Source organism: Pontibacter populi, from assembly GCF_040278685.1.
In the GTDB taxonomy this organism is placed as follows: Bacteria; Bacteroidota; Bacteroidia; order Cytophagales; family Hymenobacteraceae; genus Pontibacter; species Pontibacter populi.
In genome coordinates, this window is the sequence record NZ_JBEOKT010000025.1 from 1 (window position 1) to 53061 (window position 53061).

At 44.8% G+C, this 53061-nt stretch carries 44 protein-coding genes; 26 read left to right on the plus strand and 18 right to left on the minus strand.

All coding sequences use genetic code 11. The features are described 5' to 3' along the window. Together ABS362_RS18145 and ABS362_RS18150 are read left to right on the plus strand one after the other, a co-directional pair. Window positions 1-2523 (plus strand): sensor histidine kinase (locus tag ABS362_RS18145; RefSeq protein ID WP_350414300.1); only part of this gene is annotated, 2523 nt, incomplete at its 5' end. Beyond that, complete coding sequence (locus tag ABS362_RS18150) at window positions 2504-3271, plus strand: LytR/AlgR family response regulator transcription factor (RefSeq protein WP_350414302.1); 768 nt, start codon at window positions 2504-2506, stop codon at window positions 3269-3271. The genes ABS362_RS18145 and ABS362_RS18150, both read left to right, overlap by 20 nt. Window positions 3272-3285: 14 nt before the next feature. On the opposite strand, the gene ABS362_RS18155 is transcribed toward ABS362_RS18150, so the two are convergent. Next, the gene (locus ABS362_RS18155; protein ID WP_350414304.1) at window positions 3286-3420 is read right to left on the minus strand and encodes a hypothetical protein; all 135 of its coding nucleotides are present in this window, start codon (window positions 3418-3420) and stop codon (window positions 3286-3288) included. Between the two features lie 89 nt (window positions 3421-3509). Between ABS362_RS18155 and ABS362_RS18160 the strand changes: the two genes are divergently transcribed. From ABS362_RS18160 to ABS362_RS18205, 10 genes are all read left to right on the plus strand, one after another. Continuing rightward, the gene (locus ABS362_RS18160; RefSeq protein WP_350414306.1) at window positions 3510-4232 is read left to right on the plus strand and encodes a c-type cytochrome domain-containing protein; all 723 of its coding nucleotides are present in this window, start codon (window positions 3510-3512) and stop codon (window positions 4230-4232) included. Between the two features lie 19 nt (window positions 4233-4251). Next, window positions 4252-4650 carry a c-type cytochrome gene (locus tag ABS362_RS18165; RefSeq protein WP_350414308.1) on the plus strand — a complete coding sequence of 133 codons (399 nt, stop codon included), beginning with the start codon at window positions 4252-4254 and terminating at the stop codon, window positions 4648-4650. 5 nt (window positions 4651-4655) lie between these two features. After that, window positions 4656-5075, plus strand: coding sequence for an OB-fold protein (locus ABS362_RS18170; RefSeq protein ID WP_350414309.1), 420 nt, complete (start codon window positions 4656-4658; stop codon window positions 5073-5075). A 32-nt stretch (window positions 5076-5107) separates the two neighbouring features. Next, window positions 5108-5665 (plus strand): YceI family protein, encoded by a 558-nt coding sequence (locus ABS362_RS18175; protein ID WP_350414310.1) that lies wholly within the window; start codon window positions 5108-5110, stop codon window positions 5663-5665. Window positions 5666-5735: 70 nt separating this feature from the next. After that, window positions 5736-6623: a DUF5777 family beta-barrel protein gene (locus tag ABS362_RS18180; protein WP_350414312.1), complete on the plus strand. Its 888-nt coding sequence runs from the start codon at window positions 5736-5738 to the stop codon at window positions 6621-6623. A 493-nt stretch (window positions 6624-7116) separates the two neighbouring features. Beyond that, window positions 7117-7494, plus strand: a complete 378-nt coding sequence (locus ABS362_RS18185) for a cyclic nucleotide-binding domain-containing protein (RefSeq protein WP_350414313.1) — start codon at window positions 7117-7119, stop codon at window positions 7492-7494. Window positions 7495-7884: 390 nt separating this feature from the next. After that, window positions 7885-11316 (plus strand): PAS domain S-box protein, encoded by a 3432-nt coding sequence (locus ABS362_RS18190; protein WP_350414315.1) that lies wholly within the window; start codon window positions 7885-7887, stop codon window positions 11314-11316. A gap of 7 nt (window positions 11317-11323) precedes the next feature. Continuing rightward, the gene (locus tag ABS362_RS18195) at window positions 11324-11686 is read left to right on the plus strand and encodes a response regulator transcription factor (RefSeq protein ID WP_350414316.1); all 363 of its coding nucleotides are present in this window, start codon (window positions 11324-11326) and stop codon (window positions 11684-11686) included. Between the two features lie 20 nt (window positions 11687-11706). After that, window positions 11707-12735 (plus strand): HEAT repeat domain-containing protein, encoded by a 1029-nt coding sequence (locus ABS362_RS18200; protein ID WP_350414318.1) that lies wholly within the window; start codon window positions 11707-11709, stop codon window positions 12733-12735. A 40-nt stretch (window positions 12736-12775) separates the two neighbouring features. Then, entirely contained in the window at window positions 12776-14209 is a 1434-nt protein-coding gene (locus ABS362_RS18205; RefSeq protein WP_350414320.1) for a glycosyltransferase family 2 protein, read from the plus strand. Here the strand turns inward: ABS362_RS18205 and ABS362_RS18210 are convergent. The 5 genes from ABS362_RS18210 to ABS362_RS18230 form a co-directional block, all read right to left on the minus strand. After that, window positions 14206-15339 (minus strand): YaiO family outer membrane beta-barrel protein, encoded by a 1134-nt coding sequence (locus ABS362_RS18210; RefSeq protein ID WP_350414322.1) that lies wholly within the window; start codon window positions 15337-15339, stop codon window positions 14206-14208. The genes ABS362_RS18205 and ABS362_RS18210 overlap by 4 nt on opposite strands. Before the next feature lie 532 nt (window positions 15340-15871). After that, entirely contained in the window at window positions 15872-16639 is a 768-nt protein-coding gene (locus ABS362_RS18215; protein ID WP_350414324.1) for a LytR/AlgR family response regulator transcription factor, read from the minus strand. A gap of 15 nt (window positions 16640-16654) precedes the next feature. Next, window positions 16655-17764 carry a sensor histidine kinase gene (locus ABS362_RS18220; protein WP_350414326.1) on the minus strand — a complete coding sequence of 370 codons (1110 nt, stop codon included), beginning with the start codon at window positions 17762-17764 and terminating at the stop codon, window positions 16655-16657. Further along, a complete protein-coding gene (locus tag ABS362_RS18225; RefSeq protein ID WP_350414327.1) occupies window positions 17757-18839 on the minus strand; it encodes a sensor histidine kinase in 1083 nt (360 codons plus the stop codon). Before ABS362_RS18225 ends, ABS362_RS18220 begins: the two co-directional genes overlap by 8 nt. Window positions 18840-18842: 3 nt before the next feature. Further along, entirely contained in the window at window positions 18843-19994 is a 1152-nt protein-coding gene (locus ABS362_RS18230) for a hypothetical protein (RefSeq protein WP_350414329.1), read from the minus strand. Window positions 19995-20514: 520 nt separating this feature from the next. Here ABS362_RS18230 and ABS362_RS18235 point away from each other — a divergent pair. The 5 genes from ABS362_RS18235 to ABS362_RS18255 all read left to right on the plus strand — a co-directional run bounded on the left by ABS362_RS18235 (window position 20515) and on the right by ABS362_RS18255 (window position 24114). Next, window positions 20515-20757 (plus strand): Sec-independent protein translocase subunit TatA/TatB, encoded by a 243-nt coding sequence (locus tag ABS362_RS18235; protein WP_350414331.1) that lies wholly within the window; start codon window positions 20515-20517, stop codon window positions 20755-20757. 198 nt (window positions 20758-20955) lie between these two features. Continuing rightward, window positions 20956-21660: a ferritin-like domain-containing protein gene (locus ABS362_RS18240; RefSeq protein WP_350414332.1), complete on the plus strand. Its 705-nt coding sequence runs from the start codon at window positions 20956-20958 to the stop codon at window positions 21658-21660. Between the two features lie 8 nt (window positions 21661-21668). Next, window positions 21669-22469: a ferritin-like domain-containing protein gene (locus ABS362_RS18245; RefSeq protein WP_350414334.1), complete on the plus strand. Its 801-nt coding sequence runs from the start codon at window positions 21669-21671 to the stop codon at window positions 22467-22469. A 255-nt stretch (window positions 22470-22724) separates the two neighbouring features. Next, on the plus strand, window positions 22725-23285 hold the full coding sequence (locus ABS362_RS18250; RefSeq protein WP_350414336.1) for an RNA polymerase sigma factor: 561 nt from the start codon (window positions 22725-22727) through the stop codon (window positions 23283-23285). Continuing rightward, window positions 23278-24114: an anti-sigma factor gene (locus ABS362_RS18255; RefSeq protein WP_350414338.1), complete on the plus strand. Its 837-nt coding sequence runs from the start codon at window positions 23278-23280 to the stop codon at window positions 24112-24114. Before ABS362_RS18250 ends, ABS362_RS18255 begins: the two co-directional genes overlap by 8 nt. A 474-nt stretch (window positions 24115-24588) precedes the next feature. Here ABS362_RS18255 and ABS362_RS18260 read toward each other — a convergent pair whose 3' ends face one another. Then, the gene (locus tag ABS362_RS18260) at window positions 24589-27024 is read right to left on the minus strand and encodes a TonB-dependent receptor (protein WP_350414339.1); all 2436 of its coding nucleotides are present in this window, start codon (window positions 27022-27024) and stop codon (window positions 24589-24591) included. A 314-nt stretch (window positions 27025-27338) separates the two neighbouring features. Between ABS362_RS18260 and ABS362_RS18265 the strand changes: the two genes are divergently transcribed. Then, window positions 27339-28406 carry a sensor histidine kinase gene (locus tag ABS362_RS18265; protein ID WP_350414341.1) on the plus strand — a complete coding sequence of 356 codons (1068 nt, stop codon included), beginning with the start codon at window positions 27339-27341 and terminating at the stop codon, window positions 28404-28406. Beyond that, window positions 28387-29145, plus strand: coding sequence for a LytR/AlgR family response regulator transcription factor (locus ABS362_RS18270; protein ID WP_350414343.1), 759 nt, complete (start codon window positions 28387-28389; stop codon window positions 29143-29145). The genes ABS362_RS18265 and ABS362_RS18270 overlap by 20 nt, the downstream gene beginning before the upstream one ends. 205 nt (window positions 29146-29350) lie before the next feature. Here the strand turns inward: ABS362_RS18270 and ABS362_RS18275 are convergent, their stop codons facing one another. The 10 genes from ABS362_RS18275 to ABS362_RS18320 all read right to left on the minus strand — a co-directional run bounded on the left by ABS362_RS18275 (window position 29351) and on the right by ABS362_RS18320 (window position 45115). After that, window positions 29351-30004 (minus strand): hypothetical protein, encoded by a 654-nt coding sequence (locus ABS362_RS18275; RefSeq protein ID WP_350414344.1) that lies wholly within the window; start codon window positions 30002-30004, stop codon window positions 29351-29353. Window positions 30005-30006: 2 nt separating this feature from the next. Further along, entirely contained in the window at window positions 30007-31755 is a 1749-nt protein-coding gene (locus ABS362_RS18280; protein ID WP_350414346.1) for a hypothetical protein, read from the minus strand. A gap of 9 nt (window positions 31756-31764) precedes the next feature. Further along, on the minus strand, window positions 31765-32691 hold the full coding sequence (locus tag ABS362_RS18285) for a hypothetical protein (RefSeq protein ID WP_350414348.1): 927 nt from the start codon (window positions 32689-32691) through the stop codon (window positions 31765-31767). Window positions 32692-32800: 109 nt separating this feature from the next. Beyond that, window positions 32801-36265, minus strand: a complete 3465-nt coding sequence (locus ABS362_RS18290; protein WP_350414349.1) for a hypothetical protein — start codon at window positions 36263-36265, stop codon at window positions 32801-32803. Between the two features lie 303 nt (window positions 36266-36568). After that, complete coding sequence (locus tag ABS362_RS18295) at window positions 36569-38020, minus strand: hypothetical protein (protein WP_350414351.1); 1452 nt, start codon at window positions 38018-38020, stop codon at window positions 36569-36571. Window positions 38021-38022: 2 nt separating this feature from the next. Then, window positions 38023-38436 carry a hypothetical protein gene (locus tag ABS362_RS18300; protein WP_350414353.1) on the minus strand — a complete coding sequence of 138 codons (414 nt, stop codon included), beginning with the start codon at window positions 38434-38436 and terminating at the stop codon, window positions 38023-38025. Window positions 38437-38441: 5 nt separating this feature from the next. Then, window positions 38442-39803: a hypothetical protein gene (locus ABS362_RS18305; protein ID WP_350414355.1), complete on the minus strand. Its 1362-nt coding sequence runs from the start codon at window positions 39801-39803 to the stop codon at window positions 38442-38444. Between the two features lie 428 nt (window positions 39804-40231). Continuing rightward, a complete protein-coding gene (locus ABS362_RS18310) occupies window positions 40232-41863 on the minus strand; it encodes a M1 family metallopeptidase (protein WP_350414371.1) in 1632 nt (543 codons plus the stop codon). A 429-nt stretch (window positions 41864-42292) separates the two neighbouring features. Continuing rightward, entirely contained in the window at window positions 42293-43483 is a 1191-nt protein-coding gene (locus ABS362_RS18315) for a multicopper oxidase family protein (protein ID WP_350414357.1), read from the minus strand. Between the two features lie 507 nt (window positions 43484-43990). Then, window positions 43991-45115 (minus strand): hypothetical protein, encoded by a 1125-nt coding sequence (locus tag ABS362_RS18320; RefSeq protein ID WP_350414359.1) that lies wholly within the window; start codon window positions 45113-45115, stop codon window positions 43991-43993. 376 nt (window positions 45116-45491) lie between these two features. Between ABS362_RS18320 and ABS362_RS18325 the strand changes: the two genes are divergently transcribed. The 5 genes from ABS362_RS18325 (at window position 45492) to ABS362_RS18345 (ending at window position 48166) form a co-directional block, all read left to right on the plus strand. Continuing rightward, entirely contained in the window at window positions 45492-45683 is a 192-nt protein-coding gene (locus ABS362_RS18325) for a cold-shock protein (protein WP_350414360.1), read from the plus strand. A 108-nt stretch (window positions 45684-45791) separates the two neighbouring features. Further along, window positions 45792-46019 carry a hypothetical protein gene (locus tag ABS362_RS18330; RefSeq protein ID WP_350414361.1) on the plus strand — a complete coding sequence of 76 codons (228 nt, stop codon included), beginning with the start codon at window positions 45792-45794 and terminating at the stop codon, window positions 46017-46019. A gap of 506 nt (window positions 46020-46525) precedes the next feature. After that, window positions 46526-46897 (plus strand): hypothetical protein, encoded by a 372-nt coding sequence (locus ABS362_RS18335; protein WP_350414362.1) that lies wholly within the window; start codon window positions 46526-46528, stop codon window positions 46895-46897. A 22-nt stretch (window positions 46898-46919) separates the two neighbouring features. Continuing rightward, the gene (locus tag ABS362_RS18340) at window positions 46920-47102 is read left to right on the plus strand and encodes a hypothetical protein (RefSeq protein ID WP_350414363.1); all 183 of its coding nucleotides are present in this window, start codon (window positions 46920-46922) and stop codon (window positions 47100-47102) included. A 293-nt stretch (window positions 47103-47395) separates the two neighbouring features. Then, window positions 47396-48166 carry a DoxX family membrane protein gene (locus tag ABS362_RS18345; RefSeq protein ID WP_350414364.1) on the plus strand — a complete coding sequence of 257 codons (771 nt, stop codon included), beginning with the start codon at window positions 47396-47398 and terminating at the stop codon, window positions 48164-48166. Between the two features lie 15 nt (window positions 48167-48181). On the opposite strand, the gene ABS362_RS18350 is transcribed toward ABS362_RS18345, so the two are convergent. Continuing rightward, window positions 48182-50746, minus strand: coding sequence for a PAS domain-containing protein (locus ABS362_RS18350; protein WP_350414365.1), 2565 nt, complete (start codon window positions 50744-50746; stop codon window positions 48182-48184). A 399-nt stretch (window positions 50747-51145) separates the two neighbouring features. Between ABS362_RS18350 and ABS362_RS18355 the strand changes: the two genes are divergently transcribed. Next, entirely contained in the window at window positions 51146-51955 is an 810-nt protein-coding gene (locus ABS362_RS18355) for an N-formylglutamate amidohydrolase (protein ID WP_350414367.1), read from the plus strand. A 19-nt stretch (window positions 51956-51974) separates the two neighbouring features. Next, window positions 51975-53061, plus strand: a 1087-nt coding sequence (locus ABS362_RS18360; RefSeq protein ID WP_350414369.1) for a tyrosine/phenylalanine carboxypeptidase domain-containing protein, incomplete at its 3' end; no start/stop codon positions are given.

Below are 53061 nucleotides of genomic sequence, written 5' to 3' on the forward strand. Positions count from 1 at the left end.
GCTATACTTGAAGCTAAAGACAAAACACTTTGGGTGTCCACTTACGGGCAGGGCGTTTATTATGCCAAAGAACGTAAAATTAACCACCTGGGCACAAAGCAGGGTTTGCCTGATGCTTATACCTATAGTTTAGCAACGGACAAACAAGGTCGGATCTGGATCGGCACGGATCGTGGCATAGCGATCATCTCGATCAAAAACACAAAACCAGAAATAGAAGTTATCAACTCCCGGCATGGTTTGCCGGATAATATCGTTACAGCTGTTAGTAAATTATCCTCCGGCGACATGATGATTGGGATGCAAAGCGCTGGTGTAACCAGGTATAATGTACAAACAGGACAGTTTACCACACCGGTAGCAAGCCAGAACTGGAACTATGGAAGTATAACCAGGCTGCAACCACAACAAAATGGGGTCTGGATTGGCACAGATAGCAACGGTTTATTTTGGTTAAGTGCCGATGGGAATAGCTTACAACCTGCTTCTGATGAAACTAGCAACTCCAAAGTTACAGACTTACTGACCGATAGCGAAGGCCAGATCTGGATTACCGGAAACGCTCCAGCCATACTGAAAGCCAACCTGGCGGTGCGAACGGTCCAGGAGCTAAAAGGTGAGAATATACTCGCTGTATTAGCTACCCGTGACAAAAGTTTATGGTTTGCTACAGATATAGGATTGTTCCGGAAGATAGACAACGAGTCAGCAACCCTCGTCTTGAACTCATCAGATAAATACCAGGTGGTAAGTCTTTACGAAGATAAGTGGGGCTACATTTGGGTTGGTACTATGGGGCAGGGCGTGTTACGGCTTAACCCCGAAACAGGTAACTATAAGCAGATTAGTGTAGCAAGTGGCTTAGTCAATGAGAATGTGCCGGGCATATCCGGGAAAGGAAATGAACTTTGGTTTGCCACACTGGGTGGCGTATCTAAATGCACCATAACCGGCAATGGCAACTCCGCTAATCCAACCTATAGTTTCCGGAACTTTACCCAGCAAAATGGTCTCGGCATAAACTATATTTACCAGGCTTTTATAGATTCCCGAAACAGGGTCTGGTTTGCGACTGATGGCAAAGGCATCACGATGCTGCAGGACGGAAAATTTACCAATTTTTCCCAAAAGCAGGGAGTAAAAAGTAAGACAGTCTATTCTATCACCGAAGATAAAAAAGGTCATATCTGGTTCAGTACCCTTAACGAAGGTGTATACAGGTACGATGGGAAAACCTTCCGCAACTATAGTTTACCCCACGGCCTGCACGACCTGAACATTACCAGTATAGCTGCTGATACGCGTGGCAACATTTTGCTGATGAACCGGCAGGGGCTTGATGTACTGAACCCGGAAACAGGGAATGTTCTTTTTTATGGCAAGGACGCCGGCATAACCAATCCCGATCCAAACCTGAATGTGGTGAGTACTGCTGCCGATGGTCGACTATGGTTTGGTACCCAGAACGGATTGATCAACTATGATCCGGCATTTACCACAGCACAGTTTAAACCACAGACAAGGCTAGAGGATGTACAGGTTTTCTTTAAATCGGTTTTAGGGCAAGATGATCATGTTTTCGACCACGACAGCAATCACTTTACGTTCGACTATACCGGGCTTTGGTATCAGAACCCCGAAGATGTAACCTACCGTGTAAAACTGGATGGCTATGACCGCGACTGGACAGATTCCCGAAACCATACCATCACCTACCCTAATCTGCCGCCGGGCAACTATACATTTAGGGTAGTTTCATCAGCAACTCCAACCGTTTCAGTGGCAGATGCTGTTACCTATAGTTTTGAGATCACTCCTCCTTTCTGGCGGACGTACTGGTTCTATGGTTTAACTTTGTTGGCAGGGATATCCGGGTTGTACCTGTTCGTGAAATGGCGTGAGAATCGTCTGCGCGAAACCGAGCAACAGGAAAAAGATAAGCTGATGTTCCAGTTTGAGACCCTCAAAAGTCAGGTTAATCCGCATTTCCTGTTCAACAGCTTTAATACCCTGATCTCGACTATAGAAGAAGACCCGGACGCTGCTGTAGTTTATGTAGAGCGGCTTTCTGATTTTTTCAGGGTGATGCTGACCATGCGCGAAAAGAACCTGATACCATTGCAGGAAGAACTGGACCTGATCAGGGATTATGCCTATCTGCAGCAGCAGCGTTTCCGCGAAAACCTGCAGGTAACGATAGATGTGCCCCCTAGTGAATTACAAAAATCTGTAGCACCGCTAACCCTGCAATTGCTGCTCGAGAACGCGATAAAACACAACATCATCTCCAAAGCCAAGCCACTCCAGGTTTCAGTTTTTGTGGAGGATGGTTATGTGGTGGTACAGAACAATTGCCAGCCCAAACAGACACCAGAACTCTCTACTAAAATAGGATTGCAGAACATACGAAGCAGGTACCAGTTACTGGGCGCGCCTGATATAAAAGTAGAACAAACACAAGCATTTTTTACGGTAAAAATTCCCCTGTTAAACCAGTCAGAAGATGGACGTACTGATAATTGAAGATGAAGCAGCTGCAGCCAGCCGCATCATAAAAATGCTGCAGCAACTGGATGCCAGCGTGCGTGTGCTGGACGTAACAGACAGCATTGAAAGCACTGTTCAGTGGCTGGAAAGCAACCCGCATCCTGATCTTATACTTTCGGATATACAACTGGCTGATGGCTCCAGCTTTGAGATCTTCAGGCAGACAAAAGTAGAAGCACCGGTTATTTTTACAACTGCTTACGACCAATTCGCTATTGACGCTTTTAAACTGAACAGCATTGATTACCTGCTGAAGCCAATTAAACTGCAGGAACTGGAGCACAGCCTCGACAAGTTTAAAAAGACATATGGCAAGACCGCTGCCCCGGCAGTAGATTATAGTTTGCTATTACAGGCTTTACAACCAAACGCAAAGACTGGTTATCAGAAACGGCTCGTCATAAAATTCGGGCAGCACCTTAAGACCGTTGAGATTGCCAACGTGGCCTACTTTTTCACACAAGACCGTGTCACCCATCTCTGCACTTTTGAAAATAAACGCTGGCCCATCGATCAGAACCTGGATGAAGTAGAAGATATGCTGGCCCCCACACAGTTCTTCCGCATCAACCGCCAGTTCATCATTAATATCGAAGCGATAGATGCGATGTACAGTTACTCCAAGGCCAGGGTAAAGATCGATCTCTGTCCGCCATCAACCCACGAAACTATAGTTAGCACCGAACGGGCAGCGGCTTTTAAACAATGGCTGGTTGGTAAGTAAAAACGCTTATAAAACTATAGCTTAGACTCGAGGAGCAGGCAATTTATCCTGTAGTTATTATTCACTTTAGGAGAGAAGTGTTCCGGTTCAGATGGCTCCTGTTCCGGTTCAGCAACTATAAATTCCTGTTCAGTAACATTGAATAGCATCCTTTTATTTTATCGCGTTATTTAGATGCAGAAACCAACTATAAAACGGTTTCAGGTAGCTAAACAAACAGGCAAAATTCGATCTGAAAATGAGATTCCGGTTAACATCTTTACTGCTCCTGAGTTTGCTGCTGGCTATAGTTATAGTTAGCTGTAAACACGACGTGCCTGAGCCTATAGTTATAGACAACCCAACAGACCCTACTGACCCGGGCGGGAATAACTGCGATCCGGATGTAGTCTACTTCCAGCGGGACGTACTGCCTATATTGATATCAAATTGCGCGGTAAGTGGCTGCCATGATGCCACAACCAGAGAAGATGGCGTGCAGCTGACCGACTATACCAGCGTAATGCGCACTGCTGATATAAAACCCGGCAACCCAGGAGACAGCGAACTGTACGAAATGATTACCGAAGATGACGAAGACGAACGTATGCCCAAAGCCCCGCGTCCGCCGCTTAGCGCGACACAGATCGCCCTGATACGAAAGTGGATTGAGCAGGGAGCAAAAGACCTGACCTGCACCGATAACACAGCCTGCAACACCGATAATGTAACGTTCTCCGGAACTATAAAACCGATCTTTACCAAATATTGCACAGGCTGCCATAGCGGCTCGGCACCAACCGGCGGCATTAATTTAACTGCTTACAACGATGCATCAGGAGTTGCGAAAAGTGGAAGGCTGGTTGGAGCTATAACACACGCAGCCGGTTTTGTACCGATGCCACAAGGCGGAGCCAAATTACCTGACTGCGAGATAGCTAAAATAAAGGCATGGGTTGATGCCGGGTCACCAAATAATTAACTGACAGGAATTCCGGAACATGAAAAGTTTCATCATAGATAACACCCTTATAACTAAGGCAGCAGCGCTGCTAACCCTGATGGCTTTGCCCTTCACCCTGCAAAGCTGTTATTATGACGTGGAAGAAGAATTATATCAGAATGTGCCTTGTGTAACAGAAAATGTAACCTTCAGCCAGACAATACAGCCTATTTTCCAGCGAAATTGTGTGGTGTGCCATACAGGTGCAGCAGGTAACGGCGGCATCGATCTGTCGACTCATGCCGGCGCTTCGGTAGTGGCTAGCAATGGTAGGTTGGTAGGCGCTGTAACGCATGCAGGCGGTTTTACGCCTATGCCGCAGGGCGCATCGCAGTTACCGGCCTGTACTATAAACCAAATAAAAGCCTGGGTAGAAGCCGGAGCTCCAAATAACTAAATACCATGAAAAAACTCATCCTTATAACTCTTGCGGCCGCTGTTATCGCTGCTATAGTTGGCTTCCTGCTTTACAACAAACCACACCGCGATACGGCATCTGCTACTTCCGATTTTATAGTGGAAGCACCTGCGCTGCTACAGGAATTTACCCAGGACGAAACTGCTGCAAACCAGAAATACCTGGATAAAGTGGTGGCTGTAAAAGGAAAAGTGAAATTGATCTCTGCTGATGACGAAGGTAACCTAAACCTGATTCTGGATGCAAACGATGCCATGGCCGGTGTAATCTGTACGATACCGAAAGCCGATGTAGCTAGTGCCGATGGAGTAAAGGAAGGCGATGAAGTTGTCGTGAAAGGCGTGTGCACCGGTGTACTGATGGATGTGGTTCTGGTACGCTGTGTGGTAGCGGAAAAAGCTTAATACATTAACCTATAAAATTACTATAAATCCCCATGAAAAAGATCATTTTTAACACCCTGCTGCTGGTTATGTTGGCTACTGCTGTTCAGGCCCAGGATAAATTCTTTACCAAAACCGGTAAGATCTCCTTCTTCTCATCTACCCCGATGGAAGACATAGAAGCACACAACAAAACCACGACCAGCGTGATCGATACAAAGACCGGAAAGATGGAGTTTGCAGTGCTGATGAAGGCATTCCAGTTTGAGAAAGCGCTGATGGAAGAACACTTCAACGAGAACTATGTAGAGTCTGGTAAGTTTCCGAAAGCAAGTTTTTCAGGTGCTATAGTTAACATCGGCGATGTGGATTTTAAGAAAGACGGTACTTATAAAGTAACTGTTAAAGGCAACCTTACCTTGCACGGTGTAACCAAAGCTGTGGAAGCTCCCGGAACTATAGTTGTGAAGAACGGAGCCGTAAATGCTACATCTACTTTTAACGTTGCCCCGGAGGATTATAAAATAGCTATCCCGAACCTGGTGCGCGAGAAAATTGCGAAGCAGATAAAGGTGACGGTAGACATGAACTACGAGCCGCTTAAAAGCTAACAAACTATTTATTGCTAACTAGTTACCGGGCAGCTTTACCACCCTGGAGCTGCCCAAACTATACCTGATCATGAAAAGACTCAAATTTGCTTTGTTGCTGCTATGTTTGCTGGCGTATAGTTCTGGACATGCTCAGGACGATCTGTTGTCGCTGCTGGGAGAAGAGGAAGAGACGACAGAGTATGCCAAAGCCAGTTTTAAAACCACGCGTGTTATTAACGGGCATTCATTGGAGAACGTGGCTGGCGGCGTGATGGATATGAAAATATCGCACCGTTTCGGGATGCTGAACTCTGGCGCTTACAACCTGTTTGGGCTGGACCAGGCAAGTATCAGAATTGGATTGGATTACGGTATAAACGACCGGCTGATGGTTGGTTTTGGCCGCAGCTCACACAACAAAGTGTACGATGGTTTCGCCAAACTGAAATTGCTGCGCCAGAGCTCCGGTAAAAAAACAATGCCGATCTCCTTGGCTATTCTTTCAGGAGTTTACCTTAAAACGATAGAGTGGCAGCAACCGGAACGCGAGAACTATTTCAGCTCCAGGTTAGAGTACACGCACCAGCTGATCTTTGGCCGCAAGTTCAGCGAAGGAACAACGGTCCAATTTATGCCAACTGTTGTACACCGTAACCTGGTACCTACATCCGAAGACACCCACGATGTAATCCTCATCGGAGCAGCTGCGCGTCAGAAACTTACCAAGCGTGTAGCAATAAACGCTGAATATTATTATGCCTTACCCGACCAGCTTAGCCCGGACCGGAAAAACTCCTTGGCCATTGGCTTTGATATTGAAACAGGTGGTCACGTTTTCCAGCTGCATTTTACTAACTCTACATCCATGATAGAGCCTGGCTTTATGACTGAAACGATAGGGGACTGGGGCAAAGGAGACATCCATTTTGGCTTCAACGTTTCTAGGGTATTCACCATCCGCAAACAAAAAAACTGAGTAGGTGCCATGCTAAATGTGGAACCTGGCAGATTCTTTAGATCAGCTGGTAGTTTCCATTTTTAGTCTTAAAAACCATTGCAAAAAGCTCTCAAATTTCACCTTTTAGTTTACTACTACTTAAAGCCGCTCTAATCCCATAGAGTGGCTTTTTAGGTTCAACAGGTTTAGCCTTTGGTTTATATTATCGAACTGCCTCCTGACTGCTTTGTATCCTAAAATTCATAACTAGCTATAGTTATTGCGCCAATTATTCTCCTTTAAATTTCCCGCTCTTAGTAAGCCTCTCTCCTTTTTAAAACCGTCACACCCTGGTATCATGTGCGTCTACGGAGTAAAAATACAGTCTTTATAACTATGTTGTGTTTTTTAAGGTTTTAATATAATCTAATCACGCCTAATATAACCATCCCGACCTATGAACGATACAACTGTACATTTAGCCACAAATGCCATTTCAGAATCAGATCATCGTTCACAGCGGCTTCGCAAATTGATTGGGCGTCTTTTTGATCAGCTTAACCCTGAAGTGCTGGACGACCTTATTCTTAAACTAGATTGGCTAGACCTAGGACGTGGAGAAATACTTTGCCATCAGGGAGAAGACGGTGATAGCTTATACATCTTGATTACGGGCCGATTAAGGGCTATAGTTGGGTTTGGTAGTAACCAGGAGCGTGAGGTTGGCGAAATATCTCCAGGTGAAACTGTGGGAGAAATGGCTATGATCACAGGCGAACCACGTACCGCAACTATTGTAGCACTCCGGGACTCATGCCTCGTCAGACTACTCAAATCAGATTTCGATGCGCTGATAAAGCGGCACCCAGAGGTTTTGTTAGCACTATCCGGAGCGCTTTGGCTCTACTAGAATTTCAGATCGGCTCCTAATCAGCCCAGGATCGCATATCGCAAACCAGTAGTCTCAGAATTTCAGCTGTGTTCCTGATTTTACTACTTGGCAAAAGCCTAATCCGGTGTACGAGGGTATGCACTATAGGATATTGAAGATCAAATGAGTTTAGCGCTGGCAGAGCTTTAGTTTCTAACGGTATGTGGTTTAACTATAGCTTTTGAAGCAGCTTTGAAGGTGCAGTTGTTAAAAGCTAATAAATATATCATTGCTTCGTAAAAGGGAACATTTTTAATTCTAATTTTGCTACCACTAAAATCTAATTGTTTTGCCCGTTGCGGTCCGATACAAAGCACTTTTAAACACAAAATTCCCTTTGATACGGCAAATAGTAGCTTTACCTGATTTATGCTAAGAATAGAAGACCTGATTTGCACAGCAAAGGAAAATCAGCGCCTGCTGACTGGTTTCATATCCGTTTCATTTATCTTCTGTGCCTTAATTTTTGGTATTTCTAATAACCTAAAAAAAGAATACAAGATATCTCAGTGGGTTCTGCACTCACAGGAAGAGATCTACCAGATAGAGAAGACTATCTCGTTAATGAAGGATTACGAGACAGGCTCTCGCGGATTTTTGCTGACTAACCAGGAAGCTTATGCTCAACCCCTGAAAGAAGCTGCAAAAAAACTGGACGCAACGATACTTCACCTGGAAAAGATAACAAGAGATAACGAGGTAAAACAAAAAAACCTTGACTCCTTAACCTTTTACCTGAAGAAGAAAGCTGATTTCTCAACGAACATTATTGAGGTAAAACGACAGCAGGGAAACGAGGCGGCCATGCGTTTGCTTAATACTGATAAAGGTAAGATCTACATGGATAAGGTCAGGTATTTTGCTGACGCCATGCATGTACACGCTAAAACCCAGTTAGCGCAGCGGAAAAAAGAAAGCGAAACTGCCGTGCAGGCAACTAACCAGGTATTAACAATAGGGGTTATAGTTTTTGGGTTCCTGCTTTTATATGCTATCTGGAAAAGCTGGCAACAACAAAAAGAAAAGAAAGCATCTGACCTGGAGTTGCGTATTGAGAAAACTTTTTCTGAAGATTTGCTCAAGGCCAGCCCAGACGGCATGATTGGATTTGATAAGGATGGGAAAATTGTGCTGTTCAACCATAGAGCCGAAGACTTGTTTGGCTATAAGCAGGAAGAAATTATTGGCACATCAATAGCCACGCTTCTGCCTGAAGACGAGCAGCCTACCTTATCTTCTTTCCAACATGCATTCTGGGAAAATACGAACCGGTCGGTTGCGCAGCAGCATAGCAGGGAAATGCTTGTAGTAAACCGCAATGGTTCAAAATTTCCGGCTGATGTGCGCTTAAACCTGGTAAAGTCTGATAAAGGCGAAATGCTGATCGCAAGTGTGCGAGACATAAGCCTGCGCAAGACAGCGGAGCTACAGCTGAAAGAGTCAGAGAAGAACTTGCAAGCTATCCTGAGCAGCTCACAGGAAGCCATCTATTTACTGGACCTGAACTACCGCCTTGTATTGATGAACGAGCATAGCCGCTCTATTATTAAGCAAGTCTATAAAATAGATTGCAAACCTGACGATGATTTCCTGAGCATTTTTGATGCTGACCTCAGAGCGCAGTTGCATGGTATTTATAACCAGGTTCTTGAAGGCCGGAAAATAGATGTTGAGCGCATGTTTTCTTTAGAGGATGGAGATGCCTACTACTACGCTACTTACTTCCCGGTAAAAGATACAGAAGGCACAACTATAGGCATTTGTTGCGCTTCAAAAAACATAACCCAACGTAAGAAAAGCGAAGCAGCAGCCCGGGCAGCAACTGCCGAAAAAGAAGAATACCAATCCCGCTTTAAAGCCATACTTGATTATTCTCCCCAACCTATCCTGATAAAAGACACAGAAGGTCACCAGATATTCTCAAACAAAGCGTTTACAGACCTTTTTGCGATTGACGACATACCGGAGCTGGATGAACCTCTGCAAACTGCTTTAGCTGACGCTGATGTTCTTCATGAATTTACGCAGATCAATGACATAGCTGTTTCCGGTAGTGGATTAAGCTCAAGAGGCTGGCAACAGCAGGTTGTTTTGCCAAACGGGCAGCAACTGGAAATGGAGATCATAAAATTTCCGCTTTACGACAGGCAGAAGCAGCTTTTCGGCATTTGTACTTTCTTTAAAGATGTAACGGATCAGATAAAGCACCAGGAACAACTGATTACGGCCCGGAAAAACGCAGAGCAGGCCGAACGATTGCAGGAGCAGTTTCTGGCAAATATGAGCCACGAACTTCGTACCCCGATGAACGGGATTATAGGCATGGTAAACCTGCTTTTAACTTCTTCATCCCTGCAGCCAGACCAGAAAGGACGCTTACAAATAATTAAACGTTCTTCCGATACCTTACTTAGCCTGATTAACGATATATTAGACCTTTCAAAAATAAAAGCCGGTATGTTAACTATAGACTATGTTAATTTTGACTTTAATGATACTATAGCCGGCACCGCTATGTTGTTCCGGGAGAAGGCAAAAGAGAAAGGTATAAAGTTGGCAATTTCTGCCGACCCATTCATTCCGCGTTATCTAAACGGCGACCCGCACCGCTTAAACCAGATACTTAATAACCTGCTGAGCAACGCGGTGAAATTTACGGAGAATGGTTTTGTACGCATGGATGCCTCACTGCAAAGCGAAACCGATGAGCAGGCAGTAGTAGAATTTGTGGTTAGCGATTCCGGTATAGGCATTGACACAGATAAACTGCAGTACATCTTTGATAACTTTACCCAGGAGTCCACGGATATTTCAAGCAGATATGGTGGAACAGGGCTCGGCCTTGCTATAACCAAAAGACTGATAGAGCTACAAGGCGGCACGATAGCAGTAGACAGTATAAAAGATAAAGGGACTACGTTTACCTTTACCATTCCTTACACCATCGCTAAGGATGTAACAACCGTCGCACCCACAAATTACAGCACCATACAGGAACCACAGCGCATATATTACCCTGGCAAACGTGCTTTAATAGTGGAAGATAACGACATCAACCAGGCTGTACTTACCTCTACCTTAAAGCAGCATCAGTTAGATGTGGTCATTGCCAACAATGGCCAGGAAGCAGTAGATATACTACAGACCGGTGAAAGCTTTGATATTATATTTATGGACCTGCGTATGCCCTTGATGAATGGCTTCCAGGCAACAGCCTATATCCGGCAAACGCTGCAACTACAGACACCTATTGTTGTTTTAACTGCCAGTGTGCTGCGCAACGAGCGCGACCGTTGTTTAGAAATAGGAGCATCTGATTACATGGCCAAGCCTTTCTCAATTACAGACCTGGCCAGAACCTTAGAACGCTTTATTCCTTTGGGTGAGCAAACGAAAGTAGCTGCACCCGCACTATCAACTTCAGCTATAGTTGGCACTTCCAAAGCCTTTGATGTAAGCCGTTTACTTGAGTTAAAAAATACTACTTATGTAAAACGAATCCTTACCCTCTTTACAGAAAATCTGCCGGTATACCTGCAGGAGATGACAGCATTAGCCGCGGCAAACAATAAAGATGCTTTCTTAGAAAAAGCGCATAAAACCAAAGGGAGCTTTTCAGCTATTCACATTGAGGATATCTACCAGCTTATAGTTGACATGGAAGAGCATGCTTTGGGGCAGGAAAACCTGGATGTTTTTGTACCTCAGCTCACAAAATGCAGCGCCCTTTACGAAACACTGAAGCCTGCTATTATTTCAGAAGTTGAAGCATCGCTACCACACCTGGAAACCAACGCCTAACCTACACATGAAAATACTGATTGCGGAAGACGAACCGATAACCCTGGCTACCATGGAACTTCGTCTTGCCAAAGACGGCCACGAAGTTATAAGTACCGATAACGGCCAGGATGCTTTAAGCAAACTGCAGAATTTTACGCCCGACCTGGTAATTACCGATATTATGATGCCCTTCGCCTCTGGCCTGGAAGTGCTGAGCTATGTAAAGAAGATGAATGCCCGCATACCTGTTATCGTTTTGTCGGCGATGGGACAGGAAAATGTGGTATTGGAAGCATTCACCTTAGGTGCTGACGACTACATCACCAAGCCATTCAGCCCAAACGAGCTTGCCCTGCGGGTTAAGCGTTTCTCGTTGCGTATATCCTAACCTATAGTTGAGCTTTACCTGTGGTTTTATTTCTGAAAAGCGCACATCAGCAACTGGAAAGTTTTACAGCCATTGAGTTGTTTTACATCGCCATCGCGGTTTTTACAACTATAATCCTGGCGCTGATAATGGCCATGTTAGTCATAATGCTTGGCAAAAAAAGACTGGTTAACCGCCAAAAACTACTGCAGGCTCAGCTGAAACTTTGGCTGGTAAGTATAATTTTACAGGAACCCGAAACCAGCAAAGTCACTTTTGACATACCTGAATCAATAGCGCGGATAGTACAAGGTGGGTTTGCGCGCAGAGTTCTATTGGAAGAACTAGTTCAGCTTAAAAATAACCTGAGTGGTCAGTCTGGTGATAACCTGCAGCAACTATACCAACAGTTAAGGTTAGACAGGCTTTCCGCCCAGTATATGCGCAGCAACAGGTGGTATTTCAAGGCCAAAGGTATACAGGAGTTAGCAGCAATGCGACAAACAGCCTATCAGGAAGAAATTTATGCTTTAACGCAACATTCCGATGCCATGGTGCGCATGGAAGCACAAATAGCGATGGTATACCTACATGGCTACCAGGGACTTGCATTCTTTGATCACCTGGAATACCCGTTGAACGAATGGCACCAGATAAAATTATTGCAGCTACTGGCAAGCCAACCTATCCCCTCCCCTGATATGATCAAAGGCTGGCTGATATCAAAAAATGCCAGCGTCATACAATTTGCTTTAAAACTGATCCGGGAACAACACGCCAGTCAGTTCCAGCAGGATGTAATTGCTTGCCTGAGCCACCCCGATGAATTAGTCAGAAGCCAAGCCATTGCCTGTTTGGGAGAGATACCATCGGCACCGGCAGCGCTGGCATTACGAACACATTATACATCCGAGAACAGTAAAACATTGCAACACCATATCCTGGCAGAGCTCATGAAAACAGGCACATCCCACGATCTGCCCTTTCTGCAACAACTCCGGATAAGCCCAGACGAAGGCGTGCGGTTTGCGGTAGAAAAAACAATCCGCTACCTGCAGGAGCAAGTATAGTTTTACTTTACCAGTATCATTTTAGCCGACAAATTTATACATGGCGTTTTTAAACTATCTGTTTCACTATGGGATGCTGTGGTATGCAGTTTCCATGCTTGGCTGCTACATCTTTTTAAGCTCTCTGGCTGTAATTGAGGCTGTCAGGTACCTACGCCGTAGCCGCCTCACAAACTATAACTTGCTGGCTTCTTCGCCTTACGCACCAGCGGTAAGTATACTTGCTCCTGCCTATAACGAAGGTGCTAATATTATTGAAAATGTGCGTTCTTTGCTCAGCATCTATTATAACAACCTGGAACTGATCGTGATAAACGACGGTAGCAAAGACGACTCAATGGCAAAACTGATTGCAGCTTATGACCTTGAACCAGTTCAGATAAACTATCATCAGCAGTTAGCTACCAAAAGAGTGAAAGCAGTCTATAAGAGTAAAAACCCGGTATACAATAAACTGCTCGTTATTGATAAGGAGAACGGCGGAAAAGCCGATGCGCTTAACGCAGGTATAAACCTGGCAAAAAACCAATACCTGGTTTGCATAGATGTGGACTGTATCCTGGAGCAGGATGCATTATTAAAGTTGGTAAAGCCTTTTATGGATGATACCGATAAAAAAGTAATAGCAACGGGCGGCGTGGTCAGAATTGCCAACTCCTGTGTTTTTAAAAACGGCAAACTGATGGATGTGAACCTGCCAAAAGATTACCTGCCACGGGCACAGGCATTGGAGTACATCCGCGCGTTTTTGTTAGGCCGTATGGCCTGGAGCAACTTAAACGGACTGCTATTAATTTCGGGAGCTTTCGGAGCATTTGACAGGCAGGTAGCTATTGATGCCGGTGGCTACGACCATAAGACTGTAGGCGAAGACATGGAGTTAGTTGTGCGCATGCGCCGCTATATGGCAGACCGCAAAATACCCTACAAAGTTGCTTTTATACCCGATCCGTTGTGCTGGACCGAAGCACCTGCCTCCTATAAAATTCTGGGCAGGCAGCGAAACCGCTGGATGCGTGGCACCATTGAAACCCTGAACATGCATCGCAAACTTTTCCTGAATCCTAAGTATGGTGTACTTGGCCTGATGAGCTACCCTTACTGGTTGTTTTACGAACTGCTGGCACCTGTCATAGAATTCACAGGGTTTGTCCTGTTCCTTATCCTTGCTTTTGCCGGACTGATAAACTGGTCTTTCTTTCTTGTACTGACGGCCTTTATCCTGCTATTTGGCTGGCTGTTCTCTACATTTGCGATCTTAATGGAAGTGGTTACTTTTAACCAGTATAGAAAGCGAGGCGACCTTGGCAAACTTATACTTACTGCTTTAGCCGAACCATTCCTGTTTCATCCTTTCATCGTTTGGTCATCTATAAAAGGTATTGTGGACCTGCTTCGAAAGAAAAACGCATGGGGAGAAATGACAAGGCAGGGATTTAATACGGCAGCACAAACACCAAACGTACAACCTTAGAACCTGAACTGGTAAAGCGTAGATACATTTAGCTGGTTTCCTCTTGTATCAGGCAGGTATTCCACGTTTTCGTAAGTGCCGTTTATACCTATCACATGTCTGGCAGCTACAGTAAACCGGTAGCCTGCTCCTGCTTTAAAAGCATTCAGTTTGCTTGCAGTATTTAATCTTACGGCTTGTGCCCTGTCGTCCGGTGATATGCCCCAGCCAAGTATAACAGAAGCATAATTATCCGCTCCTTTCAGGTAATAACGGGTTGTTAAACTATAGGCATTTGCCAGGTTATCGTTGCCTTGTGTAAGGTATACCCTTCCATTTAGCCAGAAATTCCCAATATATTTACCGGTTGCAATAGTATAAGCCCAAACATCATTGTTGAAGTTCAGGTAACGTATACCGCCCTCTGCCTCCCAGGCTTTAGGCAGGTTTGCATATAAAGAGAAACCAGCCCGTAAAGTAGGAAATACAGGCAAGTCGTTAGAGTAGCCAATATTGGCGTAGGTATAAAAGGTCTGTGAGATTTTAGGATATGCTTCTGCCTCAAACTGCACACCGTTTGCAGCAAACCTGTTGGCATAGTTTACGCGTCCTGTTATAGGCCCAAATTTTGTCTGCCTGCCATAGCTTATCCCCGCCAGGTGCCAGGCATCGTTAAATTGTTTATCAAAGTAAGTATAGTCGTAGTTAACCTCTACCCTGGAATTATAGCTATACTCTTTCAATTGAGCTCGCAGGGCTTGTAGCTGACTGTTGCCAGGCTCAGACCTCAACAGGCTATCCGTAAGTAAGTACGCCTGCTTATAGTTACCTAACGCTGCCAGTATAGTTGCCTTTCGTGTTTGTAACTCCCGCGACTGCGGATTATAGTTTAACCCTTCGTTGGTAAACGTCAGGGCCTGATCATAATCTTTTTCAAAGTACAGCACGTCGGCCAAAGCCAGCGCCGCATCTGTATTTGCAGGGTGCTGACTGTAAACCTGGTTAAGTATAACTATAGAAGAATCAGGAGAACCATTCCAGTAATACAACCTGCCCAGAAATATTTTAGCATCTGTATCACCTGGATTATTCTGCAATATCTGCTTACACAGCTGTATCGCGGTCTTATAATCTTTCTGTTCAAAAGCCATTTGGCGGACCTGCTGAAAGGTAATAGCAAGGGGATCTGATTGCCCTGAACTGCTGATTACGTTGCACATAACTAACACAACAGTTGCCAGAACGGATCTTACTAATCTATTACTGAAGAAGGAAAGGAAAATGCTCACAATGAAAGTTAAATTGAAGCCCCGAAGGTATGATATTTTCCTAAATCAAAATAAGCAGTAACCATTTCAACCGCATTATTTATGCAAGACCAAATGCGGCTTATCTGGTTTATTATTAGTTTGAAAACTATACACAAATCGCTAATCACTCTAATTTAAAGAATTGGATTACAGCTTATTACAATCGAGTTAAAGTAATAAGTATAGTAACCTTTTTTCATCTAATAATTAATTCCAGCTTTACAAAATGATAGATTGCGTTTTGTTTTACTTGCAGCAGTATAAATCAACTCTTAGTTTTCGGTATTTACTTAAACCCTTCTTGTCGCGATTTATTTGTTCGTTAGCCCAGCATACATGGAAAGAGGAAACTTACTTAGATTGACAACTTGCCTTAACGATCCAGCCATTTTTTAAATGTACCTGCTTTTTCCCCGCTAACTATCACTTCTTTTGGTTCTATTGGGTGTAAAGACAGTTTAATCCGGCTGTTACTATAAGCATACATTGCCGCAATAGCCTCGAATTTAACTATAAACTGGCGACTAACCCGGAAAAATACGTTGGGGTCCAACAGTTCAGTAAGTTCATCCAATGTATAATCAACCGGTAGCTTTTGTTGGTCGTGTGTCATAATAAGCACCAGGCGTTCATCAGAATAAAAATAAGCCACATCATTAACAGAAAGCGATAAGATCTTCTGCCCCACTTTTACCAGGAAGCGTTCTTTAAACTGCGGCTGGGGTTGCAGCATGGTACGGAGCAGATTCTCCATCTGGGCTGGCAGTTGGTTTGGTCTCTTCTCTGGGTGAAGAATCTTATACTTATCCAGGCTACGGGCAATGTCTTCCGGGCTAACCGGCTTTAGCAAATAATCTACGCTATTAAGCTCAAAAGCCTTGAGTGCATACTCGTCGTAAGCCGTCGTGAAAATAATTGGCGTATAGAGCTTAATTTCCCGGAATATCTCAAAACTTAAACCGTCTGCAAGGTGAATATCCAGAAATACAAGATCGGGCGCCGGACACTCTTTAAACCACGCTACTGCCGCCTTCACAGAATCCAGTATATCCACCACTTCAATAACCGGATCGTAACGTTTTACCAGCATGGCAAGTTTGCGTGCAGCCAGTTCCTCGTCTTCAATTATCAAAACTCTCATAGGTATGTTCAGGTCTTAGGTAGTAGAAACAATAGCGCGGGGCTCGTTGCTGACTTTCAGTAAAGGTATACTTACCAGCGTGGCAGCCCCCAGCTGGGATATGTTGATTTTACGGTCGGTCAGGTACTCGTACTTCTGCATGATCTTCAGCAGATTATTCTTTAACAGCACAGGTTTTGGGGTTGATTTTTGCATATGATAGCAAATAAGCAATTGCTCCTCAGCGCCTGCTAACTGTAGCTTCAGCGTATTCTCATTGGTCGGGTTAAGGTGCTGCAGCAGGTTTTCAACAACAAACTGCAGCGTAAGGGGTGGTACACACCAGTCGCGGCTTTCTTCTTCTATCTTCCAGGTCAAATCCAACGCAGCACCATATTGAATATTCAGCAGATAAGTATAAGCCTGCATAAAAGTCGCCTCACGGGCTAGTGTTACCAACTCTTTATTTTTATTTTCAAGAATGTAGCGGTATACACCCGAAAGCTGATGGATGTACTGTGCAGCCTGTTCTTTGTCGTGCGGCACCAATTCTGTCAGCGTATCCAGGCTGCTAAAAAGAAAGGCAGGGTTCACATAGTTTTTCAGGGTTTCAAACTGCTGTTGTACACTTTCTTTCTGCAGGCGTTCGGTCTCCACTTCCACCTGCTTCAGTCGCACATAGGTGATATAGGCTGTTTTACCCAGGTAAAGCAGGGTTGTAACTATAGCTACCAATGAGTAGGACTGGCGCAACTGCCACCATAGGTATTCATTAAAGGTCAGTATATCGAACAGGTAAAGAATAAACATGACTGGCAGCACAAATGCTGCTGTAAGTAACAGTAAGCTCGCTGTAAGTAAGGTAATGTACTCTGTAAGGTACCGATTTGCCTGGTATGGCTGCGCTTTAAAACGGCCTTGCATGTACCTGTCTAGCCTGAAGATCAACTCAAGTTCCCCGTAGAAAAAGACGATGCAAAAGCTCGATTCCATCAGGATAGCCGGAGAAAACTTTATAGTTATCCCGAGGTTAATGAACAGGAAAATACAATACAGCAACACACCTAACAGGCAGGCTAACAGCAGCCGGAAAGTTTGTTTACTGAAACTATCGGGCAGCACCCTGTAGAGACTTTTATCAGGCATGGCGGAGCAAAGGAATTTTAACAGTATAGTTCTGCTCGGATTGATAAATCTCAACCTGCTGATCAGTCAGGTATTGGTAGCGGTTGATGATGTTTTGCAAGCCAATCCCCATGGAGTCGCCGGCTGCAGCTTCCCGTACCTGAAGGTTGTTAGTTATACTTAGCAAGGTCCCTTCCGCTGTAATTCTGATATGGAGCGGCGCAGCCTTTGAAAAAGTATTGTGCTTTACGGCATTCTCGAGCAGCATCTGTAGCGTTAGCGGTGGTAGAAAAGATGTATGAGCGTGTTCCGGTAAAAACATCTCCAACAGGATACTATCCTGAAAACGGATCTTGAGAAGGTAGAAATATGCGTTCACAAAACTCAGCTCAGTCTTAAGTTCTACCAGTTCCTTGTGCTTATTGCCCATAATGTAGCGGAACACTCTCTTCAGCTCCTGTATAAACTGTATGGTCGTTTTGTCCTCCTCAATGTAAATGAGTGATGATAATGTGTTAAAGGTATTAAACAGGAAGTGAGGGCTGATCTGGTTTTTCAGGGTATTGATTTGAGCCTGCGCTCTTTCTCGCTGCAGTTTCTCCGCTTTAACAGACGCCTGCTGAATATCCCTGATTAGTTGCAGAAAGGTTAAAAGCATGAAATACAGAAATGCAACAATGCCTATAGTTACATACAATAGCCTTAACTGACTTTCAGTTTCAGAATTTACTTGCTGCGTTAATAGTAGCAGTTTTATACTTCGCATACCCCAGAGCAACAGCACACTTGAGCAGACAAAAGTGAATACAGCCATAACAAAGCGTTTTACTGAAAGTTGCTGATTGCTAAAGCGTATGCTGAACCAATGTTCTACAAAAAGATACCCCTCATGCAGTAAGGCAAAGTACAAAGCCCCAAATGCGATATCAGATACATAGTTCCGCCAGTTATCGATGCCTGTTGCTCCAATAATATAACCATACAAGAGGGTAAAACAGATACTCAACACTATAGCCGAAGCCAGCCTGTGAAGTACCTGTTTTACCTTATCCTGTAGTGGTACTACTGATGGAAGTGAATTTGCTATCACATTCATTCTTTAGAATCTGAAACCGATATTCAGGCCTGGCCACATAGCAATGCGGCGGTTGTGCGATACTTCGTTATACGTGCTCCATGGAGCGATATCCATACCTATCTCGTCATCGGCTCCAACAGGTGCGTGTTCTGAATGAAGCACGTTAAAAGTAGCTCCAACTAAAACCGATTTGTTCCCGGCTATACTTCTTGCCCAGATAAGGCGCGTCTGATACAAATTGTTCGCACTCTCGTCTGTCCATAGTTCATCTTTTGAAAGATGATAAGCGATAAGGTCCAGGTTTAAGGCAGAGCGTTCGCGGGTTATAAATTCCGAGCCTATACCAAACCCGTAGGCAAGGTGGTAATGAGAATCCTTTTGCTGCCATCCGGCCGCTATCAGACTATAGAAATTTTTAGTTCCCATCTTAAAGGCTGCATTCGCATATAAGGTCTCACCTGCCCAAATTTCGCCGCGATAATAACCATTTTTGCGCACAATATTAATTAAGCCGATGGTAGTGTTTGCAGAGTCCGCGATATTGATCACACCGATCTGGGCTGCTTTTGAATTTCCGGCTATATTAAGCACGCCAACCTGTGTCCCACTAATGGCTTTAGCCTGATTAATAACTCCGCTCAGCTGACTTCCTTTTACCTCGCCGGCCACGTTTATTACACCAGCTGCCTGAAATCCGTGCATGCTTCCGTTTACCACATTGGCCACACCACTAAACTGGACACCTTTACCATTCGCTCCGGCGACATTAAGCACACCCGAGAATTGAGATGAACTGCTCCAGCCTTTATTGATGTTGGCAACACCTGCCATCTGTACTGCACTTGAACCACCAGCATTTACATTCACGACACCTGCCATTTGCACACCAGCAGACTCTCCACCTACCAGGTTTGCAACACCTGCCATCTGCACGCCTTTGGAAAACTCCTTGTCCATGTTAAGGATCCCACCCAGTTCTAACCCTTGTACGCCACCGTTGTAGCCACCCAATAAATTAAAAGAAAAAGTGTTGTAGTAATTTCCAGATTTGATGCCGTTTGTACCGATGCCTGGAACGACTGATAACTGAGCCGGACGATGATCTAATTCCTGGGCAATAGCTACCGGTGTCATAAGACCTGATAGGACCAGGCCAACTAATAGTTTTTTCATAGGTTTATTTTATTTCGCTTTTGATGGTGCAAAAGTGGTTTGTTTTACCCTATGAAGGCAACAGAATATGTATGAACCGTGGAATTTAATGCATGAACTGCGATAATCGAAGGCTCAAATGGGACAAACTATAGATAAGATAGTTTACCGCTTCTAATATATGACCAGAGCATACGCCGCTAGATTTCGGCCTTAGCAGTAAACCATGCAATGATCCTAAAGAAAACATTATCGCGTAGTGAATTGAAAAAAGTGTTGCCCAGAAATTTGTGGAAAGTAAAATTGTATACTGACTTATAATAGGACTTAGTAACCCTGAGAAATCGCTCATAGCAAGCTGACTCCACACGTTCGTGTATGGAGATATACTGCTTATAACAACCTTTTTAACAACTCCTTAACTTAGAAAAGTCTTTTCCACTTTTTACATCTTCGTTACTTATACTATAATAAATTACGGTATGCTAAATCCGATCCGGTCTCCCACTCGTTTGTATGGTCCATTTAAAAGTATAAAACTATGGTAGCAGCAAATATTTTATTATTTCTAGGAGGTCTTGGTGGAACAGAAGTTGTTCTGATCGTATTAGCTATTCTTTTATTTTTTGGAGCTAAACGCATCCCTGAACTGGCAAAGGGTCTGGGGCGCGGTATCAGAGAATTTAAGGATGCATCAAAGGAAATGAAACAGGATATTGAAGGATCTATGTCAGATAAAGAACATCCCCAACCAGTGGAAACGGAAACACGTCTCAGAGCTTAAATAAAAATAACGCCCACCCATTTAGGTGGGCGTTTATATTTTACTACCCACTCATAATATCTTTCTGTAGCGGCGCTTTAATTTTTTTTTATAGTTGTTAAATCCAGTTCCTACTACTGTTTCGTAGGTCTCGCAACGCTGCAGTTACCACCATAACCTGTGGCCATTTCACATCTCGTTAATTTATGTTTTAAAATTATGGAAAAACTACAAGACAAACCCACCGAGAAAGAAGCAACTTTACTGAAGGCCCCGATGGAACGCCGGATGTTTATGCGCTATGCGGGGGCTACAGCAGCTTTCACTACACTTCTGTTTGCTACTACATCCTGCGATGAAGACGGTGATGATATGCCAACCGACCCGATGGCGGTAGACCTTGGAAAAGGGGACACAGGGATATTGAACTATGCGTATGCCCTGGAGCAACTCGAAGCAGCTTTTTATGCAGAAGTGGTAGCAAAATCACTTGGCTTGTTCAACCAGACAGAACAACAGATCATGCAGGATATTAAAGGTCATGAAGGTATTCACAGGGATTTCCTGAAAGCTGCCCTGGGCACTTCGGCTATTCGTGACCTGGAGGTAAATTTTAGCAGCATCAACTTTAACGACAAGAACAGTATCTTAAGTACCGCCCGCACTTTTGAAGACCTGGGTGTTGCAGCTTATAACGGAGCCGGAAGACTATTGGAAAACGCCGGCTTCCTGACGTTGGCTGGAAAGATCGTATCCGTAGAAGCACGCCATGCTGCTGTTATCCGTGACCTGATCTCTAACGGTACTTTCTCTGATTCTGCCAACAACCAGGGCCTTGACCCTGCCATGATGCCAGCCGATGTACTTGCAGCTGCTGCACCATTTATCAAGACAAAAATTACAGCTAACAACCTACCTAAATAAGCCTCGCCATGAACATATTTAAGATAATCGAAGATATAGAAAAAGCTGACCCGGAAGTATATAACAGGTTAGACTCACGCCGAAGCGCTTTTAAGGGCTTAGGCACGTTTGGTAAAAAGGCTGCCATGGCAGCGGTACCATTTGCACTGGCTTCTGTTTTCCAGAAAGCTTATGGACAGAGTAATAATATGGTTTTAGATGTGCTCAATTTTGCCTTAAAATTGGAGTACCTGGAACGTAATTTCTATACCCAGGCATTGGCATCTTCGGGGCTGATACCTGATGGCGCCGCCAGAGGTGCTATCCAGAAGATACAGATGCACGAAGCGGCCCACGTTGATATTCTGAAAACAACTATACAAAGCCTGAATGGTACTCCTATCAGCGAACCTACCTTTAATTTCGGAAAAAACTTTCCGGATTGGAATACAAATTACCAGACTTTTTTAACCTTGGCACAGGCGTTTGAAGACACAGGCGTACGCGCATACAAAGGTCAGGCTGCTAACCTGATCAATAACGATGCTGTTTTAACTGCTGCCCTGCAGATTCACTCAGTGGAAGCCCGGCACGCAGCTCACATCCGACGCATGCGCGACAACGAAGGCTGGATAATTGGGGCTGGCGAAAACAGTAATGTTCCTGCCGGAGCACAACCTGTTTATGCTGGCGAAGACAATTTATCGCAAGGCGGCATCAACGATATTACGTCACTTGGAAGCGGCTACTCAGCAGAAATTGCTTCCGGTGCTTTTGATGAACCACTTACTAAAGAACAGGTCGCAGCAATTGTTTCCCTGTTCGAATAACTTAAAAAGGCACTTACTGCTATCCACTTATTATACATAAACCCCATTTTTTAAAAGAGCTGCCTTTGGTAGCTCTTTTCTTTTATCCCGGGCAATATTACATCTGACTAATCCTGTCTTCTTATTAGTTCCTAAACTTTTTGCTATAGCGCTGGTTTGTATTCTGTTTCCTTGAAGGGCTTTACTGAATATGTATTAAATATTTACTATCTTTGGTAAGCCTTTGTAAGTTTTATAGTTATAAAGGTTATATAATTGACGAACCAACAACAACCTATACTTAAGCTAAGCGAAGAGGAATTAGTGGAGCGCCTGCGGTCCCGTGATGCCTCTGTTGTGTCTGTGCTGTATGATATGTACAGTCCGGCGCTTTATGGTGTTGTTTTGCAGATTGTGAAGATTGAAGAGACCGCGGAAGATGTGCTGCAAGAAGCATTTGTAAAGATCTGGAACTCATTTGATAGCTATAATGCATCAAAAGGGAGGCTGTTTACCTGGATGTTAAATATTTGCAGGAACCAGGCAATTGATGCAATCCGCTCGAGGCAGCACCGCGTAAATACAAAGACAGAAGATATTGAAGGCCCTGTAGTGTCCGGTTATTCGGCTACCGAATTTAAACCCGAACATATTGGCGTACGGGATATGGTGGATAACCTGAACCCGGAGCAGAAACAGGTCATTGACCTGATGTATTTTGAAGGGCTGAGCCAAAGCGAGATTGCAGAGGCTTACGACATACCCCTGGGTACTGTAAAAACCAGGGCGCGTAGCGCAGTTAAAGTATTAGCTAGATTTTTCAAAGGCCGTGCATAACGAAGATTACATAGCATCCGGAATTCTGGAAGTATATGCTGCCGGTGGTTTATCGTTGGCAGAACGTGAAGAGGTGGAGCGCAGAGCAGCAGCTTCCCCTGAAATACGTATGGCACTTAACGAAGCCTGCATGGTAATGGAAGAATATGCATCCCTACATGCTGTAAATCCAAGACCTGAATTAAAAAACAGAATACTGGATCAGATCGGTGCCTCACAACCAGCCCAAAGCAGCGCGCCAACTATAGAAAATGATAATGTGAAGCAGCTTCTTTATGAAGAAGATAAGGCAGCTTCTCCTTACAAATGGATGTTTGCGGCAAGTATCGCATTGTTCTTATTATCAGGTTGGTTAAGTTTCCATTTCTATAGTAAGTGGCAGCAGGCAGAAGAAAAACTAGCAAGTGTAACTGCCTCTGAGCAATTACTGGCACAAAATTTTAAAACTACCTCTTTGCAACTACAGCAACAGGAAAAGAAGTTGGCTATAGTTCAGGACCCTGGTTTTAAACACGTTAATCTTAAAGGTGTAGAGGCCCACCCTGATGCAAGCCTGCGTGTATACTGGAACCCGCAACAGCAGCAGGTATATGTGGATGCGATTGCCTTGCCTGCCCCACCAGCCGGTAAACAATACCAGTTATGGGCTCTGAAAGATGGTCAGCCTATAGATGCAGGTATGATTGAAATGTTGGGAAAAGGTGACAGCCTGCAACAAATGAAAAACATTGACGCTGCACAGGCTTTCGCTGTTACCCTTGAACCAATTGGCGGTAGCAAAACACCAACGCTTGAGCAACTAACCGTAATGGGTACTGTCGACTCATAAAAAATTTACTACAGATACCTGTAATACAGCATTTCAGTCAAACTCACCCAATCTCTGCTTACCAGGCAATGTCCCTTCATCTGGTATAGTATTGACAATCCTGGTTTCAGTGAACAATTCGTTTTTTCAGAGTTGAGCTATAGTTATTGGTTGCACTTACGGGATATTTTGAATTGATGTAATTTTGCCAATAAACAACTAAGCTATTAATAGTTACATGTTCTCTGCCCTAATATCCGGAAGAAAGCGATCTTGCAGAGTTTAGCTGTTGTGCTTCTAGCACTAAATCATACTTCATATTAAAAGTAGTTTTCAATTGATCCAGGTTTCAACTGGCTCATTAATCTTCAGCAAACTATAGCAAAAAAATAAGGCGCCTGCCACCAGGACAAGCGCCTCTTCTGATCCAGGACAGAATCAGAACTTAATGCTATTGCATGCTACAAATTTGGTGAATGCCCTCTATAGTTAGACTTATTTACCGCCCGCTCTGTTCACCTCGTCCAGGTTTATACTTTTCTTACCTGACTTAAACTCACTGCCCTTGCTGAAACGGTAACGAAGACTGATCTTAAAACTTTGTGTTCCTCTGTATTGATCAGCTGTAATTGTGTTGCCGTCCATGTTTATAGTTCCTGCCATTCTTTTGGTCTTGAAAATGTCGGTAAAGCTCATGCTAACGTCCAGCTTGTCGTTCATAAAAGAACGCTTCAGGCCTGCATCTACTCCCCAGTTGGCGTTCACATGATATAAACCATAGGCTACCGGCCCCTGATAGACACCGTTTATTTCAAGACGTAGGTTCTTTGGCAATTGCAATGTATGGTTTGACTGGAGCATAAATGATACCTGCTCGTTTGCCAATTTTTGTAAGTCAAGCTCTTTCGTGAACTTCTGATATAGCACTGTGGCTGTGTTGTTGATCTGCCATACAGGCAACACCTGAATCGGTGCTACCAGCGTTGCGTTAAGACTTCTCATACTTTCCAGGTTCTGCTGCTGAAAATAGGTGGTTTTATCAGTGGCATTCTGCACCGGCATTTCTGCTATAAAGTCTTTCGTCACCGCATAGCCTACTACCACATTGTAGCGCTGATTTATAGTTTGCGTAATGTTGAAAGCATTTGTGTACTGCGGCTTTAAGTATGGATTTCCCACCACCCAAGAATAAGGGTCAATGTAAAATATGAAAGGGTTCAGTGCGCTGTACTGTGGCCTGTTAACCCGGCGGCTGTAGGAATAGCTCACCTGGTACTTATCATTTACCGAATGCTGCACAAACAATGTTGGAAACAGGTTAAAATACTCTCTGTTTGTTGTTTGGCTCATAGTAACAGAGTTACCCTCTGCAAACGTCTGCTCGGCACGGAGACCCGCCTGTATACTTACTTTTTTACTGATGGCTGTGGAGAAAGAAGCGTAGGCTGCAAGAATGTTCTCTTTATAGATAAAATGGTTGCTGCGTTTGGCATCTGGTAGCATTCTTCCATCCATCTCTTCGTAAAACTTCAGTTCATTGTCAGAGATCACGCGACTTGCTTTCGCACCTAACTCCAGTTTGCCTGCTTTGCCTATGGCTTTTGTTAAATCTGCTTTTGCAGCATAGATGTCATAGTTGTTAGGGTTGTCATACATCAGCCTGCTAATGGAAAAACCGGCAGGTATACCAAGGCTATCTAAACGATTCTCAAAAGATGCATCGTCCTGGCTATAGAGTCGCACATAATCGAGATCTGCAGAGAGTGTAGTGCCTAGTGTATCCAGTTTGCCAAGGTAGTGCAGGTTAACGGTACTGTTCTGCTTTTGCCCCTTTCCATTGTTCAGCGCATCAATCAGAACGTCGTTTTCAGGGGTGCCATCTACCATTTTAGCCAGCGTTCTGATACTGTTTTCTGTTTTGTAAACGGATACATCAGCCATAAAACCAAGGCTGTGTCGCTGGTTTAGGTCAACATCAGAACCAAGTCTAAATGTGGGTACTGTTCTTGTTCCTTCTTCTCTCAGGTTCTGGTCAAGGCTACTGTCCTGATGGTTCCGGAAGGTGCGCTTCATTTTGTTAGTTCTAAGGTTGGTGCGCTCGGCAAAATCAAAACTAGCAAACGAATTCCATGCTCCTTTTTTATAATTTATATCAGCACCGGCTGTATAGCTGTTCAGTTCGTTGTACTGGTAACTGGAATGCAGGCTGCCGTTTAAGCCTGTCTCTTTGTTCTTCTTCAGGTTAATATTGATGATACCTGACGCACCTTCCGCATCGTACTTGGCAGATGGATTCGTGACAATCTCCAGATCTTTGATGTTTTCGCCAGATACATTTTGAAGCAGGTTTTGCAGCTCCTTCCCGCTAAGATATACAAGTTTGTTATTGATCATCACTTTCACACCCGCTTTGCCATTCAGCTTAAGGTCCCCGTTCTGATCTATCCATACACCCGGTGATTTAGCTAATACTTCATAAGCTGTACTGCCGCCTGCCATGGCTGTGCCTTCCACGTTCACTACCAATTTGTCAGCGTACGCAACTACTGTTGGGCGCATGCCTTGCACCACAACTTCCTGTAGTACCTGCGTGTTTTCTTTTAAAATAGTGCTTCCGAAGTCTTTGGTAAACTCTTCGCCGGTAACCTCAAAAGGGGCAGCGTTAACCTGCACATACCCCAGGAAATTAAAGCGCAGAAAGTATGTTCCTTTTACGGGTGATATAATCTGATATTTACCTTCTAAATCTGCGGTAGTGCCGTTTACTACTGTGGAGTCAGCAGCTCTTAAAAGGGCTACATTGGCAAAGCCCACTGGCTGCCCCTGCTCATCTTTTACAACGCCTGTTAAAAAACCATTTACCTGGCTAAAGCCTGCCTGCGGTAAAACTGCTATCAGCAGCAGGATGATGATGTGTGATAAATTTTTCATTTTCATTAAGTTTTATTTGTCCTGAAATCAATTAATTGATCCAAAGATGTGACATCAAATACAGGGTAGAAACCTGATTCTGATGGAGCGGGACATTAACCGAATGAAATGGGATATGGGATAGTTGAAATGGGAAGCCCTATAGTTGAAGTTGGCTTATCAGGTAATGAAATGGAATCAGAAATGAGCAACCCATACTGTTATGGCCAATCCCTATACTTGTTTTTGAGTTGCAAAAAGAGTTACTTCGGTCAGGAAATATCTATTAACCTAACCCTACTCTTCAGCTAATTTTTAGTTCTATCTTAAGTAAGATGCGCGCCAAGTATAAACCATTTCTGAGACAGCTTGCTCTCGCCGCCCTGACGACAGTGCTTTTATACTACGCGTTGGTGTTTGTGCACCAGGGCACCATCTTATTTTTTAACAGAGGTATTTTAGTAGAGCTGGTAGTTGCTTTCTTCTTTCTGCTGGCCATCTTTGTTGCTAACAGTTTTATTTCCAAAGCTTTTACATCAGGCCCTCTTAGTCGCATTTCAGGTGGCTGGAAAGCCGTTTTAGAAGGCACTACAGTAGTAATCAGCAGCGTTACACTCTGCTTCCTACTTTACTATGTTCCTTACAGGCTAGTCTATTACGTAGCAGACGCAGAAGTAAACCTGTTGCCCGAACGGGTACGCCTGGCCTATGTTATCAGTAGCGTTGCTGCATTGTTCTTCTATTACTTTGTTGAGCGTGAGCGTAACATGAAGGAGCTGCAGGCTGAGCATTTTCGCGCTGAGCAGTTGCAGAAAGAAAACTTCAGGGCACAGTTAGAAGCGTTGAAGAACCAGGTAAATCCTCACTTTCTATTTAACAGCCTTAACGCACTCAACTCACTTATTCATATTGATCCGTACAAAGCAGCAACATTTCTAAATCAACTTTCAGAAGTATACCGTGCGCTGCTGGATAGTGGTGACAAGGCACTGGTTCCGCTTGCAAAAGAACTGGATCTGGCTAATTCCTACATTTACCTGATGCAAACCCGCTTCGGCGACAATGTACAGTTTAAAGTCGATGTGCCTTCTGCGTATTTACATTTGCAACTACCCCCTACTTCACTGCAGATGCTGTTGGAGAACGCAATAAAACACAACGGTTCTACTTCAACTAAACCGCTGCACATCTCCGTCTATGTTTCTGATGGTAAGCTTATAGTTGAAAACAATCTTCAGCCCCGCCTTGATGAAGTAACATCCACGAAGGTTGGTTTGCAGAACATCAGCAGCAGGTACGAATATTTTACTGATGAAAAAGTAGAAATCGCCCAAACCGAAGGATTTTTTATAGTAGCATTACCTTTACTTGATGTAGCCCCCTATGAAAGTAGTTATAGTTGAGGACGAGCAACTGGCAGCCGATGCGCTTTCCGCTATTGTAAAAAAGTTACGGTCCCAGACTGTGATTCTATCTAAGTTAGGGTCCGTGGAAGAAGCCGTCCAATGGTTTACCCTGCACCAGGCCCCGGACCTGATCTTCTGCGACATACACCTTTCAGATGGCAACAGTTTTGAGATTTTCAGGCAGATTACGGTTAACTGCCCGGTCATCTTCACGACTGCCTATAACCAATATGCCATAGAAGCATTTAAAGTAAACAGCATAGATTATCTGCTAAAACCGATCAAGACGGAAGATGTAGCACTTGCTATAAAGAAGTATGAAAGCCAGCAACATCCATTGCCGCTGGATATAAACAACCTGCATCAATTACTTCAGGCACAACAGCTACAGCAGCAAATAAAATCCAGGTTTTTGGTGAAGCAGGGCCAGGGGATTAAGGCAATTCCCGTGGAAGAAGTGGCTTACTTCTGGGCTGAAGATGGCGTCGTATTTCTTGTAACAAAGCAAGGCAAACGCTTTATCATCAACTATACGTTGGACCAGTTGGAAGTGCAGCTTGACAGCGCTGTCTTTTTCAGGGCAAACAGGCAACTTATAGTGCACATCGATGCCGTGCAGGAGGTTCGCCCCTACTTCAAAGGCAGACTCTCACTCCTGTTACAGCCTCACACAGAGCATGATATTATCATTAGCAGCAGCAAAGCTTCAGACTTTAAGGACTGGCTGGATATGTAGTGGGTATTGGTAAGTTTATACAGTCAAATGAATGGATCGTGTAATATTGCTAGCCAGCATATACTGTATCAAGTGAACTAACTGCCAGAAAACAGAACTGATAAATCACTTTTTTGGGCAAGTCAGTGTGAAACTGATCGTTCAAGTCGTTTAGTTTACTTCCTATACTAAACCCTAAGACAACTCAGTTCACACTTTAAAAAGCTTACCTGCTTTTGTCCAGCGTGCCCACCTTCGGCAATATCTGTATCACAAAACGGCGGTCGCGAATGTCGCCGGTGCGGCCTGCGCCTTCAAAGCCGCTTCCGGCTGCTATCAGCTCAATCCTGTCTTTCGGGAATTTGATGCCTTCTTTGCGCCAGAACTCCAGCAAGGCCAGTGCCCGCTGGTAACTGAGCTGCAAGGCATATTCGCGCTGGGTTATATTACGCGAGTCGCCTTTCGGGAAACTGGCTGCACGCCCGTCTATAACGATAAGGTACTTCACATCTTTTTCGTCGATAGAGTTGATGACCTGGCTCAGGTTCTGACCGGCTCTGCGAAGCGGCACCCGCGACCTGTCCGGGATAACGGCGCTGCTCTGCTCAAACAAAACATCCACCAGTAACTCGTGGCGTTTATAGGTGTCGTTGTACTGGAAGTACTTATCGTCCAGCCGCGAGAGGGCGGCTTTGATCTCGTCTAATTTCCGTTTTTCCTGCACCTCTACCTGCAACTTGGCTATGTTCTCGCGGTTTTCACTGTCTTTGCCCTGGAACATCTTAAAGCTCAGAACAAACAGCACCAGCATCACAAGGAAAAGCACGGTCATCAGATCGACGTAACTGGGCCAGAAAAAGTCTCTGCTTTCCTTGCTCATGCTTACCTCCTGTTTCCGCCGCCAAACAACTTATCGAAGGCAGCTTTAATAGGTCCCGGCTCCAGGCTACGGGCCATGTGCATGTTCAGAACCTGTAGTTGCTGCAGTAATTGCTGCTGAATAGCCGTGTCGTTTTCTATTTTCTGAAGAAGTTGCCCGTTGGTCTGGCGTATCTCTCCGGATAGTTGCTGTTGCGTTCTGTTCAGATCGTCCTGTTGCCGGTTCAGGTTTTCGAAGGGCTGCATATAATCCAGTATGCGCTGGTATATGTTATCTTCGTTTATTCTTCTGAAGTGCTCCTGCCATTTTTCGTAGGCGTGTTGCGCGTCGCGTTCCTGGTGCTGCAGGCGGGCTTCCATCAGGTCGGTTAAGCGTAGGGCAGCTTTATCAAAATACTGCTCTATGCGCGAGCCAATGTCCTGTAATTCACGCTCGTGCTGCCCGAAAAAATTAACCTGTCGCTGTATCGATTCGTCATGTTTCTGCAAGTAGCCCGGCACCTTGTCAAAGCCTTCCTGCAGGCTGTTCAGGCGGCCAAGTACATCGCTTATCGTATGCGTCAGCTCCGCTCCTTTCCGCACCGATTCGTTCAGCGCCACCTGGTAGTTCATAAAATTCTGGAACAGCTGTTCGCTTTCCTTCATCTTATCAAACACCTGCAAATTGGCGTTGGCCATCTGAGTAAAACCGATCTTATCCAGCTTCTCGATAAACTCTTTCTGGGTGCTGATGTTCTCGGTAAGCGTGTCAACTATAGGCCGGAAGCCCAATATTTTATCCAGGAAATCTTTGTTGAACGTATCCAGCACCGATTTCAGATTGCTCAGACTGGCCGCCATATCGGAGTTCAGTTTGGGCAGCAGGCGCGTCTGCAGAAAAGTGTAATATTCGTTCTGTAAGCGGTCGCGGGTGCTACGGGCATTCTTTAATTCGTGGTTGCCCATCAGCGTTAGCAGTAAGCCAAAAAAGCTACCCGTCATGGCTATCAGCACGCCAAACAAAAACGACGGGATATTCTGATCGGTGATAAAAGAGCCAACCGCTTCATCGGCACTGAAACCGGACCATATCAAACTCGACAGGCCAATGATCACCCCCGAAAAAGTACCCAGCAAACCCACATAAAGCGGCGTGGCAATAGTAGACTGCACTTCCGTATCCAGGGCATCGGAATGGCGCTCCGATACATCTTTCAGGATATCAAAATCAGCTGCGGCACCCTTGTTACGTTTCAGGTACTCGTTGGTGCTTTTGATGATCTTACTGAACGTACTTGACGGATTCTTAACTTCGATCAGGTCTATAGTTGCGGTGCCTTTTCCGCCACCTGCCGCTGTGCTTATCAGGGCATTGGGATCACCCTGCACCAGGAAAATATTGTTACTCTCGATCAGCCGCTCAAACTTATCCTTGGCTATAGTATAAGATGGTACCGCTCCGCCTGTTACTTCAATGTGCAGTACATCGTTGTCATCTATAGTTGTGATGCGCTTTACAACGGGGTTCGAGGCCATGTATTCCCGGAAAGGTTTACCGGCTGCAAGCGCCTGCCATAGTTGCTCCGGCGATTGCAGTGCTATAGTTTGCGCAGGCCTGTCGTCCAGCAACAACTCCGTAACCGACAACTGCTCTTCGGAAGGAAAAAGGGTTTTGATATGCGCAATTTTAACTTTATTCTGGCGATACACATAAAGCTGGTAGCCCAGTATCAGCAGTATTAAAAGCGCTTCAAAAATAAAAATACCTTCCATGTATGCGGGTTATCTGAAATCGATCCTGGCCTTTTCCTGTATTCTCCAGCCGTTGTTTACTTTGGCAAGAACACCATCCTGCTGCTGCACCACTTTTGTTACCATGCGGTTCGATGGCTTTTCAAAATCAAAAGCATTTTCCAGGCGGTCGATGCCCTGTGAAATGACAAAGGCATGGTTGCCACCCAGGTTAAAACGGTAGCGGGTCTGGCTGCTGCCTTCTGCGGGCACATCTATCTCAATATAACTATCCGAATCGGGACGCTGCTGTAACTGGTGCTGGCGTATCACACCATCTTCCGGTATAATGGCAAACCTGATGCCTGAATCAGCTATCACTTCGGGCGTAGGTTCCGGTATAGTTGCAGCCTGCGTAAATCCGGCTTCCTGCTCCAGTTCTGCTAAAAGATCACTATCAGAGAATTCCAGTTTTACATCTTTAGGAGAAGCCATTTGCTGTTCTCTGCCGGTTTCTTCCGTGTTTCTTTCTACCGGTTCGTTGCGTCTGCGGTTCTCCTTTTTGCGGCGTGGCTGCTGAGGCTGTGGCTGTATTTCTTCCGTACCTTGCAGTTCTTCTGATGCTGGCTGCTGCCTTTCTCTTTGTTTCTGGCGCTGCTTCTGTCGGGGCTCCCTTTCTTCGCGTGGCTGGTTCTGGCGTGCTTCCTGCCTTTCTTCTCTTGGCTGGCTCTGACGCGCTTCCTGCTGCTCCTGTCTAGGCTGGTTTCTTCTGCCGGTTTCGCTCTGTTCTATAGTTGGTCTGTTTCCTTTACCAGAAGCACTTTGCACCCTGTTTAGGCTTGCTTCCAGGTACTTTACACGTTCTTTCAGGTCCTCGATGCGTTTGCCTAAAATATGGTGCGAGCTGCTGGCCCTGATAAAAGCAAAACCTGCTCCTACCAGCGCTACTATACTAATGATGATTGCTACTATATCCATTTATCAATGTTATTTATCCTGATGTATACTTATGAAGTGTAAACTACAAAATTCAACCACGCACTGCTATAGTTTGTGGTTGAATTTTATAGTTATAGTTTGATGTAATTTACGAAATAGCGCTTACCTGCGACTGCTGCTTATACAGTTCCTTCGACAACAGGTAAAGCGACTGCTTCAGCGGCATGAAGAACATGGTCTCGTGCAACGGTTCCCGGTCTGTCAGGCCGCGAACGGTATCTTCCAGTATCATGGTGTAGCTGTCCTGCAGGTTCATCCGCATAAACTCCAGCGCACGCATCGGGTCTACTTCCACGCCCATAGAGCGCATCAGCGGCGAAATGTCCGGGTCATCCAGCAGCATCGTTAAGCAAGCCATTACGTTATCCATCACTTCCTGGCGCAATTCACCGGTTACCTGGTTTTTGGTTACAGGCGTCAGGGCATCGGACGGGTTAGCTGATCCGGTCGGCTTCATGATCGGGATGTTAGTCAGGTCTGCAAGATCGGTACCTTCCAGCGCCATAGCACCACCATTGGCTGTTACCTGCTTCGGATTATCAACCAGCACCAGCTTAAAGTTAGCCGGTGGCTCCTGCCCCGTTACCTTCTGGAAAATGGCCTTGGCATAACGCTCCACATTCGAGAGGTTATTGCCAGCACTCAGAAGCTTAATGTACAAACTACCGCGACCACTGAACGAAATGTAGCGTGGTACTTTCACATCCAGTTGCTGCACCAACTGTGCCAGGTGGTACATCAGCGAACCAAAGTGTATATAGAACATCAGTCGTAACTGGCGTGCCTGCAATAGCTGCGAACTATAGTTTAGTTCTTTATCATAGCTGAACAACAGCGAGCTGATGTCGGCTGAGTTAAAGTCCGGGTTATCCAGGGCGGTTTCCAGGAACTTGCGGTATTCGCGTCCTTCTTCGGTTAACGGTATGCGCAACACGTGGTCTACGCCATACTGCAACAGGCCATTGTCTTTGCGGGTCTTAACCGTAGCAAATCCATCGCCCCACAGGTCGTTCCCGGCAAAACGGAACGAGGAGCTATGCGAAGGTCTGCGGTTGGTGAATAGCAACACGTCGGTTGTACCGCCGCCAATATCCACGTTTATCAGGTTCTCGTCCTGGCTCGGCACCACAGCCCCGGTCCTGGACAGGAAGTAAAACGGCGCTACCGATTCAGTAATGCAAACCGTATTTCTGCCATTCTTGAACACATTGTTGTACACGGTATCCCACACATTCTGGAACATGTTACGCGAGTACTCATCAAAGCTCAGCGGCGCGAACCATACTATTTTGGTACTTGCCACATTTCCGTTGTTCAGTACTACTTTGTTCTTGATAAGCAGCATGATCTCGGTGAAAAAGGCTTCGATGCGGCGCTTTCCTGCGTTGGTCAGCGTCTCGCTCCACTTCAGGTCGGTGTGGTAGGTTTGCTTGTACTGGTCCTGGTGCGTGCCTTCGGTGTTGATAGAGAAGCCGATGTTGATGTTGCCAAACAGGTTCGTGATCTGGTTCTCAAAATCAATGGACTCGCAGGTAGCTGTTCTGGTCGGGAAGTTATACAGCGAACCACCGGAGCCGATGATCAATGGTATAAACTCACGCTTCAGCAAGGTCTCCACGGCAAACAATCTACCAAAGCCTCGCTTATGGAAACGTTGGTAATCAGTCAAAGCCGGATCTTCGGAAGGCTTGTTAAGCATCACCAGTTGCTGGTCGTTGGCTGTGATGGAGAATTCGCGTGGCGGCTGGTTAGAGCCCGATGTATAAGCAATGTGCGTGTTCGAAGTTCCGAAATCGACAGCAAAAGTAAAGTTGTGTATACCCTGCTGCTTTTCTTCAAACTTAGGTACGATCAGCGCCTTGCCTGTAAAATCTACCCCGGCATGCGTGAACTCCGCAAAATCGAAGTGTGTGCCCCGGATCTCGTAGTAAGTACTACCAGCGCTGCTGTTGCTCTTTTTGGTACGTTTATGTGCTATAGCCGAGATAATACCTCCGCCTGCTTCCAGTAATTTACCACCCGCAAAGAAGTTGAGCGAATGGCTCTTGTTCACCAGCAACGGATCGATGTCCTCATCTACCAGCATTACCTTATAGAAGTCGTTATACTGCGCAGCATCTGTAAACTTATAGAACGGGAACACACCCAAACCGATCCTCGATTTCAGGATGTGCCCTTTCTCCGGAATCACGTTACCGTTTGCGTCTTTAGAGTTAAGCGGGTTGTCGTAATAGCTGCGCTCGTACACTACACTTCCTTTCTCGGTTGGCACACGCAGCGTTACCCGCACATGGTTCACATCGATATGGAAGGTCAGGTGATTGGCAAGATCTTCCGGTGAGAAGAAATCAAAGTATAAGCTCGTGATCGGAAGCAGGTAGTTAAAGGATTTCTCGGTTACGCCCGGCTGATACACTACCGTTCCGCTATAAAAACGATCGGTGTTCACCTCGTACGGCACCTGAACCAGCGTTTCCTGCAGCAGGTCGTTTATAGTTAAGTATGGATAGTTGAACCCAACACCCGGCAACGAACGGTTTTCAAGCGGCTTTTCGTCAGCGTATCCAACTATAGTATTTACCGGCCAGGCCAGGTTATTTACATACTTTACATCAGGTGCCAGGCGCAGTTCAGGCTTTAAAACGATCGGGCGCTCGCCTGCAAAACCAGTATGCGTCGGACGGATAAACAGGTCGCTGCTGGTAACGGCAGTCTGGTCTTTCTTAACTAAAAAGTTGATGTTGCCCACATGCACCGGGTTCTGCTGGAAATCCACAAGCTGCAGGTACTGCGAAGCGATTGCTCCCTGCCCCACGGCTCCTGCCATATTTATACTTCGCAGCTGGTTCTCGTCCAGTGCATTATACACCGCCGGAAAGGCTTGAATCATGGCCGGGTTCGAAACGAACAGCTTGTGCACATACTCCCTGAAATCTGCCTCACGGTGCTCCAGCGCTACATAGTTATGGTCGAAGTAGGTACCGATGTTCTGGGCTCGGTTTATAGCTAGCGGCTGCACATTAGGCGCTACAAACAGGAAGGTCAGCGGTGAAGTACCGCCAATCAGTTGCATTTGCCTGTCGCCACGGCTGTTTGTAGATTCGAAGAAGATCAGGAAAATATCCTCGATGCCCTGGAAGCGGCTGTCGTTCATGAACAGTTCCAGCGTACGGCCCAGCAAACTTGTGTTCGGGTTAGCCTGCATGGCGCCCAGTTGCTGGTGCTTGTTCCAGCGGCGAATGATGATCTTGTTGCCGGCCTGCGCGTAGCTCTGGTGGTTGTAGAGCAGCTCCCAAAGGTCCCAGAAATGCGTGACGAACTTGTGGTAAATGGTGTTGGTGTTGTTGCCTGCCACACCGTGCTTCACAAAATCAAAAGCGGTCTCGAACAGGTGCATGCGCGCGAAAGGCGTAGGTATCGAAGCATTGATCTTCAGGGCTCTGCCACCAGCGCCATCGGTTATATCTTTTATCTCGGTGCTTGTGATCTGGCTGGTCTTGGCCCAACCCTCCACGTTTGATCCGGTTTTATGTAGACGAAGTACTTTCGGCATGTTTGTTTTTTATTTTAAGTTGTATGGCGCGAGCGTCCTCGCTCGTGACTAACTATAGTTGGGCCTCTGGCCCCTTTTCAAAGAATTTGCACTTTGCTCTTTCGGATTTGAAATCCGAAAGTATAGTTATGCAAGGATTTTTAATCCGCTTTCTCTCTGTTTCTATTGGCTAAAGTCGGATTACAAATCCTGATATTAGTTGCTTCCGGATTGCAAATCCGGAAGAGCATTAATTATAGTGTACAGTGGCCAGAGGCCACACTATACTAAACACGAGCCATGCGGCTCGCGCAATAAGTACTCTTAACTATACTTCAGCTTCTCCTCTACCAATCTCTCCGTAGCGGTTTCAAAAGCTTTTATAGTTGCTTTAAAGGCGTTACGGTCAGATACGGATTCGGCAGCGCGGTTGAGTTCTTTTACAAATGAGCCCTGGCTAATACCCTTGTTTAGGAAGCCTGTCTCGATGTGCTTGTCCGACACCATGCGGTTGAAATCTGTCTCATTCAGATCAAGGGCTGCGAAGGTTCTTTCTTTGCGGCTCAACTCCCGTAACCATGCCTGATATCCGAACTCAGGGTTTGTCAGGAATTTGTTCAATTCCTTGAAAACCGGCTCGTTGCGTAGCGCACCCTGCAGGTCCACGCCTTTGGAATAAGCAGCTTGTGCATCGCCTGGCATGTGCGTTGTATAGTAGCGCTCGAAATAATGGAAACGGATCAGCTGACTGGCAATTCTGTCTCTTGTCTCACTATCCAGGTGCGAAAACTGCACGTTACTCACATCTTCGCGCAAACCATACTCATGGAAAGTCTCATTCCCGGAAAGCTCATCATCGGAGTAATCCATAAAGTCAACTATAGCCAAAGCGCTTAACAACTCAACTAAATGCGCGTCGTTTTTCTGGCTGGCACGTCCCGGGTTGTTCTCCATCGGCTTGTCCGGCGTGTCGCCCATGTAGTACACCGCATTCACGCCATTCAGGTGATTTTGGTAATAAGACAACGCATCTTTCGCCTTTGTGGTAAAGGTGTTGGAGTCGATAAAGTCAGCTTCTACGCCTGCGGCAGGTTGCTCTAAAGAGAAGTATGGTAACACGACCATAGCACCTGTTAAAGCAGTATTTAAACTTGCAGCATTTGGAAGGCTAGTTCGGCTATCTTTAAAGTTTTTGAGCAGCAGCGGGAAGCCTGCAGCGCCTGTTCCACCGAAGATTGAACTCACAAAGAAGATACGGTCGCCGGGTTGGAAGTTGGACGCAAAGAAGCGCATTTCAGGCGAATCGATGATCTCGTTCAGCACCACACTACCCACGTTCGGGCTACCACGGAAACCCACGTCTAAACTGTTGTTCAGGTTCTCAGGCGTAAACAGCAGGTCTATCAGCGCCTGGCTTTCTACATCAAGCTGGTTATAGCCCACATGGTCTTTAAACGGTTTGTTGATCCCGCCGAAATCATACACAAAACTGTCGCGTATTTTGGCAGTGCCATCGCCGGCTATGCTCGATAGCGTGCTGATATCGGTATGGAAGAAACCTTCGTCGCGGCGGCCAAGGGCATCGTGAATATGCTTGTATGTTTTAAGCAGCTCCACGGTGCGGTTCATGTCGCCGTTCTGGGTGTCGGGGTCGATAATGATCGGTACTATTTTATCACAGTTCTGAATCTTGACACCTGCCGCCATCAGCATGACCAGCGAACGGATCACGCGGGAGCCGGTGCCACCAATTCCGAATACAAAAAGCTTTGCCATAGTTATTTTTTGTTAGGCCATTTCATAGGAGTTGTCCATGCCTGCACGGAGCCCCTTTTAAGTACTATAGAGAAAACGAAGAAAAGTATGATACTGTATATCACGTTCAGGAAAGCGAACATATACGTGTAAGAGTGCGTCTCAATTTCGTTGCCGGTAACCTGCGTTATCGGGATGATGAAGGCGATAATGGCGTTCAGAACCAGGAACATTACCCAGTGCTGTGTTTTATAAAGGCCGGTACTCATCACGCGGTTCAGCACATAATAATAAAGTATAACGATCGCCAGCGTGATTATTACCAGCAGTAATCCGGTGTTCGGGAAAACGACCTCGCGGTAATCGTTGGTGAAGTTGGCAGGGATAGGGCGGCCCAGAAACATTTCATAGAGCCCCCAGAAAAACTTTTGGATCATATAGGTTAGTCTGCTTTTTTAAATTGTATAGTTGCACTGAAAACGTTGTCGCTCTGGTCGCGGTAAAGCGCCTGAACGCCGTCGATTATTTTGGTAAGCTGGTACGTCTTTTTCTGCGCTGAAGCCGGGTTGTTGTCGTTGTCAGTAGACCATGCCGTGATCCAGGTTGGTGTTACCTGCGGCAATTGCACCGTAACAGAGCCGGAACTGGCAGTTAATTCCGGTACCCGTACCCGCACAAAATGGCTGAACTTTGCCAGGTCCGGTGTGGCTTTTATAGTTTCATCGGCTGCCGTAACCGAAACTATAGTTGGCCTGCTGCCGGTGCTGGTTACTTTCAGGTTCTTTTTCAGGTAATCAATCCTTTGCATCAACATTGGAAGACTGCTCAGATCCAGGCCAATCGTAAACTCCACAGGTTCGTTTTTAGCAGGTTGCATATTTACTGATGTACACGGGTCAGCATTGCGGCTGCTGCAGTATACTACGCCAGTTGGCCTGAATTGCTTCTCTTTGAGCAGTGCAGAATACGGTATAGTTTCATACTCAAAACCAAAGTATGCCTGTTGTGCCGGAAGATTGCGTAGTACCCTGTTTGTTACCACCTGCACTTCCTGCTGTGGCCCGATCACCCAGATATAGTAGGGTATCTCCTCCCCGTTCAGCGTTCTTCTCAGTTCAGGTTTCTTCACGGCCGGGTGGTAAGTACCATAGAACGGTGATGTGTTGCCAAGTATGGCAATGGCCAGGCCCTGGTGCTCGGCTTCGCGCAGGCTGCTCCTGATGTCTGCATCAAGCGATATGAATTGTCCCTGGTCGCGCGGGTCCGGGCCGTGTATAAAATCTGAAACTATAACACTTACTGCCCCCTGATCTATAGACTTCTGCAAAGCTGCTTTTAGCATAGCCGGAAGTGGGGTTCCGCGAACATCATCCTTAATACCACTAACGATGTAGCTTTTCATGGTATTGTATGATACGCTGTCGAGTACCGGGCGGCTTTGAGCATCTTCCTTCGCCAGGTAAAAACCTTTTTCAGCCACGTAACGCCCGTCCTGCACTTCCGATATCAGCTTGAGCAGGTTGTTCTGGAACGTGGTTGCTTCTTTTCCGGCGGCTGGTGTTGGTATAAAGCCTTTCATGCCGTTGGATATTTCCAGGTACACATTCACGTTCGCCTTTTCAGGTGTTGCGGGTGTTTCTGAATTTGCCGGGGCTTTAACTACAGGTTTATCGTTTTTAGCTGGCGCAGTAGCAACAGGGTCGGTCTCTTCGCCGGTGCTTTGTTTTTTGTAGCACCCCGAAAAAATCAGCGCCAGGCAAAGCAGCAATATTTGTAAGCTACTTACGGACTTTGTTATAGGCATGCATTTTTGATTTTAGCTGTTTCGCAGTTACTGAGAAATCAGGAATAAGGTTTTTGTAAACTATAGGCTGATTCGCCTGGCTCATTTTTCAGCTAAGCGGACAGTTACCAAGTATAGGCTTGTAACGATGTATAAGTGTTATAAGATACATCTGCACCTAAAGAATACTCCAATAAGAATATGGGCTGCCAACAAAGGATGCAAAACACCTGATCAGGAAGGTTATAATTGGATGGAGTTGACTTGAAGAGCTATATTAAACTATAGCATGAACCAGGCTGATGAATAGCTATCAACAACTAAAGAGCTACTATAATAAATGGAATGCACCGGAAAAATATGCTATGTTTTTCTCTAACCTTAAATGAGTCTGAATATCATTCCCTTATTGAATGGAAACTATAAAGTAAAACCTCAAAAGGGCCTCATTAAAGCGCACTGGCTTCTATATAAAAATTGGGATCCACAATAACCGTTGCATTCTTTTGTAATCCGTTTACTACTTTCCAGTTACTCGTCGGTTCCAGCCACTTTTCTCTTCCATTTACAAACACCTTAACAGGCATATTGAACGCAGGCACTACATTGATCCACCTGTAGTTCAGCTTATTGCCTTTTATCTGATACTCTAATTTTGGAATGCGCACATCACGTAAATACTGGTCAAACACAGGCTTCAGCTCACGGCCTGCGTGTTTGCTCAGGTAATCTTCTATCTGTTTTGTTGTAACTGTCTGATGATAGAATTCTTTGTTTAAACCGCGCAATATGCCACGCCACTTTTCGTCGTTGTTCACGATCTGGCGCAGCGTGTGGAGCATGTTTCCTCCTTTATAGTACATGTCACCAGACCCGCTTCTGTTTACGCCATACACACCGATGATCGGGCGGTCGTTTTTGATATTGGCACGGGTTCCGATCACGTAGGCGCTGCTGGCTTCCTTGCCATAAAGGTAATCCAGAAACAGGTTTTCGGAGTAGTTGGTAAAGCTCTCGTGTATCCACATGTCTGCGGCATCCTTGTTCGTGATGTTGTTGGCAAACCACTCGTGCCCGGACTCATGGATAATAATAAAGTCAAACTTTAACCCCCAGCCAGAACCACTCAGGTCGCGGCCACGGTAGCCATTCTGGTACCCGTTGCCATAAGTCACAGCGCTCTGGTGCTCCATGCCCAGGTAAGGCACTTCTACCAGTTTGTATCCATCTTCATAAAAAGGGTACGGTCCAAACCAATGCTCTAATGCCTGCAGCATACGGGGCACATCTTTAAACTGCTCTTTTGCCTTTTCCAGGTTCTCTTTCAATACATAGTAGTTGCAATCAAGCTGGCCCTTCTCACCCTGGTACTTTTCAGAAAAGTGGGCATAGTCTGCAATGCTGATATTCACGCCATAGTTGTTGATGGGGTTAGACACGAACCAATGGAAGGTTTTGGTTTTGTCGTTGTGCTGCTCTACATTTCTAAGCCTGCCATTCGATACATCCATCAGATGATCTGGTACACGAACGCTGATGAGCATACTGTCGGGTTCGTCGTACATGTGGTCTTTGCAGGGCCACCACATGCTGGCACCGTCGCCCTGGTTAGAGTTAGCTACAAACGGATTCCCATTCTTATCTTTCTTCCACGTAATGCCGCCTGTCCAGGGTGGGTTGGTACTAACGGTAGGCTTGCCTCCAAAATAAACATCCAGCATGTTTACTGTGCCTGGCTGCTGTTTTGAGGGAAGCGATACAAAGTAGGCATTACCATCCCTTTTAAAAGTAAGCTGCTTTCCATCCTGGGTTATTTTCTCGATGGCCATTGGCTTCTGCATATCTATCTGCATTACCTGTTCTGGCTTCAACACTTTATAGTGTATCGTGTTACTGCCTTTAATGGTACTATCTGCCGGATCTACCTGTACGCTCAGATGATAGTAGGTCAGGTCCCACCAGGCACGCTCCGGTGTAACAGACCCACGCAGGGTATCTTGTCGGGTAAAGGTTGTTTTTTGCGCCAAAACGTTGAAGCTGCAAAGCAAAATCAGGCAAACTATAGAAATCCGGGTGATCATATTTTTCATTAGTCAGGAGTTAACCTTATTTGTTCAGGAAGTAACTTTGATTAGTCTCAACGGCAATATTTGTGATACATCTTAAACGAGACTTATTTAAGTGAAGTCTTATGTGAAGTTAACATAAATAAAGCGTTTGTGCCATAGTTGTGAATCAACTAACCTTGAATGAAGTTCGAATTTAAACTATAGAATGCCTAAGTCTTTAAAACCTAGGTGCGGTATAGTTTGATGGAGGTAATAAGATTTGATGTTCTTATTATTATAAGTAACCAAAAGGCAACTCTACCTGAAATGGAGCGGCCTCTGGTTTCTCAACTATACTGTTAGGTTTAGCAAGAAAAGTAAGTATAGCTACGACCCTGTAATGTTGGTGATAACACCGAAATAACCCGTTATCTACTTCAGAAACTATAGACTCGGAATAATTTATTGGTCTACCACCTCAAAATTGGCCATCATCCCCATGTCTTCATGTTCCAGTTTGTGGCAGTGCATCACATACCTACCAACAAAGTTATCGAAACGGATGAGCACTGTTACAGTCTCTCTGTCCTCGAGCAGAACAGTATCTTTCCAACCAGCTTCCCAGGCAAATACCCTGTTTCTGCCACCTGATCGGGACTGTATCTGAAATGACGCGCCATGTATGTGTACAGGGTGTGGTGCATTACCATTTGTCTTGAATACCCAACGCTCCACCTGCCCTCTTTTCACAGTCCAGTCGATGCGATCCATCTCGTATACTTTACCATTGATCTTGGTCATGCCATCAAAGCTGAAGGTTCTGGTAACGACCGGGCTGTTCAGTTTTTCAATATCGGATGAGATGGGTAAGCTGGCATAAAAAGGTATTTCCTGTGTATTGCCTACTCTGAACTCCAATATATCCCACCCTGACCTGGCATCGCGCAGCATTATTTTAGTGCCTGGTTTATAGTTGCGAAAATCGACCAATATATCTGTTCTTTCTCCATTTCCCATATCAATGCGTGCCATATCAGTAGATGCAGGAAGCAGTCCGCCATCATTACCGATCAGGTGCATCGGAGCCCCGTTAGAAAGCTCCAACCCAAATACCCGTGAGTTTGCTCCGTTCAGCACCCTGAACCGGTATACAGCTTTGTCTACATCCAGGTAAGGATCTTTGGTACCGTTAACCAACGCTACCTGACCCAAAAAGCCACCAGATGTAGGCTTGTATAGTAAGGCGCCACTTTTGCTAAACGATGCATCGCGGATAACAAGCGGAACTTCGTATTTACCTGCTGGAAGATTTTTTGAAGCTTCTTCACTATCGTTCACTATAAATCCACCAGCCAGCCCATTATAAACCTGCTCACCAGTCATCATGTGCGGATGGGGATGGTACCAGTTAAATGCTGCCCGTTGATTTATTTCAAAATCATAATTATAGGTGCCACCGGTATGCACGGCATGTTGAGGTTGGCCATCGTTTTCGGTACCTACTACTAACCCATGCCAGTGAATGATACTATGAGCCGGCAAATTATTCTTAAAAGTAATTTTAGCAGTTTCGCCTCGGTTTGCCCTTATCATTGGCCCCGGGAAACTTTCGTTATAAGCCCAAACTTCTTGTGCTAGTTCCCCCTCCCACATATGAATAAGGGGCTGCAGTAATTTGCAAACCAAACGGCGTCACAGTTCCTGGTATCCGAAGCTCGTTCCGGGTGATAGCACTACCACCTCCCCTGGCTTCATTTATGTCTGATATCAACGGCTCCTGTATCTCCTTTTCACAGGATAGCAAGTAAAAACTTGATACAAGTAATAAAGCATTCATTAACAATGGTCTCTTTACATTTTTCATTTCTTATGAGATTAGCCTTGTAAAACTATAGTTCAAATTTTTCAGTATTTAACACTATTACTTTACGAAGCGAACTATACCCGGGACCATGAATTTACAGAGATAGAAATCACTTTCAGGAATGATTAAAATCATCTTTAAACTTGTAATTCAGCCATTATTTAACACGAATTTATTGGGGATGATTTTAAGAAAGCTGCAGCCAAAGCAGGATAATTGTTACAGCCTAAATGGGGAATGAAACTACTTTAACAGTGTGAGTTGGGTAAATTTATAGTAGTTGTTTAACTATAAAACTATAGCCTGTACTTTACAATAGATGCTGGCGTAACCACCCTGATGGTCTGCATGGTTTTAGAGTTAAGCAATTCTATTTTACCTGCTTTGCGCAACTGCTCGAATGCAGCCACATAGTTGTCCCGGGTGTAGTTGGTGCCCAAACCATCCATTTCGTAGATCGCATCCACCGACTTAAATTTATAGTTGCCTGCCCTGCTTGTCAATCGTTCTATCAAATCGGGTAAACTATAGTCCGGTTTTTGCTCGAACAGGGTTAGTTGCGGTTGCGGAAACTCGTTTGCAATAAACAGAGGCACACCATCCTGCCGGTAAGTACTATAAGGCAGTATTGTTTCTTTAAAGTTGCGGTAAGTACCACCATCCTGAGACGCAAAAAGTAAATAATGATCAGGTTGCTCCACATCCGGCAGGTTGATCTTAAACAGCTGTGTTACTAATCCTTTTGTTTTTAATAAGCCTATAAATTGGTCCAGGATATACTTCTGCCGCTTTTCTTTGCTTTTCTCTTTACGGCAATAGTAGCTGATGTCGGGTAATTGATCTGTAAAAAGTTCTCCAATGACCTGGCTTACTTTTTTGCTGGCAACAGCTTTGGTAATTTTTTCAGGGCGCAGTAACATGAACAGATCTGAGCGACCAGTTGTAACCGCCTGCAGTAAAACCTGTGAAGCATATACACTCTCAAAAGGATCGAAAAAGATAAGAGAAGTGGTTCCGTTGTTTAATTGCTCTGCCAGTTGTGTCTTACTTTCCGCATCTGTAGGTATTACAGGCGGATTAGCAAGTTCGTTATAGTTGTGATGTGCTGCCAGAGTTTCTATCGCTTGTTCCAGTGCAGACCTGCTTTTATCATACATGCAGACCTGCAGCCTTTCATTCAGGGCCGGCCTTTTAATGATGCTTTTTAGGTAGAACGTATTGTTATTTTCCGGAAGTAGCACTTCAGCTTGGTCCTCCCCTGCATGCAGATCCAGCATCAGCACCGAACTGATCGAATTATCTTTCAACTTACCTGCACAACCGGCACACCAGCTTTCGAAGTACTTACCGAAAAGCTCCTGTTTTATTTCCGTAAAACTGCGTTTCTCCTTAAAAAAATCGTTGGGTTTTGATGCAGGCATAAGGTACTACTACGTGGCAAATCATAAGACCACCGGTAAGATTTTCAATTTAATATTCAAAGGCTGGTTACGCTTGCAACTATAGATTAACAATAGTTTTTACTGATAAACGGCACAACCAAAACACTAAATTACTTAGTACTTTTTTAAGTAAAGCTAAACACATTAGTTTTATTTATACACATTCCGGTTCTCTACCTGCCTGCCCAATATTTATATTGTTAACTATAGCACCTGACAGTCAACTGATTGAATAATATAATCCCATTTTAAATTATATCAGACAACTATTGTAACTTTTTTATTGTATATTGTAAATAATAATGAACGAATATACCGCTTAATATGTAGTAGGTATATAATAACAAATCACAATATGAATAACGGAACAGTAAAATTCTACAATGACCTGAAAGGGTTCGGTTTCATTAAAGAAACAAATTCAGATCAGGAGTATTTTGTACATGCCTCAGGCCTTGTAGATGAGATCAGAGAAAACGACGAAGTGGTTTTCGAACTGCAAGAAGGACGTAAAGGACTAAATGCAGTTAATGTAAAACGCGCTTAGTTTACATTATAAGTCACTGGAAAAAGCCTTACTAACCGTAAGGCTTTTTTTATGGCTACCGCCATTATAGCACAGCATTTAATTAATTGTAAATCAAAACCATACAAAATGAACAGAAAATACTTAGTTGATACCGAAACACACGAATACATCTGCGTTGCTCTTAAAAAAGGGCTGGACTGGATACCTAATAACCAGACTTCACTTTTAAGTTTTATGAGCACCCGCACCCCCGAAACTGAATTAGACTCTGTACTGATCTCCGGCGAGTTTAACGACAATGTCTTTTTCGAAAAATGGATACGTAACGGAACAAACGTACTCTTCCAATACTAACCTGCTCCAATACTAAGCTACCTGATGGCGTAAACTATAGTTTACGCTTTTTTGGTTCTCTAAAAACCAGCCCCTTCTTACCAGATACAAATGCTGTAGTTTAACTATAACTCGTAGCAAACTATAAGCGCACACTTCACATGTACCTGCCTTCCATATTAAACTGGAAAAATAACCTCCACAGCGCGATATTACCATCGTTTTTGTAGAAGCTAATTTAATGCTTCCATGTTTTTTACATCGGTAATGATGCGATCAGACTTCCGTTTTTTAGACTTCGAAATTGACATTCTTCTGAAAACTATAGTCAGAAATATTTTAGTAGAAGAAGCGGGAATGTGCTTAATCTAAAAATGTACTTTATTAGCCTGCAATTAAAAGCCATTTGCTTAACTCAAAGGCGCTATTTAAAATATAGTTACTTATTAATCAACCAATTCCATTTAAAATATTAGCAAACACGTATACTATAAGTAGGATAATAGAATATACCTTTTCCTGAAATTATGACTCACAAGACCACATTATTTTCGCTGATAACCGGATTATTACTGTTAGCAGCCACTCCAATTTTTGCCCAGAACTCCCCTACAAAAGAAGAAAAAGGAGCATCTTATGAAACAAATAAAGAAAAAGAAATAAGAGACGAAATACGCTTAACTGACGCTAAAAAATTAAAGGCGGAAACAAAAGCCACTGCCAGAATTACGGAAGCGAACGCTAAGGAAGCGAAACGTATAGACGAGGAAGCAACTTATGCAGCAAAGCAGGCAAAACGTGCGGCCAGAATGGAAGCAAAGGCCCAGCGCAATCGTGCCGATGCAGACAAGCAAGCTATAAAATCTGCGAAGGCGATTGAGAAGTCGGACAATAACTAAGCTAACCTTTACCTACATTCCAATGGAAAACAAATATACAGAAGGCTCCAGAGTAGTTGCTATTGCAGCTCCAGATCGTGACTTAGTGGTAAGGCGTTATGCCAAACGAATATACTATTGCACAGACCCGAAACACCCGCTGGACAAAGACCTTGTTTATTATGAACGCGAACTACAAAGTGGTTCTAACAAGGGAAGTCTTTAAGAAACTATAGCTAACAAACCTACCGGCAAACTTAATAAGAAACGCGATCTGAGGGTCGCGTTTTTTTTGCTTAACACCAGACTGTAGCGTAGCTATTTCCTAATAAAACAGTTTAAGTAACGACAACAATACAGCATATCAAAATCCGGTAAACACTAAATATTACAGCCTCAAAATAAGGCGTTTTGTAGTGAAAACCAACCTGTTAGTATAATTCATTTTTAAAATTTAGCCGATGTTTTTTACTTCATGGTATATATAGACATGTGCCACCTACTCTACAAAATAAAACTATGCTGAAAAACCAATACCTGCTCGTACTGCTTATCCGCCTGTTCCTGGGTTATATCTTTTTCTCGGCGGGCATTTGTAAACTAACACATGGCAATTTCGGCCAACTGATAGGGCCACCCTGGCTGGAAGAAGCTCTTGCAAAATATGGGTTAGGTTTGTTTGCCCAGGTGGTTGCTGTTAGCCAGGTCGTTATCGGCACACTACTTTTGTCGCAGCGCTATAGTTTGCTGGGTGCCGTCATGCTTGTACCTATGAATGTCGCCATCCTGGCCGTAACCACATCCATGAACTGGACGGGCACGCCTTATGTAAATACGGTTTTCCTGTTACTTAACTTTGTGTTGCTTGGCCTGGAGTATCGTAAATTCCTATTCCTGGTACAGCCCAATAAAGCCCATAAAACAGTGCCTGTACAAACAGATACCATCGGGCAAAATAACTATAGTTGGCTGGGGATAGGGTTTTGTGTACTTACCTTACTGATGACCTTTGTAGACTATACGCTTACTAACCTGGCGGCTTTGCTGGCTTTTGCGAGTTTTGCTGTAACTATAGTTCGGTCCGGGCTGCTTACCAAACTGGATCTGGTGCTGATACTTCTACCTTTTGTAGCAATGCTCATCATGACCTTTGCCGATCTATCCCCACTAATGATACAGGCTGTTGCGCCTATAGTTGGTGTGGAAGCTTTGCTGCTGGCTTATCGTTTATACCTGAGTGCACGTACAAAAACCGGCCCGGATGTAGCACCAACTACAGCCCTGAGTTAAACTATAGTTAAGGAGCTACACCCTGTTTTTGGTATGTAATAGTGGCAGGTTAACTTTAAAGGTCGTCCCGGTTCCTTCTTCGGTTTCAACATCAATTTTACCACCGGCATTATCAACTATACGCTTCACCATGTACAACCCAACGCCGGAGCCTTCCACGTGATCGTGGAAGCGCCGGAACATGGTAAAGAGTTTGCCTTTGCTTTGCTGGCTCAGGCCAAGTCCGTTATCCTTAATAGTTAGCAAAAACTGATCTTCATCCTGGTCGCATTTTATCCGGATAAGCGGAACACGGTCGGGATGACGATATTTCAGAGCATTAGACAGGAGGTTATAAATGATACTGCGCAGGTTCTTCTCTGAAAACGAGACCGATTTGCACAGATTAAGGTCAACTATAACTTCAGCCTTCGATTCGGAAACCAGGTAACCCAGATCCGATTTTACTTCTTCGATCAGTTCCGGCAGATCTATAACTTCTGATTCCAGGTTTTCGCTTTTTTGCAGTTTCGAAATCTCCGTAAGATTGGAGATGGTTTTCTTAAACCTTTCAACGGCCTTTTGCATCATACTGATGATCTGCTTTGCCTCCCCTTCTTCCCTGCTTTGCTCGGGCAGTACCAGGAGTAGCTTTATCAATAACCGCTCGATATTGGAAATAGGTGCGCGCAGGTCATGCGATGCCGTATAGATAAAATTATCAAGGTCTTTGTTGGTGTATACAAGCTGTTTGTTGGCATTGCCGAGCTCAAGGTTTGCAGCCTTTAGTTCCTGGTTCGCGATAGCCAGTTCGTCGGCTATTGCTTTGGCTTTCTGCTCGCTTTCTTCCAATGCTTTACGCGCTGTTACCTGCTCACTTATATCCGTAACCAGAGTATAAAAGCCTTTCACTTCACCATCTCTTATATCAGGCACGTAACTGGTGTGGATATACTTTGTAAAATCTTCCCGATAGGGCATTTTCGCCTCAAACTGAACAAGATTACCTGCCAGCGCCTGCTCTATATATTTTTCAGCGTTTGCATAGGCTTTTTCGCCAACAACGTCTCTTACCTTACGGCCAATAAGCTCCTGTGCCTTATAAGGGAACCACGTTTCGTAAGCTTTATTTGTGAAACGGTAGATCACATCTTTATCCAGGTAACCGATAAGTACCGGCAACGAATCTGTTACCAGTTTTAACTGTTGTTCGCTGGCTTCGGCAGCTTTTCGGGCTGCAACCTGCAGGGTTACTTCCAGTGCAAACACCACCACACCATCTACCTGCCCCTGCTCGTTATAACGTGCCTGCTGTAGGTATTTAAAGTATCGGTCTTCAAGTACGCCATCAGGCCGCGCAAACGGTATCAGCATTTCTGCCTCTTCGTGAGTTTCGCCGGTCTCGTAAACCTCCCGGAAAGTTTTGTACACCTGGTTGTCTTTTATCTCGGGCAACGCTTCTAAAATAGGCTTGCCTAAAAGTACTCTGTCCGGGAAGAGTTGCTGGTAGACCGGGTTTACCAGTTCATACACCAGATCGGGCCCGTCAAGTATACAGATAGCGCTCGGGGCCTGCATAAACAGGTCTTTTAAGCGTTTGCTTTGCCTGTCTGCTTCAGATTCGGCGGCCTGCAGCTTTTCTGTTCTTCTTTTTACCCTAGCTTCCAGTTCCTGGTTAAGGGCGCGCAGCTCTTCTGTGTTTTTCTCCAGTTTCTGCCTTGCTACCACAGATTCTGTAACATCCAGTGCAAATATCAGCACGCCATTAATCTTACCCTTTGTATCGAATAGCGTCTGGTAAATAAAATTCCAGTAAATATCTTCTGCAGGCTGGTCTTCGTAGCGGGCCACCGGCACCAGTAGTTCGCGGCCTTCAAAAGTCTCTCCTGTGTTATAAACTTTTGTAATTATGTCGTCTATAGGCTGATTTTTTAATTCAGGCAGGGCCTCAAACAAAGGTAAACCAAGCAACTCACGACCCGGAAATAATTTCCTGTATCCCTCATTCAGTACTTTATACACCAGGTCCGGGCCTTCTAAAATAGCCAATGCGGCAGGAGCCTGTTCAAATAAGCGTTCGAGGCGCAGCCGGCTATGTTGGGCTTGTGCAAGTGCAGACTGCTCACGTTCGCGGCTCTTCTCCAGCTGTTGCGTTGCCAACACTTCCTCCGTAGCATTTGTCGTCTCATGCAGAATACAAATGATTTCACCCAGTTCGTTGCAGATTGGTTTATTTATAGTATTCCAGTATCGCTCTATAAAATTACCTGGATTTGACGGGTCCGGGATATCATATCGCAGAATATCCATCTTATGAGCTTTGCCGGTTGTAAGTACCTGCTCTAAAGATGCTCTCAGATTAGAGGAAGAATTAACTTCCGGGGTAGAAGGATTATCCGGAAAAACATCAAATAAGTATTTCCCTTCTATATCTTCTAATGAGTAATAAGACTCTTTCAGGAAAGCATCTGTGGCGCTCAGTATTATAAACTGAGGAGTAAGCAATAGGCTCAGCCCTGACTGACTTTCAAAAACCTTCTGGAAAAGTAAATACTGGCTCTTATATTTTTCCTGTACTGTAGAAACCGGGTTATCAGTCATTTATAAAGCAAGCTAAAATATTGATCGATCATTAAAGGAACTATAGCATTGGGCTGCCAACTTAAACAAGCTTTGCCAATGGTTATACTTCTAAGGCAAACCTAAAAATAAAATCAGAAAATTCGTAAGGTAATCACAACTATAGTGAATGCTCATTCAGGTCTAACATGTCAGGCTGAGAATATAGTTTGATAAATCTACTTTTCTGTGTAAGAGCCAGCTATGCTATCGCTGATTTTTTTTTGATATAGCCAGTGGCCCCAATAAGTAAGTGTGCTGCTGCATCTTAAACTGTGCATTAGTATAAAAGTTTTACAATAACGTTTATTTAATGCTTGTAAAGCTAAGATATAACCTTGCAAAGCTATTGCGGGTAAAACCTTGTACAGCATTAAAACTATGGAACACACTAAAATTGACAGCACTTACTATACGATAACCCGTGGCGATAGCCCACTTGTAGCTACTGCCATCCATAGCGGACACGAGGTTCGCCATAACATAAGCAACCTGTTTGCCCTGGCAGCAGAAGAGCGTCTGCGCGAAGAGGACCCTTTTACAGACCATTGGGTTGAGATTACCGATAACCGGATCATAGGGCATAACTCCCGCTTTGAGCTGGACCTGAACCGCTCCCGCGACAAGGCCATTTACTTGAAACCCGAAGATGCCTGGGGCCTGAACGTCTGGAAAGAAGAACTATCGAAGGAGTTTGCTGAAGAATCGCTGGCCCACTACGACAGGTTTTATGCCGATGTAAAGCAGTTACTGACTGAGATACAGAAAAAGCACGGCTGTTTTATAGTTTACGACCTGCACAGCTACAACCACAAACGCGACGGAGCCGAAAGCCCCGAAGCTGATCCGCAACAAAACCCGGAAGTGAATATTGGTACCGGCAACATGAACCGCCAGAAATGGGCACCTGTAGTAGATGCTTTTACTAATTCCCTGCAGAGCTACAATTACCATGGCCGGCAACTGGATGTACGCGAGAATGTAAAATTTGAAGGTGGCCACTTTATGCGCTGGATACACGATAACTTCGGTGATAATGCCTGCGTTTTGAGCATCGAGTTTAAAAAGTTCTTTATGGATGAATGGACAGGCAAACCAGATTACGTGCAGGTAGAGGAAATTAAAAAAGCACTGCAGCAGACTATAAAACCCGTTCTGACCGCTATGCACGAAGTTTGCCGGATACTATAGCCAAGGTTTAACCAATCGCATGATCGATAGCATTACCGAACAGTTTATACAGAAAATTACCAAAAGCCTGCGCCGTGGTAAACAGGTGCACCGTCGCCTGCCCGGTGGCGGTTTGGTATACATCGACAGGCCTCTCCCGTTTTTACTGTTGTTTCGCCACCCTGCCGGCAAGCCCGACCATGCCACAGCCGACTTTGTAAAATCGTCTGCTTCTTACATTATATCGCAGGCTGAACAGACACCTGAACTCACAAAATTAATCGGCAGCATAGCGGAAGAAATGGCGCAGAAGTTTGATGCCTTTCTGATACTGGAAATAAAAGCGGCAGCAGATACTGAACCAGAAACACCCCTTTTCAGAATACTCGGCCCGAAAGAGCAGCTGCCAACAACTATAGCTACACTGCAAAAGGAACTGGAACAGATAAAGATAAGTGGTTTCCATAGTTCTGTAAAAACGTCATCGAACCGGGAGTTACTGCAAGGCCCGCTACGGTTGTTCCCGGAAGAGGAATTAAAAAAACATAGTTACCTGATGCTGGGTCTGGAACTCAAACCCATCTATGTAAACCAGGAAACCGGAAAGGTTTACCCGCTGTTACTGCGTACCCTGCGCGAGAAAATAGCTAACGCGATCAAGAAAACAGTCTTCGATTTTTTATCCGTACAGACATCTCACAAACCATTACATTTCCAGGCACTGGGCAGGCAGGCAGTTAACAGGGCTGTTTGGAAAATAGATAAACAACTTACCAGCATCAGCGATCAGTTCCGGTTCCTGTTACTGGTAACGCCTGTTAACAACAACGAAGCCTGGGCCGAATTCAAGAGAACGAACTATAGCCAGACACCTACTTTCTTTTACCGCCTGATGCCCGTGGATGCCGACCAGCTGAAACGTAAACTATACAACATCCCGATTGAAAAAGTAGACGACCCTACCCTGGCTTACCTGTTCCGGGACAAGCGCCACGAACTGGATAAAATGCTGACCATGCTCGCTGACCGCAACACCCCTGACTTTATGTACAGCAGTATGCAGTTGTTTGGGGCTGTAGATGATGATCTGTTGAAAATAGCGGAACAGTTGCTGGCAGCCTTACCCC

Bases quoted from the DNA above. Each gene is read 5' to 3' on its own strand.
- ABS362_RS18350 (WP_350414365.1), bottom strand. From the start codon at position 50,746: ATGACTGATAACCCGGTTTCTACAGTACAGGAAAAATATAAGAGCCAG.
- ABS362_RS18295 (WP_350414351.1), bottom strand. From the start codon at position 38,020: ATGGCAAAGCTTTTTGTATTCGGAATTGGTGGCACCGGCTCCCGCGTG.
- ABS362_RS18280 (WP_350414346.1), bottom strand. From the start codon at position 31,755: ATGGAAGGTATTTTTATTTTTGAAGCGCTTTTAATACTGCTGATACTG.
- ABS362_RS18355 (WP_350414367.1), top strand. From the start codon at position 51,146: ATGGAACACACTAAAATTGACAGCACTTACTATACGATAACCCGTGGC.
- ABS362_RS18275 (WP_350414344.1), bottom strand. From the start codon at position 30,004: ATGAGCAAGGAAAGCAGAGACTTTTTCTGGCCCAGTTACGTCGATCTG.
- ABS362_RS18175 (WP_350414310.1), top strand. From the start codon at position 5,108: ATGAAAAAGATCATTTTTAACACCCTGCTGCTGGTTATGTTGGCTACT.
- ABS362_RS18330 (WP_350414361.1), top strand. From the start codon at position 45,792: ATGAACAGAAAATACTTAGTTGATACCGAAACACACGAATACATCTGC.
- ABS362_RS18230 (WP_350414329.1), bottom strand. From the start codon at position 19,994: ATGAAAAAACTATTAGTTGGCCTGGTCCTATCAGGTCTTATGACACCG.
- ABS362_RS18225 (WP_350414327.1), bottom strand. From the start codon at position 18,839: ATGAATGTGATAGCAAATTCACTTCCATCAGTAGTACCACTACAGGAT.
- ABS362_RS18345 (WP_350414364.1), top strand. From the start codon at position 47,396: ATGCTGAAAAACCAATACCTGCTCGTACTGCTTATCCGCCTGTTCCTG.
- ABS362_RS18235 (WP_350414331.1), top strand. From the start codon at position 20,515: ATGGTAGCAGCAAATATTTTATTATTTCTAGGAGGTCTTGGTGGAACA.
- ABS362_RS18335 (WP_350414362.1), top strand. From the start codon at position 46,526: ATGACTCACAAGACCACATTATTTTCGCTGATAACCGGATTATTACTG.
- ABS362_RS18190 (WP_350414315.1), top strand. From the start codon at position 7,885: ATGCTAAGAATAGAAGACCTGATTTGCACAGCAAAGGAAAATCAGCGC.
- ABS362_RS18300 (WP_350414353.1), bottom strand. From the start codon at position 38,436: ATGATCCAAAAGTTTTTCTGGGGGCTCTATGAAATGTTTCTGGGCCGC.
- ABS362_RS18155 (WP_350414304.1), bottom strand. From the start codon at position 3,420: ATGCTATTCAATGTTACTGAACAGGAATTTATAGTTGCTGAACCGGAA.
- ABS362_RS18310 (WP_350414371.1), bottom strand. From the start codon at position 41,863: ATGATCACCCGGATTTCTATAGTTTGCCTGATTTTGCTTTGCAGCTTC.
- ABS362_RS18290 (WP_350414349.1), bottom strand. From the start codon at position 36,265: ATGCCGAAAGTACTTCGTCTACATAAAACCGGATCAAACGTGGAGGGT.
- ABS362_RS18340 (WP_350414363.1), top strand. From the start codon at position 46,920: ATGGAAAACAAATATACAGAAGGCTCCAGAGTAGTTGCTATTGCAGCT.
- ABS362_RS18180 (WP_350414312.1), top strand. From the start codon at position 5,736: ATGAAAAGACTCAAATTTGCTTTGTTGCTGCTATGTTTGCTGGCGTAT.
- ABS362_RS18315 (WP_350414357.1), bottom strand. From the start codon at position 43,483: ATGTGGGAGGGGGAACTAGCACAAGAAGTTTGGGCTTATAACGAAAGT.
- ABS362_RS18265 (WP_350414341.1), top strand. From the start codon at position 27,339: ATGCGCGCCAAGTATAAACCATTTCTGAGACAGCTTGCTCTCGCCGCC.
- ABS362_RS18305 (WP_350414355.1), bottom strand. From the start codon at position 39,803: ATGCCTATAACAAAGTCCGTAAGTAGCTTACAAATATTGCTGCTTTGC.
- ABS362_RS18325 (WP_350414360.1), top strand. From the start codon at position 45,492: ATGAATAACGGAACAGTAAAATTCTACAATGACCTGAAAGGGTTCGGT.
- ABS362_RS18260 (WP_350414339.1), bottom strand. From the start codon at position 27,024: ATGAAAAATTTATCACACATCATCATCCTGCTGCTGATAGCAGTTTTA.
- ABS362_RS18220 (WP_350414326.1), bottom strand. From the start codon at position 17,764: ATGCCTGATAAAAGTCTCTACAGGGTGCTGCCCGATAGTTTCAGTAAA.
- ABS362_RS18270 (WP_350414343.1), top strand. From the start codon at position 28,387: ATGAAAGTAGTTATAGTTGAGGACGAGCAACTGGCAGCCGATGCGCTT.
- ABS362_RS18215 (WP_350414324.1), bottom strand. From the start codon at position 16,639: ATGAGAGTTTTGATAATTGAAGACGAGGAACTGGCTGCACGCAAACTT.
- ABS362_RS18240 (WP_350414332.1), top strand. From the start codon at position 20,956: ATGGAAAAACTACAAGACAAACCCACCGAGAAAGAAGCAACTTTACTG.
- ABS362_RS18195 (WP_350414316.1), top strand. From the start codon at position 11,324: ATGAAAATACTGATTGCGGAAGACGAACCGATAACCCTGGCTACCATG.
- ABS362_RS18210 (WP_350414322.1), bottom strand. From the start codon at position 15,339: ATGGCTTTTGAACAGAAAGATTATAAGACCGCGATACAGCTGTGTAAG.
- ABS362_RS18160 (WP_350414306.1), top strand. From the start codon at position 3,510: ATGAGATTCCGGTTAACATCTTTACTGCTCCTGAGTTTGCTGCTGGCT.
- ABS362_RS18150 (WP_350414302.1), top strand. From the start codon at position 2,504: ATGGACGTACTGATAATTGAAGATGAAGCAGCTGCAGCCAGCCGCATC.
- ABS362_RS18170 (WP_350414309.1), top strand. From the start codon at position 4,656: ATGAAAAAACTCATCCTTATAACTCTTGCGGCCGCTGTTATCGCTGCT.
- ABS362_RS18205 (WP_350414320.1), top strand. From the start codon at position 12,776: ATGGCGTTTTTAAACTATCTGTTTCACTATGGGATGCTGTGGTATGCA.
- ABS362_RS18285 (WP_350414348.1), bottom strand. From the start codon at position 32,691: ATGGATATAGTAGCAATCATCATTAGTATAGTAGCGCTGGTAGGAGCA.
- ABS362_RS18165 (WP_350414308.1), top strand. From the start codon at position 4,252: ATGAAAAGTTTCATCATAGATAACACCCTTATAACTAAGGCAGCAGCG.
- ABS362_RS18320 (WP_350414359.1), bottom strand. From the start codon at position 45,115: ATGCCTGCATCAAAACCCAACGATTTTTTTAAGGAGAAACGCAGTTTT.
- ABS362_RS18245 (WP_350414334.1), top strand. From the start codon at position 21,669: ATGAACATATTTAAGATAATCGAAGATATAGAAAAAGCTGACCCGGAA.